The following is a 56,408-nucleotide window of genomic DNA, read 5'->3' on the forward strand; positions in this document are numbered from 1 at the left end:
TCCTTCGCGGAATGGATGCACGTAGTTCACATCTCCGAGCGTTCTGGCAGCCTCGTGAGCGAACTCCCGTCTATTGCTGCCGCGCAGATAATCCATACCGCGCAAGCGCTCGTGAATATTGCTTAGGTCAAATTCAATAAGGTCTGCACGTCCGAATACGGTGGTTCCCTTACGCATGTCGATCGTTCGGATTTCTCCTGCCCACTTATAAACATCTTGGAACAAATGACGATGGATGGCTTGCAAATGGCTCTGGGAAAAATTGCCCTCAGGAACACCTTCATTCGTTCGAATTCGCACCGCGTTTCGTTCGAAGGAAGCGAGTTCTGCAGGGTCTCTAAAATCCTGAAGGTTTCGAAGAAGAGAGTAATCCGGCGGGTAGCAATAGGTCGGATCACTCATTTCTTGGCAAATTTGTTTTTTATGTAGTCGAGCTGCTGTTCGGTTGACCAGCCCTCACGTTCAAACATGTCGAACATCGCCTCATCTTCATCAGTGAAGGGGTTACCTTCGATCTCATGTAGACGCCTGACCTCCTCGCGGGTCAGGGGTGGCGCCAACTTTTTTTCTGAATTTTCAGTCATAAGTCTATTCTCTCATATACAACGATAAATCGCCATAAAAATGGAGCTTTGCCGGAAAACGGCGCGAAACCGCTTTCGCGGTTTCGCGCGGCCCAGCGCTGGCTTTCGCATCGCTAGGCTTGTTGCTCAAACAGTTCGGTTTGAGCGGTTTCGCCTTCGGCCAAAGGGATCAGGAAAAGCACGCCGTCTTGCACTGAAGCTGGAACGAGGTTGAATTTCAGGATCAGCCCTTTTTCTGCATCCTTGCGGTGGAAGGCTGCCCCAATCTCAACTGGGTAGCTCAAGGTCGATTGACCGTTTCGGTCAATTCCCGTTCTCGCAGAAAAACAAGCGCGGTAGGCAGGCCGATTGTTGGATGTGGAATCTTTAGACATTGAATGGTCCTTTCTTGTTTTGTGGCTCGCTTAATTGCGTTCCTCAAAAAGACGGACCGCCAGAAGCGGACGTGTCGTGTCATGCTCAACCCGGACACTTGGAGCGGGCAGAGCATTGATACGCCGATAGGGGAACACGGTCGAAACTGGCAGACTTTTTGAAATGGGACCGCAATGCGGGCAAACAATCCAAGCAAAGCACCTCAAATTGTGCTATCCGCTCAGGGCAACGCTACTCGGTATGCCCGAAGGTTGAACCGTAATGTCAGCAGAAGAGAAAAGCCGACGCGAAGGTCTAGAAGAGTTTAATGAGCGCTTTGGGGCTCTGTCAGAACGGATGAAAGATGCCGTCGAGCCAGAGAACAAGCGCGAAAATATGCCGTTGGCTGAAACTCAAGAACGCAAGAGTGATCGCAGTGCTGGCGAACGAGCCTACGAGAGACCTGGCCCCGAATTCCTGCCTGGACGATCATCCAAACCTGATTTTGAGAATGCTGTAAACGCTAAGGCAAATGAGAAACGCGGCCAAGCAGACGGATCGCAAATGATCAAAGACGATGCGCCTCGAAACAATCTGTCGCCGCCTGAAAATAGCCGCAGCGTTGACAGAGAGGCGCATCAGCAACGTATGGCAACGGACGATAAAAAAAGTCGGCGCGGCATAAGCGATGAGTACATTTCTAAGGCATTAGAAAGAACCAAAGGCGATGCCTATGAGCGTGAAAGGGCGCTAGACCGATCGCAAAACAATGACGGTCAAACTTACGAGCGTGGGCGCTAGTTCGCGAGCGTATATCCCTGCAATGACTCTACATGGTACGCGTAAATTGCCAGACAAAGAAAAACAAAAAACGCCAAGCTAATGTACCAGTAGACTCTCGTCTTGTTCAGCGTCCAAGTTATTCCTTTAGCAATAAGCGCTCTTTGAGCCCCTTTGTCAGCAAGTTCTTCGAAATCGGCCGATCGTCGGGCGAATTTGGAAACAACAAACGCAACAATCAGGAACAACAGCATTCCGGATACGAACCAGAACAGGACAAGATTGGTGGCAAACGCGCCCCTGCTCAGGCGATGGCCCGTAACGAGGTCGCAACGATAATCGTATCCATCGCCGAATATGTGCTGGCGGACAACAACGCGGTTTCTGCAGCCGCCTAACCATTCTAGCGGTTCAGCCCCATGCACGTTAGGAAACACATGACGATAAAGCTGCATTGAGCCATCTTCAGTGCTGTTGAAGCCTTGTGTCTCAAAGACGGGGGTTGCCGTGAAGGGTTCAGGGTCAAGCCTGACCTCAATGCCAGCTTTCATAATTCCTGCGCTGGGCAGCAAAATCCCAATAATCAGAAACAATACTCCATAGAGTCTGGCTATCTTGTGTTTGCGTTCGGCTAGTGCACGAGAATACTCTTGTTCGCGCGCTCGCTTCTCTTCCGCCTCACGCGCACGCCTTTCTTTTTCAGCCTGTTCTCGCAAACCATCTTGATAGGACTGCCAATCGCGGACGTATTCCTCGTTTAATTCCGAGATTAGCTTTGCATATCGTTCATCAAATCTGGCAAGCTTTTTGAGAAACAAAAGGAAACCAGAAAAGAACCGTTTCTGAAGAGCTGCTCTTTGTTCCTCATCGAGGATCGTCTCGGTTCGAATGAGCGCAATATCTCCCTTTTCCTCAAATGCAGGCTGAAGCGCATAGTCAATAACTTTGCCAGGCACTGGAGCGGTTACGGGCTTAGAAAACGATTTTGCGGAAGGGAGCATCGAGTAGGGAGAGATATATTCCTCTTGAAGTGGGCCATCATCACCCTTGTTCAGCGCGTCCATTTTGAACGGGATAAGCCCGTCTAACTCATTGAAAAATTCATGATTACTTTCTGAAGTTGGGCCGCGCCATGTAAAGAGCTTCTCCCCCTTTTCGAACCAATCATCGCTCAACAGGTGAAGTTCGACATCCAGTTTTATGCCGGACTCCATTGCGATTGCTGGCAAACGCAAGGCTACAAAATGTTCGGAGGTGTATTGGCCACCGACCAAGCGTTGTTGAGAGAATGGCATGAAGCTTTCGGCATGGGCATAGTGGGGCGTAAACAAGCCTTCAAATGCCGGATCTTGATCATAATAACAGCGGCGCGTGAGAAACGGATGCTCACCGCTAATCCGCACAAGCGCTAGTCCCGGATAGGCTGGGTGATCACGAATATCGACCCGTGACAGGTAAATATTCATTTCTGTGTAGGTGATCAGTGGTCGTTTATGAAAGCTTTCGGTTAGACCTTCAGTGTTTGTAACGCTTCCGCTTCGTCCAGACGTTTTCGTAGTGGTTGAAGAAATATTTCGCGTTTTTGTATAGGTTTTCGAAAGCGTAGATGACGTACCTATCGTTTCAGTCTGCGTTTCCCCGACAGAGCTACCCTCAGTTTTTGTTTTTGTGTGCGAACCACCGACACCTTCAGTGCTTCCAACGGTTTTTGTGCTCGACCTGTTTGTTGAAATCGTTCCAGACACATTCGTAGATGTTGTGCTGGACTGATTAGATGAGCCACCTTGACTCGTCGAGGTAGACTTATTGGTGCCAAACCCTTTCGTTTTCGATGAATTGAGACCTGAATTCGTGGATTGGACATAGGGGCCGAACAAGCCTGCGACCGAGGTTTGGCCTGTACTGCTTCCTTCGGTAGCGCTGCTATTTTCGCTGACACCGGAAGAGTCCGATAGCTGCCAGGATTTCGAATAACCGTGGGTGCTCGACGTTCCACTACCGTGTGTTTTTGAACTGCCGGACCCGACTGTATCGGCCTGACTGGTGCTTTTGGATCTGGTCCATGATGTGGCATCCGAGGTCGACACAGACATGTTATGAGTTTGGGATTTCCCGTGTGATTGGCTTTCGCTTGTTGTATCGCTTTCTCCGCGCGCTTCACTCTCGCTTTCACCCTTAGTTTCGCCTTCTGCCTCGCTTTCGCTCCACCCCTCTTGTTCCGCCCGACTTTGCGAACGTGCATTAAGGGTGACATGGGCATCACCAACTATCTCTTCGATTATCTTGCCGGTTTTTGGGTCATCAATCTGGAACCACATTTGAATGCTGGAGCCGGCGAGCAACTCCATCCATTCTTCCTCATAGATCGCCTTCATTCGAACTGATGAGGTCACGATTACAAAAAGCTTTATCCCGGCTCCGCGAACCGATGTCATGCCATGAATAACATCGTCCATTTTGCCCATCGAGGCGAATTCATCGATTACCATCAGCACTTGGCGATTGGTTCGCGGCATGCCCTGGCGTTTTTTCATGTAGCCAACGATCATTGCCAGTAGTGCCTTCTGCCATCGAACGGCTGGGTGCCGCGCGTCATCCGGCAAACACAAGAAGATGCTGATTCCTTCTTCGCTATCTTTTAGATCCGCGATATTGAAAGAGCGCTTATTGCTCGAAGAGATAAGCTGCTCTTCCATCTCCAACTCATCAATGAAGTTGGTTTCCATTCGCGCGTTTTGGATCAACGAGCCCCATTGTCTTACGTTAGAGCGCATCAAGTTGAGCAATCCTCTGGCCCGCTTTTGAATGGCTCCATTCTGCGCGGGATTATCAAGCATCAACCGAAATAAGGTCTCGTAGGGATCGTTGACTGGTCGAAGGTTTGGTTGCCGATTTTCGGCTTCCGCGAGTTTTCGTTCTTTCTGATTGAATTCGCTGTTTTCACGGTCGTCTTGGGTTATCACGCCGCGTATGAGGAGGTCCCGAACCATTACTAGATCGCGGGAATGATCCGCTAATTCCGGCATTGTTTTTACATGAGCGATGACAAGCGCGGTGATTTGCGCTCCTTCTTTTGACCAGCTTTCACTTTCACCGCCTTTTTGCTCAATGCGCATTCCTTCAGCGAGTATTTCGGCCTGACTGAGCACAGAGCCGCCCGACGTGTCGATGGCGTCCATGAGATTGCACGATGCGCGCAGTTCCTCTGGGACCTGAGCAAGATTGTAGGGGTCTAAGACGTAAGTTTTTTGACCGAGGCCAGTACAATATTCGTCACCATCCGCTCGCCGCGCCGCGCAAACGGATGCATTCTCGCCCTTAGGATCGATGGAGACGATTGATCCGCGCCAATTGAGGAGGTTGTTGATGACCATAGCGCGGCCTTTACCGCCGCCGCTACCAGCGCAAAGGAACACGTGGCGATCATCAATATAGCCGATCGATTGGTCAAAATTGAAGGGATGGCGCCCGAGCCAAATATCTGTTTCGGGATTATAGGGATACCGCTCAGCGATATCATCTATATCTGCCCATTCAGCAGACCCCAAATTATCGGGATGGTTCATGACCATTTTTTTGCACCAAACATAAACCTATCGGCGACCACTTGACCTTCAATTTTGGTGGTTTGCAATCCCTGCGGGATTTTCTGCCATTTGCGGGTTTTGGTTTTTCGGAGTTGCCGCCCACCGTTTTTTTATTCAGTGAATGATCGGCGTGCTCAGAAGCGGCGTTGCTCATTGGGCACCCGTGGCAACTCGGCGAAACGCACCGAAACGTAAGGCTGTCCTTAGCAAAAAATGGACTCCCTGACACTTCGCTAGAGCTTCAATAAATACATTTATATTTTTCTTGTAATTTTTGCTTCTATACATTATTATATTTACATAACAATTTGAATTGGGGATTTATGAAGAAGTTATTCGAAAGTTTTTTAGATTCTATGTTTAATCATACTTGGCGTCATACTTTTGAAAGTGGCGAAAGCGAAGCCGAGCGAAAAGCTTGGCTAGCTTCAACCTTGGCAATGGCGGGTGACGCAGGGATAACGCTGGTCCATCACGAAATTGAGGATGGCTACGATTTCGGTTTCCCCGAAGAAAGCCATTGGCAAGCCTTTGCGCTCAACGTGACAGCGGAGGCTGAATCAGCAGGATCTACAGGTGTTCATGGGCATACCCAAGAGTTCATTTGCCCGATCATTCAGGGGTATTGGACCGAGTTGGCAGGCGGCGTCCTAAGCCAGCTAGGCGTAGAATATAAGGTCGAAACGAATGGTCTCGAATCCCAGTTCGTTTTCCAATCCATGGCTGATCGAATACTGTTCACTCAGATGATCGAGACTTTGGATCATGGGGCAGATATGATCGACCGGGCTCATAGTTTTCGAGAGCGATTTGGTGAAACGGCTGCCCGCAGGGAACTCGACAAGTTTGAGCCGCTCGGAACGGCCTGATCAATATAAACCTACCCACAGCAATAATGCGGAATTCGGGGCGCTGGCTTTGACCCGGTGAGACTAATTTAGCCATGCTTCCTTATGGCGAGGATTACACTGACAGATGACGTTATTGGCGAGCTGGAGCGCTTGAAGCGTGAAACCGGGCTTGGACCGCAGGCTTTGCTGCGCGGCAGAGCTGACATTCCGAAAGGATTGACCGCATCGGCGATTGACGGCTGGCTGCGTGGTACCACGCACCGCGCCAGCGAAATCCATCTTGAATACGCGTTGAATCTCTGGCGTTCGGTAACGCCGCGCGTCAAAATCACGCGAGAGCACATTGCCGCAATCAAGGGGCACTCGGCGCGGACGGGCGTCGCTTGGCGCGCTTTGATCTCTCTCATCGACCCCTTGCCCGACGGGTTAAATGGCTACGCCATTTCTCAATGGGTCAACGGCCATGTGCGCAGCGCCCGTCAAGATCACATGGATGCCGTTTTGAAGACCCTTGAATCTCTGCCGGACGCCAGATTTTCCGAACCTTGCCGTTATCAAGGCCGTTTGCGCTTTGAAGATCGGCGGGAATTTACCGAAGAAGACCGTCTGGCGTTGGAAAAGGAACGAGAACGAACAGGAATTTCACAGGGCGAACTGCTCAAATATTTTTACCGGGGTAAGGTCCCCGATGCCCTGACAAGCGCCATGATCACGGGCTGGATCAACCGCAAACCAAAAACGGTTCCTGCCGCCCTTTACGAGTGGACATTGAAGGCATGGAAAGCACTGCCGGACGCGGATTAAAATAGATCAAATTTTACTAAAATTGTTAGTATATTTAAGGGGTTAGCAAACATATCCTTGTATCATAAAAGCACTAATCGAAGCAAAGACTTCGAGACACAAAAACAGGGTGTGAGGATATGGAACGGGGGCAACTCTCCAATATGCAGCGTGATACCGCTTGGGAAGGCATTGGCCTTGCCGAGAGGGCACAATTGAGCGCGCTTCCAGACGGCAGCGATCCAAATAATCCCACGCCGGAACAACTAGCGTTCCAGAAGCGATTGGAGCGTGAGCGCGAGTTGGATGAAAACTTTGGACGCGGCGACATCGCCCAAGAGGTTGGCCGTGTGGCCACGGGTGCCGGCGCGGCCCGCCAGACAGAGCTTCGCATCGAGGAAGAGCGCCGCAAAGACCGCAAAGAGCAAACTGACCGGGCAATCTTGCTATCGACGCTATCGAATATGGAGGCCGACCTGTCCGCTCGATACGGCGAGCACTTTGCCGATAACCTTTTTGCAGACCTTCGTGAAGACGGATTGATCGAAGACGACGAATACCAACGCATCATGGGAATTGAAGATGTCGAAGAACGCCGCCGTGCGATTGCGGCAGCGATTCAGGAGGGGATAGATGAAGGTCGGATCCAGCCAGATGACCTCGAAGGTCACGAATGGGCGCAAGACTGGCTAGAGGCTCACCGCGCTGCTGCGGCGGAGCGTGACTTAGAGGCTGAACGTGGGCTTTCCGGTGAACTTGCTGCGGATGAAATGAGCGCTGATGCTCGGTTTGAGGCTGACCGTCGTGGTTCGGGATCGGATCAAGAATCCGAAAATGAGTTCTCTAGCGCTTCCACTGATGCAGAGCAGAACAACGCGATAGATTCTGCTGGAGCAAGCTTTCTGTCTGGAACGAGCCTTGGCTAACGATTAGTTGCGGGTCCCTGTTGGGCTTCCGCTACCAAGAGCCTTCCGGCAGTCTTGGCTTCGGCCTCGACACCATCAAGCATCTCTTCATCGAACGACGCCGTGATCCCAAGGGAGTCCTCAGACATTGAGAGACCGGCAACATGGAAGCGAATTCCTGTCCCGTTCTGTACGCGCTCGTTATGGACGAAGCACTCTGCCTGCACACCGCGAGACCTTAATTCGTTTACAAGCAAAGCACCAAGATACTCGGGTGAATGATCGCCTAAGTCCCGGCCCGCGAAAATAGAAATGCCAACATTGCCGAGGTTCTCCTGAGAGTAAGTATGTGCGGTTGTTCCAGCATTCAAAATGCGACCACCGTCAGTTTCTCTTAGCTCCCCACAAAACGCTTCAGTACGGGGTTCAAGGCCATTCTCTGCTGTGGAAGATGCGGTGTCGTTTGCACAAGCCGGAGCTGCGAAAAGCGCTGTCGCCGCTACCGCTCCGGTAAAACCATCTCTTAATCTCGCAAACGCTCCCATATCAGCCAATAAAAATGCGTTAAATATAGGTGATTTATAGCAAGAATATTGCGAATTTGCAAGATTTCTATATTTGCTATTGAAAAGTCCAAAAGCCGCTAATTCTCTTGAACAGAATGTATGATTTTGTTTATTATATTGACGTTATTATATTTTCTCTTAACGTGAGCGGCGCGCAAAGCCAGTGTGAGCGCGATTGAGAGGCCGGAATCCGGCGTGGAATCAGGGAGTGTGAGACGGTGAAACAGATTCATACATTCTGTTCAGCCGACTTGCAGGAAAGGAGTGCCCGATATGCCACGCGATTCAAGCGCCTACAGGGGTATGACGCTATTCACCGATGTCGGTGAGCGGAAGTACCTGACCTCGGCGGAGCGCCAGACGTTCTATAGCTGTCTGGGTGTGCTGGACAATCCTAAGGACCGCAGCTTTTGCGAGATGATCTTCTGGACAGGGTGCAGGCCGTCCGAGGCGCTGGCATTGACCGCGCTCAATATCGACGTGGCCGAGCGTGTGGTTGTGATCCGGTCCCTAAAAAAACGCGGTGAGATGAAAGGGAGGCATTACCGCCCGGTTCCGGTCCCCGATGACTTTATGGAGCGGCTGGCGAGCATTCACGATCTGAGGGGTGAGGCAGCACGCCGGGATGAGCGTCTATGGACGTTCAGTAGGACAACCGGCTGGGCGCGTATGAAAGCCGTGATGCAAGCCGCCGGGTTGCATGGAGAGAAAGCCTGCGCCAAGGGGCTTCGTCACGGCTACGGCGTCCACGCGGCGGTCAATCAGGTTCCTGAAACCCGCATCAAGAAATGGCTGGGCCATGAGAGTCTGGCGACCACCGAAATCTATCTCGATATGGCCGCTCCCGAAGACCGCCACATGGCAGAGAGAATGTGGGCGGCTTAACTTTGCATCAGGGATCGTCACCCGCATGGGCCAAGACCCGAATTCGGGGCTTGGTGGCCGAAGGCCATAGAGCCCGCCCGGATGCCCAAGTAGCGCAAGCAACCAACTACTTACGCTAAAATTGCATCGCAATATCCATATGCTCTAAGCTGAGCAAATGAGATTCTATGTCATTGATAGCCGCGCAAATATTCCCGAGGGTGCCGCTAACCAAGCCTATTTGATAACTGACAACTGGAATGATTGGTTCAAATACCAAACTCAATACTGGCTCATCATCTACAGTGCTGACGGAGACAAGATCGATGCGGGTGCGGTCAAGATCGGTCAGTTTGGCTGGCGAGAGGACCAAGCGCGGCCTGACATTCCAGTGGAATTTGACCGGCTAAACGAGAATTTTTTCTCATTAGGTCAAGATGACTCGTACTACGAAGCCATCAAGAATCTCGGTGATGCGCAACGCACGCTTGTCCTGGCGGCATTGCGAGATATTGCAGCGGACGCTGCATTGTTCGCCGCCGCGATGGAAGAAGAAGTCACACGAGAATCGCTTCTACGTTCTGTGAGTGAGGCTGCCGCAAAAGGGCAATACCGACGAATAGCTGGGGGCGGGAACCGATTGGATCGCTACGCCTTCGGATTCAAGCCAAAGAAGCGTTACAACCAAGAACCACCTGAACTTACTTTCGTCGTTGAGCCAAATTCACAACCACCCACCAATATTCATGTTTTGATTGGGAGGAACGGCGTTGGGAAGACACATATTCTTCAAGATCTTTCGAGAACGATCACTCGAATCCCTGAGGCGGATAACGAGCCTCTAGGCGAGCTCACATTTGAAGACACGATTTTTAACGATGGCGACCTTGGATTTTCAAACCTAGTTTCGGTGACGTTCAGCGCGTTTGACCCTTTTGACCCACTTCCCGAACCGCAAGATAAAACCAAGGGTTTTCGTTATGCATATGTTGGCCTGAAGCACCGAACGAAAAGCAAAACAGAGCCAAAGAAGCCGCCAAAATCGCCTGAGCAGCTGGGCGGCGATTTCGCGAAGAGCGTTCGACTTTGCCTGCAAGGCGCGCGGCGCGCTCGCTGGGAACGCGCGCTCGAAATTCTCGAATCCGACCCGATATTTAAGCAAGCAGAGCTAGCGTCTCTTGCCCGGACTACTGACGAGGATGGCCCTGAAGCAGCGCAGGAGTTGGCCCAATACACTTACAGGATGCTAAGCTCGGGGCACAAAATCGTGCTGCTTACGCTCACGAGACTTGTCGAGACAGTAGAGGAGCGGTCGCTGGTCCTAATTGATGAGCCGGAAGCGCATCTTCACCCACCGCTGCTTTCCGCGTTTGTGCGGGCATTATCGGATCTTCTTACGGATAGAAATGGTGCGGCGATCATTGCCACTCATTCTCCGGTAATCTTGCAGGAGGTTCCGAAGTCTTGTGCCTGGCTGATCGACAGAAACGGGCCTTTGCTCACGGTTGACCGTCCGACTGTCGAAACGTTTGGTGAGAATGTCGGGATTCTTACGCGTGAGGTCTTCCAGCTTGAAGTGACGCACGCCGGCTTCCACCGACTGCTAGCTGAAGCCGTGAGAACCTATGGGAGCTATGACGCTGTACTAAACCACTTCAACAATCAGCTTGGTGGTGAGGCAAAAGCGGTCGCTCGTGGCCTCGTGCTGAATCAAGAGAATGGAGGCGAGCAAGATGTTTAGCCTTCCGAAGCCCGATGATGACGCCGGACTAGTTTTCGACCTCTGTATTAGCAAGGTTCGCTCGGCAGCTACCAAAGCTGATCTCGAATCCATTCGACCGATTATCGTTCAAGCTGCGGCCGATTATGACGCTGCCGGAATTGCGCGGCAACTCCACGCCGTGCCTGAAACGGATTTGCTCGGCGACGTCGTGTCGCGTGAGGAGATGGTAAAGGTCTATGAAAACCGCATGGTTGGTAGCTCCGCACCTGGACGAATGGTCTATCATAAACTGCGGGGAAGCAGCCCTAATCGTCGATGCCCCTACTGCAATCAGCGCTCGGTTAATACGCTCGATCACTATCTGCCGAAGCAAAAGCATTCAGCCCTTACGGTAACACCAATAAATCTCGTCCCCTCCTGTACTGACTGCAACAAAGACAAGTTGGCTGGTGGCGCAGGGACTGCGGAGGAGACTTATCTGCATCCCTACTTTGATGATGTTTCGATGTTCCCTTGGTTGCAAGCAGAGGTCATTGAAGGATCACCTGTAGCGGTTCGATTTTACACGGTCGCTCCGGCAGGCTGCGACGCGGTTCTTGCTGCGAGAATTGCTTTTCAATTTAGAACGCTTCGGCTTGCTGAACTCTATTCGAGCCAAGCGGCGGACGAGTTTTCTGGCAGACAGAAACGACTAGCCAAACTTCTCGACATTGGAGGCGCGCCTGAGGTGCGTGCCTACATTGACGAAGAGTACCAATCCCAAGTGGATAATGACGCCAACAGTTGGCGATCAGCATGTTATGCTGCGTGGCTTGCCAGCGATTGGTTCTGCGAAGGTGGGCTACGAGAGGTAGGTTGAGTACCAAAATAATTGGTGCGGACGGGGGGACTTGAACCCCCACGGCCTTACGGCCAACGGATTTTCTTACCTGCTACGACTTTCGCCGCCACCCGAAACGCCGGGTGTTTGGGGTCTGGACTATCCCTTCATCATGCCTCGGTTACCCAAGGGTTAGACGCCGCCCGTCTAGTCTCTACACCTTCCTCCACAAGGAGGCTTGGCTCGGGATCGGCATGGAGCATGAGCCCTGTAGCTTTCCCCGAATTTGAGCGGTTCTACGTCCGGGGTTTCCCCCGGCGCACTCAAATTGATTAAGTCCGGCGCGTCTACCAATTCCGCCACGTCCGCACAGAATAGAGTCGTACCTTCCGTGATTGATATACAGGGAAAGCGAATTGGATTTAAAGAGAAAACTTCTCAAATTACTGATTTTGAGGCTTTTTTCTTGGTTTTCTGACATTTACCGCCGCCGCATCGATGCTGTCAGCGATATGCGCAGCATAGTATTTTTGAATCATCTCGACGCTGGTCCGGCAGTTTTTGGCGACCTGGTAGATGTCTGCACCCTCCGTGAGGCGCATACAGATATAGGTATGGCGCAGAGAATAAGCCGTTCGGCGCTGGCCTTCCCGGTCGAATTTCAGATCTTCTTCCCGCAACACACGATCAAGCGCCTTTGCATGATCGATAGGGAAGAGAAGGTCTGACGGCTCGGGGTGATTACGCTCAACCATGCGCTCAAAGGGGCGCACCGCCCCCGGCATGCTCTTGCAATAGCCAACCCCTCGTTTTCCTCGCACGGAGATCAAGAGAATGACTTCGTCCGTCGCCTCGTCTTCAACGATTTCAACATCACGATATTGGAGCCGCTTCACTTCGTCCGGGCGAAGCCCGGTATTTGCCATCAGCAAAACGTAGTCGTGAAGCTGTTCGGCCCAAATTCGGTGATTTGCGCGGGTCGCCGCCTTCGCGCGCCTCCGCGTAGCCTCGTACAGCTGCCTGTACTCTTCGGGCGAAAACCACGCGCGCCGCGTGATCTTAGAGTTCGCCCGATACGGCGTTGAAAGATCGGGAAGCCGGTCCAGCCATCCATGACGCACGGCAGTTTTTAGTGTCTGCCTAAGCGCAACCATTTCTTGATGGATGGTGTTCGGATTTGGCTTGTGGCCTTCCGGGGCCGCATAGTTCTTTCTCGGCACCGCATACGATTGTCTGTGAATGCGATATTCCTGAACCAATCCCGGTGTGATTTCCGAAAGCCCTTTGTCACCGAAGAAGGGGATCAAGTAGTTATCCAGCTTCTTCATGATGCCTTCAACGTAGCGGGGTGATCTTTGCCCTTCGGTGATCACCTCAAACTCACGCCGGAACTGCTCAGCAGCCTGTTTGAAGGTCTTCTCGTTTTTCAGATTTCCATCACGCGCCCGGCCACGCAGGTCTAGATACCAATCCTCGGCAAATTCCTTGGCCAGCTGAAGGCTCTCTTCTTTTGAGCTGACCCGGCGGTTCTTGCCTTTGAGATAGGCCGAACACTGCCAGAAGCGGCTATTGGGCCGCTTGTAGACGTGGAGCTTTCCTCCATAGAGCGTGTGATGTTCTGCCATGAGAACAACGGTAGAACACATTTCCGAAAATCGCAAGAAAATGTGTAAGACATGCGTAAGCATTCTGTGGGCATTTCCGATAAGAAATTTACCCTTAATATACTGTTATTATTATATTTTATGAGATTGCGAAAATAGACGCTATAGATTTTAAGTCTGTTGCGTATACCAGTTCCGCCACGTCCGCATCGCCTACGTTCTTACCCGCTCCGGCCTTGAGGGGAAGTGTTTGCGTCATCGCCCGCCGGGAAAAGCGATAATTTCAAGGGCTGACAGGTTTTTAATTTAATATGTTGTGCTATTTCGAATTAAAGAAGAGGCATGACGATCATGACGCCCACCGGAGACAGCTACTGGATCCTCGATCCCGAGCAGATCCAGTGCCTCGCTTCCGCCCCGAGAATGACCATTGTCGACCGGCTGGCGGCCGACGGGCCGATGTCGGTTGACGATCTCGCCCGCGTCATCGGCATGAAACAGACCGCCGTCTATCACCACATTCACAAGCTTGAAGCGGTCGGGCTGGTCCGCGCCACTGACCGGCGGCTTTTGCCCGGCGCACGCAAGCCGCAATTCCTTTACGCCACGCCGGCGCCGCGCATGCGGATGTCGAGCGCGTTAAGCCAGCGGCATCTGCGCCAGGGCGTGGTGAGATGTGCCGGTGCCGCCCTGCGCCAGGCCGACCGCGACTTCTCCGAAGGGTTCGCCCATCGTCCCGTGCACGACGGGGCAGACCGAAATCACGGGTTTTTCCGGCTGATCGGACGCCCCGATGCGACAACGCTGGAAAAAATCAACGGCCATCTGACCGCCATTCACGAATTGCTGGCGCAATCCGACAACCGGAATGGCTCGCCGATTGCGCTGAGCTGGGCGATGGCCCCCGTTTCCGACGACACCAATCCCAAAAGCAAGGAAGGAACACTGCGATGAAAATTGCCCTGTCCCTGGCGTTGATCGCATCTCTGTCGAGTGCGCCCCTTGCGGCGCAGGCGTTCTTCGAGGCCGGACGAGGGCGGACCCGTCCGGCCCGTCATCATTCTTAGCGCGCGGGTCCGCGCCGGCCCGGCTTCAGAGGTTCCTGGTTCGCCGCGCGGGCTGCCACGCGCGCCAGGCGGACGAATTCGGCGCGATAGCCGTAGCGATCATCGCCGATATTAGCTTCCGCCAGTGCGGCCACCCGGCCGAGATCGAAGGCGTCGTCGGCCAGATAATCATCACCGCGCAGAATCTGCGCAAAGCCGGCTACGGCCACCGAGAACGCAATGTCATCACCGGCTGCGGCGAGGCTGGCCGCCTCGTTTGCCGTCGTCACAGGAAATTCGATGAGCCGGCTTTCGTCTTCGCCGGCACGCTTGTAGCGCACGCGAAAAAACCCGTATTCGCTTGAAAATCCGGTTTCGGTTTCGAGGCGTTCGCCATATCGCAGCGGTTCGTTCAGGAGCGCCGGGCTGCCGGGCGCGGTGATCTCGTAGATCGCGGTCACTGAATGACCGGAGCCGATCTCGCCGGCATCGACCTGATCATTGTTGAAGTCCTCGCGGTTCAGCAGGCGCGTTTCGTAGCCGATGAGGCGGTATTCCGCGACACGATCCGGATTGAACTCGATCTGCAGCTTGACGTCGTTGGCGATCGGAAAGAGCGCCGAAGACGCCTCTTCGACGAAGAAGCGACGGGCTTCCGCCTCGGTGTCGATATAGGCGGCGAGGCCGTTGCCGTTCTGGGCGAGCGTCTGCATCAGCGCATCATTGTAATTGCCGCGGCCAAACCCCATGACCGAAAGATAGACGCCGCTTTCGCGCTCGCGGGCGACAAAATCCTCCAACCGCTCGTCCGAGGTGATGCCGACATTGAAATCGCCGTCGGTCAGCAGCATGACGCGATTGACCGCGTCGTCGTCAAAGTGCTCCCGGGCGAAGTTGTAGGCGAGACGCATGCCTTCGCCGCCTGCCGTCGATCCACCCGCTTCGAGCATGCCGAGCGCGGCATTGATGCAATGGCGCTGCGATCCCGGCGTCGGCTCGAGAATGGCGCCCGCGGCACCGGCATAGACCACAATGGAGACGGTATCGTCATCGTCGAGTTGCTCGACGAGCATTTGCAGGCCTGAGATGGCGAGCGGCAGCTTGTCGGGCGACCCCATCGAACCGGAGACATCGACGAGGAAAACGAGATTGGCGCGCGGTCTTTCCTCGCGCGGAATGTCATAACCCTGGACGCCGATATGCATGAGCTGGGTCTGCTCATTCCACGGATTGGGAAGAATGGTGACGCTGGCCTCGAACGGCGCATCGCGGCTCTCGGGCAGCGGATAATCATAGTCGAAATAATTGACCAGCTCCTCGACGCGGACGGCATCGCGCGGCGGCAGCGTGCCATCGGCGAGATAGTCGCGGACGACGGAATAGCTGGCCGTATCGACATCGACCGAAAAGGTCGATACCGGGTTTTCGGCGGTCACCACGACATCGTTCAGTTCGACATCCGCATAGCGTTCGCGGTCAATGTCGCTAGGAAAAGGCTGCGGCTGGATCTGGGGACCCGTCAGGCCTGCGGCCTGGGGCGCGGCAGAAATGCGGGAACCGGTTACGACCACACTCGTGGCATCGGCCTCGGCGGCTTCCAGTACGGGGTGCGGTTGCGGCGGCGGGGGTGGGGGCGGTGCTGCATTCGCATAAGGCGAGGAAAACTGCGGGCTTCGCCGCCCATATCCGTCACGCTGGCTAAACTGATTGGCCACAAGCGTCGGGCACTGCTCGAAAATATCCGCCCGCTCCACGCCAGCATCCTGGATTGCGGCAGCCGCAACGGTCGGTATCTGGGTCAATCCCAATGCGAGTGCACTCACCGCCGTCGTCAGCAGAAGTTTTCTGGTCATGTCATTCCTCTTTGGCCCCGGCCCTGATAGATGACGATCCCCTCGCAGGAATCTGATCCTCCAGCCGCAATGCGGCGATTAGGGGGCCAAAAAGGGTTGCCGCTGATTTGCCGCAAATCCGACGCCAGTGTGACGTTCGATTTCCTTTGCATAGCAGGCGATTCGGCCCGATAATGCGCGCCGGTCGAAAAAGCACCGCCGGGAGGTCCGGCGGTCGTGAAAGGACGACCGGCCCATGAAATTCGCTTCTCTTTCTGCCTCCGCCCTGATGGCAGCTGTTCTGTCCTTCCCCGTCATCGCGGAAGACATCTCGAGCTCGATCACTTTCGTGAATGCGACGGGACAGGACGTGGTTGAAATCCACACTGCCCCTTCCGCCACCGATGGCTGGAGCGAAAATATCCTGGTCGATGGATCGCTGACAGTTGACGGTGAATTCACCGCGACCGTTGCGGCTGACACCGACCACTGCTTCCATGATTTCCGCTTCACGCTGGCTGATGGCAGCGTCGTGGAAGAAGTCGAAATCGACGTTTGCGAGCTCGACGGCACGCAGTTCGAAATCGCTCTCGTATCGTAAGCGGTCATTCCAGACTGATGGAGCGCAGGGCTAGCAGGCCCTGCGCTTTGTCATTTTGCGTCCAGCGGATCGATGACCGGATTTCCGCCCACGGAGCGTGAGAGATCGGCGAGTTGTCCGATCACCTCATCCAGGCGCGCTTCATCGGTTGATCGTGCCACAAGATTGGTGCCGCGCACGATCTCGCCAGCCTCGTTTTCGTAGAAATACGGATAGGATCCGATCGAGATGTCGGGATATTCCGCGGCCAGCTCGCGCAGGCCATCGGCAAGATCGCCTTCCCGCAATCCGCCCGTCGCCACGGTGCGTGACAGCGTCACCTCACCACCTTCGATGCGGTGGGCGACATCCTCGAGCATGCCCCGCGCGATTTTCGGAACGCCGGCCAGCGTGAAGACATTGCCGGTCTGAAACCCCGGCGCGCCGGTGACCGGGTTGTTGATCAGCACGGCATCCTGCGGCACCCGCGCCATGCGCTTGCGGCTCTCGGTCACCGGCGTTTTCGTCTTGGCATACCACTCCTCGATAATGGCCAGCGCATCTTCGCGGACATCGACGGGCTGGCCAAAAGCCGCCCCGATGGCATCGGCGGTGATGTCGTCATGGGTCGGGCCGATGCCGCCCGTGGTGAACACATAGTCGCACTTTTCGCGCAGATGATTGACAGCCGTAGCGATCTCATCCTGCTCGTCCGGCACAACACGGCATTCGATCACCGCCACGCCGAGCGGTGCGAGGAATTTCGCGATCTCTGAGAGATTGATGTCGCGCGTGCGGCCGGACAGGAGCTCGTCACCGATCAGTAAAACGCCTGCGGTTACCCGTTTCGCCTTTGCCATAAGCGGCCCTTTCGTCTCGCGCCTGCGGCGGATATAGGCAAAGCCCATGAACAAGGCCAAGACCTTTGACGGCTGGGACCTCCCCTCGCCCTATCTCCACCGGATCGTTGCCAACGAGGCCGATGAGGACGAATTCGGCCACGTCAACAATGCGCGCTATCTGACCTGGGCGGACGAAACCGCCTGGGCGCATTGGGATCACGACATTCCGGAGCACCCGCGGACCGAGTTCGTGCGGTATGAGCATGGAATGGCGATCGTGCGCTCGGAATGCGACTATCTCGGCCATGCGCATGCGGGCGATGCGCTCGATTGTGCGGTCTGGATCACGAAATCGGATGGCCGGCTTCGCGCAGAACGGCGTTTCCAGTTCCGCCGCGCGGATAACGGGCAAACGGTTTTCCGGGCACGGATGGACCTGGTCTGCTTCAAATTGCGCACTGGCCGGCCAGCGCGAATGTCGCCGGCGCTGGTGAAGCATTACCGCGTACTGCCGGATATCGAGGCGGCGCTGATGACGGAAAGTTTAGGCGGTCGCGATTGAAGCGCAGCACCGGAAATCTATAGTGCAAACCAGCTAATTACAGGGGTTGTCTCGTGAATCACTTCGTCCGCTTGGCGTCCGCCAGCCTTCTCGTTCTGTTGCCGGCCAGCGCCTGCGCCCAGTCCGATGATGACAGCTTCATTCCCGACATCCCAGCGGAGAATATCGAAGCCCATATCCGCTTTCTGGCCCACGACATGATGGGCGGACGTGCTGCCGGTTCCGACGGCTATGACATTGCCGCCAACTATATCGCCTCGCAATACCGCCTCATCGGCCTGCAACCGGCGGGCGATTCCGGTGGTTATTTTGCCGAGGTGCCGATGCAGGTGCTGACACCGGTTGCGGAAGGCGGACGCCTGATCGTCGGTGAGGACGATGACGCCGTCGAGCTGGAGAATGGATCGAACCTGATTGTCAGCGGCCATCCGGTTTTTGACGAAAGCTCGGTGACGGCGGAGGTCGTGTTTGTCGGGTACGGGCTGTCCCTGCCGCATCACGGCTATGACGATTATGAAGGCGTTGATGTCGATGGCCGCATCGTCGCCTATCTTGGAGGCGCACCGGACATCATGCCCTCCGACGAACGCTCGCATCAGCGCCGGTCTTCGACCAAGCGCGAGAATGCGGCGGCGCGCGGTGCGATCGGTTATATCCAGATTTCACCGACCCCGACGGAAACCTATTCCGGATTCGCGGCGCGCGCCGTTGAAGCCTCCAACATCACGCTAGGCCCGGGCGCAAACGAGCCGAGCTATAGTCAGCTGCAGGTCGCGTCCGGCGTTTCGCAGGAAGGCGCACAGGCCCTTTTCGCCAATGCCGAGATGACGTTTGAAACCGCGATGGAGCAGCTCGACAATAATGAACCGGCCTCCATGCCGCTCAATGTGACGGTGACGCTGGAACAACGCACCGAGCGCGACCTGTTCACCGACCACAATGTCGTCGGCCTGATCCCGGGTTCGGACCCGGAGCTGGCGGACGAGATTGTCGTGCTGACCGCGCACCTGGATCATGTCGGCATCACCGACGCCAACGGCGTATCGACGACCGGCTGCCGGTCCAACAACGAGGAAGACCGCATCTGCAATGGCGCCGTCGACAATGCGTCCGGCACCGCGATCATGCTGGAAACCGCGCGCACCTTCATGCAGACGGGCGCGCCGCGCCGTTCGCTCCTCTTCGTGGCTCTGGCGGCCGAAGAACAAGGCCTTCTCGGCTCTGAATATTTCGCGTTCAACCCGACCGTTCCGGGCGACGCGATGGTGGCCAATGTCAATCTCGACATGCCGGTCATCGTCTATGATTTCTCGGATGTGATCGCTTTCGGGGCCGAGCGGTCGAGCCTGGGGCCGATCACCCAGCGGGCGGCGGCCCGGCTCGGCGTGTCGGTCAGCCCGGATCCGCTGCCAGAGCAAAATCTGTTCGTGCGATCGGACCACTATAATTTTGTGCGCCGCGGCGTGCCGTCCGTTTTTCTGATGACGGGATTTTCCTCGCCGGACCCGCGCTGGGACCAGGGCGAAGGCTTTATGGGTTTTTTGAACACCCATTATCACCGTCAGTCGGATGAGCCGGACAGCGATGAGGAAATGGAAATCCTCTACGATCAGGGCGCCAAGTTCGCCAATATCAACTTCCTGATTGCCCGCGAAATCGCCAATAATGATGAGGCGCCGGTCTGGAATGAGGGAGATTTCTTCGGCGAGTATTTCGGCGCCGGCCGCTAATTCGTCCCATCTTTGATTGACAATCAGGCGCGCGGCGTTTCAAACGCCGCGCGTTTTGATTATATGAACGGGACAAGGGCACAGGACAGGACATGAATCTGGCTTACGACATTCAATCGGATGGCGCGCAAGACGTTTCGCGCGACGGCCGTGTCAAACTGCATGGCGCCGAAGCGTTCGATGGCATGCGCAAGGCCGGACGCGCCGCGGCGGCGACGCTCGATCATATCGTGTCAATGGTTCAGCCCGGCGTCTCGACGCAAGAGATCGACGATGCGGTGCGCAAATTCATGTTCGATCAGGGCGGCGTACCGGCCACGCTCGGCTATCGCGGCTATATGAAATCGTCCTGCACCTCGATCAATCACGTGATCTGCCACGGCATTCCGGGGCCGAAACCGTTGAAGGACGGCGATATCGTCAATATCGACGTGACCATCCTGTTGGATGGCTGGCATGGCGATACCTCCCGCATGTTCATTGTCGGTGAGCCGCGCCGGAAGGCGGAGCGCCTGGTCGAGGTCACCTATGAGGCACTGATGGCCGGGATCGCGGAGATCAAGCCGGGCGCCAAGCTCGGCGATATTGGCGCTGCCATACAGGAGATCGCCGAGGCCAACCGGTGTTCGGTGGTGCAGGATTTCTGCGGCCACGGGATTGGCCGCCTGTTCCATGACAGTCCCAACGTGCTGCATTATGGCGAGCGCGGCGAAGGGCTGGAGCTCAAGCCCGGCATGTTCTTCACCGTCGAACCCATGCTCAATCTCGGCCGGCCTGACGCGAAGGTGCTCGCCGACGGCTGGACCGCCGTGACCCGCGACAAATCCCTGTCGGCGCAGTTCGAGCACACGGTGGGCGTCACCGAGGACGGCGTCGAGATCTTCACGAAATCCCCGGCCGGGCTCGACTGTCCGCCCTACTCCGCCTGACCCCATGCCCGACAAGGCCGCGCCACCGCATCATGCGGGTCATCGCGACCGACTCAGGACTCGATTTGCAACTTCTGGCGGTGATGCGCTCGCGGACTACGAGCTCCTGGAGCTCTTCCTGTTCCGTTCGATCCCCCGCCGCGATATCAAACCGATCGCCAAGGATTTGATCGCGCGATTCGGCGATCTCGGCGGAGTGGTCACGGCGCCGGTCACGGCGCTCTCAGAAGTAAAGGGCGTATCGGAGAAGACCGCGCTCGATTTGCGCCTGTTGCAGGCGGTCTCAGCTCGCATGGCGCGCGAAGGGGCGCTGAACCGGCCGGTGATCTCGTCCTGGAACGCCCTGATCTCCTATTGCCGGACCGCAATGCAGCACGAACCGGTCGAACAATTCCGTGTGCTGTTTCTCGACAAGAAGAACCGGCTGATGGCCGACGAGGTCATTTCCCGGGGCACGGTCGACCAAGCGCCGGTCTATCCGCGCGAAGTGGTGAAACGCGCGCTGGCACAAGAGGCCAGTGCCATCATCCTCGTGCACAATCACCCCTCCGGCGATGTCACGCCGTCGACGGCGGATATCGAGATCACCAAGACGATTGTGGCCGCCTGCGAACCCTTCAACATCGTGGTCCACGATCATCTGATCATCGGCCGAGAGACGACGGCGAGTTTCAAAACGCTGGGGCTGATCTAGGGTTTTCCGCCCCACGCCTTCGCCACCCCTCACCCTCGAAAGCCGGCCATTCGCATGGCCGCCATTCTCTTCCCTCTCCCCTTTGGGGAAAGACTGCGAGATCGCGAAGCGATAAGCAGGCTGGGTGAGGGGTTTCCGGCCACCGGAACGCCAGAATGCTTGAGCGAATCCCTTCTCCCGCCTAACACTCGCCCATGCCTTACAGAAACGTCTTCACCCACCTTGAGTGCTCGGCCACCGGTGAGCGCTACGAGACCGGCCGGCCGCACAATCTCTCTGAGGCTGGCAAGCCCTTGCTGGCGCGATATGATTTTGAGGCAGTGCGCGATGAACTTGATCGGGACGCGATCTGGGCGCGGACGGGCGGCTTCTGGAAATGGCGCGAGCTGCTGCCCGTGAAACAGGATGAGGACGTGGTCGCGCTCGGCGAGGTCGATACGCCGCTGATCGATTGTCCGCAGACCATGGCGCAGTATGGCGGCAGGGGCCGCCTGATCACCAAGGATGAGGGGCGGTTGCCGACGGGGAGTTTCAAGGCGCGCGGCCTTGCCCTCGCGGTCGCCATGGCAAAGTCCTACGGCATCACGAAAATGGCGATGCCCACCAATGGCAATGCCGGGGCGGCGCTGTCGGCCTATGCGACGCGCGCCGGGATCGAAAGCTGGTGCTTTGCCCCAGACGACACGCCCGAGGTCAATATCCGCGAGATCGCGCTGCAGGGCGGCAAGGTGTTCCGCGTCAACGGCTATATCCACCAGTGCGGGGCGCTGGTCGGCGCCGGCAAGGACAAGATCGGCTGGTTCGACGTTTCGACGCTGAAAGAGCCCTACCGGATCGAGGGCAAGAAGACGATGGGGCTGGAACTTGCCGCGCAGCTCGGCTGGCGATTGCCGGATGCGATCTTCTATCCGACCGGGGGCGGGACCGGCCTGATCGGCATGTGGAAAGCGTTCGACGAGATGGAGCGGCTGGGCTGGATCGGATCCGAACGCCCGAAAATGTTTGCCGTGCAGGCCGAGGGCTGCGCCCCGATCGTCAAGGCCTTCGAAGCCGGGGCCGAGCATGCCGAGGAATGGATCGACGCCGAGACCGCGGCGATGGGCATAAGGGTTCCCAAGGCGATTGGTGATTTCCTGATCTTGCGGGCGGTGCGGGAGAGCAGCGGGGCGGCGATCGCGGTCTCGGAAGAGCAGATCGAGCAAGCACGGGCCGTGTGCGGGCGCGCGGACGGGCTGTTGCTCTGTCCGGAAGGCGCAGCAACACTTGCGGCTTGTGGAAAGGCGCTGGATGAAGGGCTGATCGACCGCGATGCCGAAGCCGTGCTGTTCAATTGCGGGTCAGGGCTGAAATACGCCATGCCGGATTTCTCGCGGACGCTCGACCGGCATGCCGAGATCGATTGGGCATCGCTGGAATAAACGCCCGATTTTCGGCGGACGGGCGATGCGGGCTCTGCTAGACACGGGACATGTTGTTCACGCCCTCCCCTGACGAGCTTTATGACGCGCTGGTGCGCCGCGACAATGCCTTTGACGGGCGCGCCTTTGTCGGCGTGACCTCGACCGGGATTTTCTGCCGGCTGACCTGTCCGGCGCGCAAGCCGAAGCGCAAGAATTGCCAGTTCTTCGAGACCGTCGCGCAATGCCTTGAAGCGGGTTATCGCGCCTGCAAACGCTGTCATCCGATGACCACGGCGGCAGAGAGCGATCCTGTCATTCTCGACCTGATGTCCCGCCTCAATGCGGATGCGAGCCGGCGCTGGTCAGAGGGCGATATCGTTCGCCTTGGCTATGATCCCTCGACCGTGCGGCGCGCCTTCAAACGGCATTACGGGATGACATTTCTCGAAATCGCCCGGCTCTACCGGTTGCGCGACGGATTCGAGGCGCTGGCCACGGGCGAGCGGGTGATCGATGCGCAATTGAGCGCCGGGTTCGAGTCCGCCAGCGGCTTCCGCCAGGCCTTTGCCCGGCTGGCCGGCAAGGCGCCTTTCGCCTTCACCGATCAGGAAATCCTGAAAGCGCATTGGCTCGACACGCCGCTCGGCCCGATGATCGCCGTGGCCGATAACACGCACCTCCATCTGCTCGAATTCGCGGACCGCAAGGCGCTGCCGACAGAGCTGAAGAAGCTGGAGACTTCCGCGGGCGGAATCGGGATCGGCGAGACACCGATCACAATGCAGATCGCGCACGAGCTGGATGCCTTCTTCGACGGCCGGTCGGCGCGGTTCGAGACGCCACTGAAACTGCATGGCAGCGCCTTCACGCGTGAGGTCTGGCGCGAACTGATCAAAATCCCGGCCGGCGCGACACGCAGCTATCTGCAACTGGCAGAAGCGATCGGCAACCCGAATGCGACCCGCGCCGTGGCGCGCGCCAACGGCGCCAACCAGATCGCCATCGTCATTCCCTGTCACCGCGTGATCGGGGCGGATGGCTCGCTCACCGGTTATGGCGGCGGGCTATGGCGCAAACAGAAGCTCATCTCGCTGGAACAGCAATACGCAAAAGGACTGAACTCATGACGCAAGCGGAAAAAGCCCAGGCCTTTCATGCGCTCCACCGCAAGGCGGACCCCCTGGTGTTGTACAATATCTGGGATGCCGGCAGCGCGCGGGCTGTGGCCGCGGCGGGGGCCAAGGCCATCGCCACCGGCAGCTGGTCGGTCGCCGCGTCACAAGGCTATGAGGACGGCGAAAAAATCCCGCTGGACCGGCTGATGCGCACGGCCAAGCAGATTGCCGCTTCGGTCGAACTGCCGGTCTCGATCGATTTCGAGGGCGGCTACGCCAAGGCACCGGAATTCATTGCCGACAATGCCGCGAAGCTGATCGCGGCCGGCGCGGTCGGCTGTAATTTCGAGGACCGGATTGTCGGCGGTGACGGGCTTTACTCCCAAGAGGATCAGGCGCACCGGATCGCCGCCATCCGTGCCGTTGCCGACGAGACCGGCATTCCCTTCTTCATCAATGCGCGCACCGATGTGTTCCTGCAGTCCGACGCAGCGGATCATGCGTCAAAGATGAAAGAGGCGACGGATCGCTGCGATGTCTATGCCGAAGCGGGGGCGAGCGGGCTTTTTGTACCCGGCCTTGTCGATGCGGACCTCATCGCGCGGATGTGCGAGCACACGGCTCTGCCGGTGAACGCCTACATGAAAGACGGCGCGCCCTCGATCGCCGAGATGGCAAAGCTCGGCGTCGCCCGCATCAGTCACGGGCCTTCCCCCTATCGCGAGGCGATGCGCGCGCTGACGGACCGGGCGAAGGGAGTGTATGGGGGGTAGGCTTGCCAGATTGTTTTCTCCCCCCGTTCACGGGGGGAGTGTCCCGAAGGGACGAGGGGGGCAATTGCCCCCTCCACCACTTCGTGGTCCCCCTCCCCCGCAGGCGGGGGAGGAAAAGAACACGAACCCGCCCTCCCCTTGACCTTCCCGGCATGGAAGCGCATCACGCGCTACTTTCAATGACCGCATTTTCGAACCGCAAAACCGGTCCCCACTTTTGCTGAAAATGCTCGAGAAGATTAGCGGAGCCCGACGCGCATGATTCCCCGATACACACGGCCGGAGATGGCGGCGATCTGGTCGCCGGAAAACAAGTACCGCATCTGGTTCGAGATCGAGGCGCACGCCACCGACAAGCTGGCCGAGCTGGGCGTGGTGCCCGAAGACGCCGCCAAGGCCGTGTGGAAAGCCAAGGACAAGACGTTCGACGTGGCCCGGATCGACGAGATCGAAGCCGAGGTAAAGCATGATGTTATCGCATTCCTGACCCATCTGGCCGAGCTTGTCGGCGATGAGGCGCGCTTTGTCCATCAGGGGCTGACCTCCTCGGATGTGTTGGACACCTGCCTCGCCGTGCAGATGCGCGATGCGGCGGATATCCTGCTGGAGGGCGTGGACCGGGTGCTGGCGGCGCTCAAGACGCGCGCCTTTGAACACAAATACACGGCCTGTATCGGGCGCTCGCACGGCATCCATGCCGAGCCGACGACGATGGGGCTGAAGTTCGCGCGTTTTTACGCCGAGTTCGCGCGCAATCGCGAACGGCTGGTGCGGGCGCGCGACGAGGTGGCGACCTGCGCGATTTCCGGCGCGGTCGGGACATTTGCCAATGTCGATCCGTCGGTGGAAGCGCATGTGGCGGAGCAGATGGGCCTCACCGTCGAGCCGATCTCGACACAGGTCATTCCGCGCGACCGGCATGCGAATTATTTCGCGGTGCTGGGGCTCATCGCTTCCGCGATCGAGAATATCGCCATCGAGGTGCGCCATTTGCAGCGCTCTGAAGTTCGCGAGGCGCAGGAATATTTCGCCAAGGGCCAGAAGGGCTCGTCGGCCATGCCGCACAAGCGCAATCCGATTCTTACTGAGAACCTGACCGGCCAGGCGCGGCTGGTGCGGATGGCGGTGGTGCCGGCGATGGAAAACATCGCGCTCTGGCATGAGCGGGATATTTCGCATTCCTCCGTGGAACGCGGAATCGGTCCTGACTCGACCGTGCATCTCGATTTCGCCCTGCACCGTGCGGCCGGCATGATCGAGAAGCTGATCGTGCACGCAGATCGTTGCCGCGAGAACCTCGACGCCTATGGCGGCATTCACAATTCCCAGCGCGTGCTGCTGGCGCTGACCCAGGCCGGCGCGTCACGCGAAGACGGCTATCGCCTGGTGCAACGCAACGGCATGAAGACGTGGGACGAGGGCGGCCGGCTGGTCGATCATTTGAAGGCCGACGCGGACGTCAAAGGCTTTCTGTCAGATGAGCAGATCGAAACTTGTTTCGATGAGGGCTATCACCTCAAACATGTCGATACGATCTTTGCGAGAGTGTTCGGCGATTGAGCGATGAAGCCGACATCCGCGCGGTTGTTCAGGCCATCTATGCGATGATTTCCGGACCGGCGGGCCCGCGCGACTGGTCAAAGCATCTCGATTATTTTCACCCGGATTGCCGGCAGATCCGGACCGGTGTCGATGACAATGGACAGCCGTGGGCGACGATGCTGTCGCCGGACGAATACCGCGAAAACGTCACGCCCTTCTTCGATGCAAGTGCCTTTTACGAGATCGGGCTCAATTGCGAGGTTCGGGTGTTCGGCAATATCGCCCATGCTTGGTCGAGCTATGAGGCGCGGACCGATCTGAAGTCGCCCGAACCGGAACGGCGGGGCATCAATTCGATCCAGTTCTACAGGGATGCGGGCGGCAAGTGGCGCATCATCTCGATGATCTGGGACAATGAACGCGGGGGGATATCCTTGCCGCCCACAATGGAGAGGCCGGGCTAGCCGGCCTTTGGCTTCACCTTGTGAACGCCGAGCATGTCGAAAACAGCCTTCTCATAGAACGGCTCTCCAACGCCGCGGCGGATCTTGCCAAGGAAGTATTTTTCGAACGCCACCTTGGCCATGTGAACCCAGCCGCCTTCGGCCGACCAGTTCACATTGCGGGGCGGGATTTGCGGCATGGCGACGAAGGTCACGCCGCCATCACCGAAGTCGGCGATGCAGACCGCATTCCAGGTGGCTTCGTGGCGGGGTTCCTTGCCGTCGATAAGGGCGCGAATGTTCTTCGCTGCGGCGTGCACCATGGATTCGATCATGAAGCCGGTCTTGGGCACGCCGACCGGCACCGGATAGGTGTCGACCGGCGCAATCGCGACGCAAACCCCCACGGAAAAGACATTCGGATAGGCCGGGTTTTGCTGGGTCTTGTCGGCGATAACGAAGCCGCGCGGATTGACGAGGCCTTCGATGTCCCGGACGGCTTCGATGCCGCGGAAGGCTGGCAGCATCATGGAGTATTTGAAGGGCAGTTCATGGGTTTTCCTGACGCTACCGTCTTCGGCGACTTCCTCGACGGTCATGACGCCCAGCTCGACCTTTTTCACGCGCGCAGACGTAATCCACTTGATATGGCGGTCGCGCATTTCACTTTCGAGCAACCCCTTGGTGTCGCCGACACCGTCGAGGCCGAGATGGCCGATATAGGGCTCGGAGGTCACGAAGGTCATCGGTACCTTGTCGCGGATCTTCCGCTTTCGCAGATCGGTTTCCATGATCATGGCGAACTCGTAGGCCGGTCCGAAGCAGGATGCGCCCTGCACCGCCCCGACCACGATCGGTCCGGGGTCCTTAACGAACTCGTCCCAGTGCAGCTTTGACTCGGCCGCATGGTCGACATGGCAGATCGACTGGGTGTGGCCGTTCTTGGGGCCCAGCCCTTCGATTTCGTCAAACGCCAGTTCCGGGCCGGTGGCGATCACCAGATAGTCGTAGTCCACCGTCTCGCCGTTCTCGAGCAGAACGGCGTTCTGATCCGGCTGCACCTTTTTGGCGGCGGAATGGATGAAATCGATCTTCTTTTTGGCGAACATGGGCGCGAGCTCGACCTTGATCGCATCCGGCTTGCGCCAGTCGACGGCGACCCACGGGTTGGACGGGGTGAAATGGAAGGTCGGCGAATCGCTGATCACCGTAACCTTGTCCTCCTTACGAAGTTCCTTGCGCGCTTCGAGCGCCATTGGAACGCCTCCGAGGCCCGCTCCCAGTACAACGATATGCGCCATCATCTCCTCCCTGTTGCCGGCGAGAACCGCCGGCTATTTCGCGGCGATAGCTTCGGCCGCTGTGCAGAACTCCGATTTGAGGTGCTGCAGCAGTCCGAGGCAGCGCTCGTCCGCGATCGAATAGAATACCTGCAGGCCGTGCTTGCGGCCGCGCACCAGCCCGTCCTGCCGCATCTTCGCGAGATGCTGCGACATGGCGGATTGCGACAGGCCGGCCATCTCGGTGAGCTCGGCCACGGTCGCCTCGCCCGATACCAGGCGGCAAAGGATCAAAAGGCGTTTTTCGTTGGCCAGCAGTTTCAGAAACGCGGCAGCATCACCCGCCTGTTCCTGCAGCTCCCGGATATCCGGATCAGCCATCGCATTCATTCCCGACTCCGCATTAGTTGACACTAAAATAGTTATCACTAAATTAGATGTCAATAATTTAGTAAAGCCTAACGGAGCGAGCCATGCGCCTTCAGGAAATCAGTCCCAAAGAAACCGCCGACGCCCTGCAAGACGGGCGAGCCGTGCTAATCGATGTCCGCGAACCGCACGAGTTCGCGGCCGAGCGAATTCACGGCGCGCTGCTGCATCCCCTGTCGACGTTCGATGCGACGGCTTTGCCGATCGACCCATCGCGGGAGGTGATCCTGCATTGCGGGTCCGCCAAACGCTCCGGCATGGCGTTGCAGAAATGCGCGGAAGCCGGTGTCCCGATCGGCAAGCACATGGCCGGCGGGATTATGCAATGGAAGTCGGACGGGCTGCCGACCGTAGCCGTCGATCCGGCGACCGGCCGGGTCATCGATCCGCAGAAAGGCTAACCCCATGTGGAGCGCCCTGCTGTCTGCCCTTCTTCAGATCACGTCGGTCGAGACGCATACGGTCGTGCCTGAAGCCGTTCTCGACGAGAAAGCTGTGTTTGCCACCGTTGAAAGCGTCGATGTCGTCGGCGCCCGCGCGCGCATCGGCGGCGTAATCGGTGAATTGCTTGTCGACGAAGGCGATGCAGTGGCGGCGGGCGATATCATCGCCGTGGTTGTCGATGAACGACTCGCGCCGCAGATCGGCGCGGTCAATTCGATTGCTGCGGCGCTGACCGCTCAACTCGAGCAGGCCCGCACCGACCTGGCGCGGGCGCAGGACCTCTTCGACCGGGGCATTTTCGCCCAGGCGCGGCTCGATGAAGCGCAGACAGCGGTCGATGTCCTCGAGAACCAGCTTGCCTCGGCACGGCAGGAACGCGCCGTTCTGGTCCAGCAAACACGTGAAGGCGACGTGTTGTCGCCAACAGCGGGCCGCATCCTGGAGGTTCCGGTTACGGCCGGCAGCGTGGTCCTGCCCGGCGAGACCATCGCGGCGGTTGCGTCCGAATTGTATGTGCTGCGGCTGATGCTGCCCGAACGGCATGCGCGGTCGATTTCGGAGGGCGATTCTGTCCGGGTGGCCGGCGCCGAGCTGACCGGCGATGTCGCCGCCACCGGCTTCATCCGGCAGGTCTACCCCCGCATTGAGGACGGCCGCGTGGTCGCCGATGCCGTGGTTGACGGGCTCGGTGACTACTTCGTCGGCGAGCGGGTACGGGTGCTCGTCGGGATCGAGGAACGCCTCACGATCCGTATTCCCGCCGCTTATCTCGAGACCCGCTACGGCGTCGACTATGTCCGCGTCCGGGACGCCGATGGCGGTGAACAGGACGTCGTGGTCCAGACCGGCGAACGCCGCGGAGGACGGATCGAAATCCTCGCCGGTCTCGCCGCCGGCGACATTCTGGTGCAGCCATGAAGCTCGGCATTTCCGGCCATCTGACGCGGGCCTTCATCTCCTCACCGCTGTCACCGCTGATCCTGCTGGCCTCCCTTGCCGTCGGCCTGATCGCGCTAATGACCATCCCGCGCGAGGAAGAGCCGCAGATCTCGGTGCCGATGGTGGATGTCATGGTGCGCGCCGACGGGCTTCGTGCGCCGGACGCCGTGGAACTGATCACCGAGCCGCTGGAAGCGATCATCGGGTCGATCCGCGCGGTTGAGCACGTCTATTCGCAGACGCAGGACGATCAGGTCATGGTGACGGCGCGTTTCGAGGTCGGCACTGATTTCGACGATGCCATCCTCCGCGTGCACGAGGAGATTCGCGCCAATTACGATCAAATGCCGATGGGCGTGCCGGAGCCATTGATCGCCGGACGCGGCATCAGCGATGTGGCAATCGTTTCGATCACGCTATCGCCCTCCACCGATGCCGGATCGCGCTGGGATGACAACGCGCTCTACAATATTGCCGAGGAATTGCGATCGGCGTTGATGAATGTCGAGGATGTCGGCCTGACCTACATTGTCGGCGGGCGGGCCGACCAGATCCGGATCGAGCCCGATCCCGAACGGCTGTCTCAATACGGCGTGACGCTGCAGCAGCTCGCCGGGCGGGTTGCGGAGGCCAACCGGTCCTTTCCGGCCGGTGACGTTACGTCGCTGGACCGGACCCGCACCATTGTGGCCGGACAGACCTTGCAAGGTGGTCCCGATATCGGCCTTCTGCTGCTGACCACGCGCGACGGGCGGCCGGTCTATGTCCGCGACGTGGCGGATGTCGTCGTCGGCGCCGAGCCCGCCGATGCCCGCGCCTGGAACCTGACCCGAACGGACCATCATGACGTCTGGACCCGCACGCCCGCGGTGACGCTTGCCGTGGCGAAGCGCGAGGGCGCGAATGCGGTCGTAGTGGCCGAGCACATTCTCGAACGGCTCGAATTGCTCGAGGGCAACCTCGTCCCGGAGGAAATCGATATCGCCATCACCCGGAATTACGGTGAAACGGCAAATGAAAAAGCCAATGAACTCCTGTTTCATCTGGGGCTGGCGACCGTATCGATCGTTCTGCTGGTCACTTTTGTGATTGGATGGCGCGAGGGCCTGGTCGTGCTGGTCGTGATCCCGACCACCATTCTCCTGACCCTGTTTGCATCGAACCTGATGGGCTTCACGATCAATCGTGTCTCCCTGTTCGCGCTGATTTTTTCGATCGGCATCCTGGTCGACGACGCCATTGTGGTGATCGAGAACATCGCCCGCCACTGGGCGATGGATACCGGCAAGACGCGGATCCAGTCGGCCATCGAGGCGGTCGCCGAGGTCGGAAACCCGACGATCGTCGCGACGCTGACCGTTGTCGCCGCCCTGCTGCCGATGCTGTTCGTCTCCGGTCTCATGGGGCCCTACATGGCGCCGATCCCGATCAATGCCTCGGCGGCGATGATCTTTTCCTTCTTTGTCGCGGTGATCCTGACGCCGTGGCTGATGAAGGTGATCGCCGGCCGGCGCAAGCACGCGGCCAGCCCTGCCGATCATGAAAGCGAAGGCATTCTCGGGCGCTGGTACCGGCGGATCGCCAAACCAGTGATCCGCGACCGCAAGCGGGCCTGGATTCTGCTGATCGTCGTGGGCGTGCTGACGGCGGCGTCGATGACGCTGTTCTTCACCCGCACCGTGACGGTGAAGCTGCTGCCCTTCGACAACAAGTCGGAATTCCAGGTGGTGGTGGACTTGCCCGAAGGCGCGACGCTGGAGCGCACCGAGCGCGTGCTCATGGAGGCGGCCGACCGCCTTGCGGCATTGCCGGAAGCCACATCGATCCAGCTTTATGCCGGGACAGCCGCGCCCTTCAATTTCAACGGGCTCGTCCGTCACTACTATTTGCGCGATCGCCCCGAGCTCGGCGATTTGCAGGTCAATCTGGAAGCCAAGCATCACCGCGACCGATCCTCGCACGATATTGCGCTGGAAGCCCGGGAGCTGCTGGCCGATCTGGACCTGCCGGACGGTACCGTCGTCCGGGTGGCCGAAATCCCACCCGGTCCGCCGGTGCTCGCGACCCTGCTCGCCGAGATCTACGGTCCGGATGCTGAAATCCGCCGGGCGGTGGCATCCGAAGTGCGCGCGGCGTTCGAAGAGATCCCCTACATTGTCGATATCGACGACAGCTTCGGCGAGCCCCGGCCGCGGCTGCGCATTGCGATCGACCAGGAAAGCCTGGAGTTTTTCCGCGTCCAGCAAAGCGATGTTTATGACACGATCAGCGCCCTGTTCGACGGTCTGCCGGTGGGCTATTCGCACCGGGGGGAAGGCCGCAACCCGGTCGAAATCGCGGTACAGCTTCCCGACAGCGGCCTGACATGGTCCGAACGCCTCGCGTCGACGCCGGTGCCGGCCAACACCTTGCCGGGCTCGCGCGAGATTGCCGAGCTGGGCGATGTCGTCACGGTCACCGAGGAAGCTGGATCGCATCCGATCTTCCGCCGCAATGGCCGCTATGCGGAAATGGTGATGGGTGAGCTTGCGGGCGAATTCGAGGCACCGATCTACGGCATGATGGCCGTCGCAGATGCGCTCGAAAACCGCGCCTGGTCAGCCGATATACCGCAGCCCTCAATCCGGCTGTACGGCCAACCGGCGAGCGACAGCGACGTTACGTTGCTGTGGGATGGCGAGTGGGAGATCACATACGTGACGTTCCGCGATATGGGCGCCGCCTTCATGGTCGCCCTGCTTGGCATCTATGTGCTCGTGGTTGCCCAGTTCGGGTCCTTCCGCGTGCCGTTGATCATACTGACCCCAATCCCGCTGACCTTCATCGGCATCATCTTCGGGCACTGGCTGTTCGGCGCTGCGTTTACGGCCACTTCCATGATCGGCTTCATCGCGCTGGCCGGCATCATCGTCCGCAATTCCATTCTGCTGGTTGATTTCATCCGCCACGGGGCGGAAGCCGGCGAGCCGCTGCGCGACACGTTGCTGCGGGCGGGCGCGATCCGCTTCAAACCGATCCTCCTGACCGCGCTGGCAGCGATGATCGGCGCCTCGGTCATCCTGAGCGATCCCATCTTCCAGGGGCTGGCGATCTCGCTGTTGTTCGGCCTCGCCTCCTCGACGCTTCTCACCGTGCTCGTCATCCCTGCGATCTACGTGATCTTCAAGGACGCCGATGCGGCTTACACGCCGAAGACCGCTGCTGCGGCTTCGCAAACCCAAGGAGACTGACATGACTGTCGGACGCGCTGTAACCCTGATGGCGGGAACGCTGGTTCTCGTATCCATCCTTCTCGCCTGGCTGCTGCATCCCTACTGGATCGGGCTGGCGATTTTCGTGGGACTGAACCTGGTGCAGTCGAGTTTCACCGGGTTTTGCCCGGCGGCACGGATATTCAAGGCCATGGGCCTGAAGCCGGAGGGCGCATTCGACTAACACTGCCGATCGCCGCGCCGGTGCGTGACATCCTGCGCGTGTTTTGCGCGGAGACGCCGCCGGCGACCATGCCTGTGGGACCTTAAAGCACGCGTGAACGCATAGACGGCCAGAAAGTTCCTTCAACCGAATCAATTGCTTACTGCGATTTTTCGGAACCATAGTGCGGCCCTCGAATTGTTTATTGCAACCGATGCAATTCGAGGAGCCCGTCATGAGTTTTCGTGGTCACGCACTTCTGTCGTGCAGCTTTTTGGGTCTGACCGCGCTTGCCCCCGCTAACAGCGCCGCTGCCCAGGACGAGATCCTGCAAACATCCGTTGCCGAGGTGATCGGCGAACAAACCGGTCCGGCCGGTCTTCTCCCCGTCCGGTCTGTGTCGGCTGAAATCCAAGCGATTGTCGAACCGGATGTGACCGCCGGCGCGACGGTTCACGCCGGCAACCCACTCGACCTTGCGCTGCGCCGCGCTTATGCCGTGCGCGTTTTCGACCCGGTCTGGACGACGGGCGGGGCCGAACGATTTTCCGGAACAATCGATGCCCTGGCCGATCATGGCCTGGATGTCGATCCGGATTTCCGCGCCGCCGTGGAGTCCGCGATCCGCGATCTTTCCGACGATGACCGCGCCGTCCGCGCGCAGGCCGATGTGACGCTGTCGCGCGCCTTCCTGCTGGTCGCCGATCGCCAGACTAACGGCATTGTCGATCCCGAAGAGATCGAGCGCTCGACGGTGCATGCTCCGGATCCGGAACCGCTGGGTCATCACCTGGCCTTCGCCGGGCGGGGCGAGTTCGATTACAGCGACTGGACCGAAGACCATGGCGAGTATGCAGACCTGATCGCCGCCCGGGAATTGTATGCCGGATATGTCGAAGCGGGCGGGTTCACGCAGCTGGCGCCGGCCGTCGAGGTGATCGAGGAGGGCGATGTGCATCCGGTCGTGGCGCAACTCCGTCAGCGGCTGGCGGAGGAAGACTTCGATATCGCGCCTGAGTTTGAAATCCTGATGCAATCCGGCAATTCGTCCAACCCGCCGGCGGCAGGTGCCATGTGGTCGGGCGCCGGGCAGTCGGTTTCGATTCAACCAATCCAGTATTTTCCACTCACCCGGCAGGACGAGAATGTCATCATCCTAGACGCGGCACCGGATGCCGACACGCCGGACATTGATATTACGCCACCAACCCATCGCTACACGCCGCAGGTCGCCGAGGCCGTACGGGATTTCCAACGGGCGAACGGCCTTGAAGGCGACGGCATTCTGGGTCCGAACACATTCGCGGCCCTAAACGTGACCGCCGAAGCCAAGCTGGCGCGCATTGACGCCAATCTGGAGCGCTGGCGCTGGGCACCGGAAACGTTCGGCGACACGCATATCCGCGTCAACCTGCCGGGCTTTGACGTGCACGGCTATGAGAACGGCGAGCGTACCATTTCGATGGCCGCCATTGTCGGAATGGCGTCGCGCGAAACGCCCGTGTTCTCGGAGTCCGTCGAATACATCATCGCCAATCCGCGCTGGTATGTTCCGGAAAGCATTCTGCGCCGCGACAAGCTCGACGATATCCAGGCCGATCCGGGCTATCTCGCCGCGCGCAACTATTATGTCCTAGATCGCCAGACCGGCGAGCGTGTGGATGGCGCAAATCTGGACTGGACTGATCCGTCGACGCCGGACCGTTATCGCCTGGTGCAGGAATCCGGCGCCGACAATGCGCTGGGCCGCGTGAAGATCATGTTCCCGAACGAGCATTCGGTGTATCTGCACGACACGCCGGACGATCATCTGTTCGAACGCGATTACCGCGCCTACTCGTCGGGCTGCATCCGGTTGGAACGTCCGCTCGAGATGGCCCGCTGGGTCGTAAGGGCGGGCGGCAGCAGTGACCGCTTGTCCGATCTGGACGACGCCTTTGTCACCGGCGAGTGGACCCGTATCGACATAGCCGAGCCGATTCCGGTGCACATCGTCTATTTCACGGTTTCAACCGATGAAGACGGCCGCGTTGTCTTTCACGACGACATCTACGACCGCGACGATGCGGTGATTGCGCGGCTCGATGCTTCGGCCGTCGGCGAACGCTTCCAATAGGGAGGCGCAAGGTGAATATCATCATGACAAGCGTATCCGCGATCGCTCTCGCCGTGGCCACCGTCGGTCTTTTTGCGATCACCCAAGATGAAGGGCCGGCACCGGCCGACCGCAACAGTCCTTTCGCCGGTCCCGTCGCCGACCCGGATCCGGCCGCCGATGGGATCGCCGACACGGGAGCAACAGCCGCCGAGGCGGCTGTGGACCGCGTCACGCCGGTCGAATTGCCGGCAACAGCCCGCCTGTCGGTCGATGGCGAAGAGGTGCCCCATCCGGTCTGGCACGCAACCGTAATGCCGGGTGAGACTCTCGCCCTCAACCTTAACATGCCGGGCCAAGCCCGGCTCGACGGCGAGACGATCAGCGACACCGCCAATATCCGCTGGAGAGCCCCGGACAGCGCCGGAGTACATGATCTGCGCATTGAGGCTGCGAATGGCGAAATGTTCCGCCTGTCGGTATTCGTGCTGCAGCCGCTGAACGGCCAAACCGTGCTGGAGGGCTACCGGATCGGTACCTATCCGCGAAACGCGCCTGAAGGATTGATCCGCATTACGCGCGAAGACCTCGACGCGCCGATTTCGCCGGGCTTCACGATCGGTCAGTTCATCTGCAAACAGCAGCCCGGCCATTGGCCGAAATTCCTGCTGGTGTCCTCGAACATGCTCATCCGGCTGGAAGCCCTGCTCAGCGAGCTGCGCGAGGATGAGCTGACGGCCGCGGACAGCTTCTTCATTATGAGCGGTTACCGGACGCCGTTCTACAATAATGCCATCGGTTCGGCGCGATATTCGCGCCACATGTATGGCGATGCGTCCGACATCTATCCCGATGTGTTAGGCGGGGACGGCGTCATGGACGATCTGAACGGCGACGGGCGCGTGACGCGGGCCGACGCCGAATTCCTCTATGATTACGCCAGCCGGCTTTTCACGTCCCGTGACGACGTGCCCGCCGGTGGGATCGGGGCCTATGGTGCCAATGCCGTGCACGGCCCCTTCGTCCATATCGACGGGCGTGGCCGCATCGCACGATGGGGCCGCCACGGCAGCTAGGCCGACCGGAAAACTCGTCCTCCCGGCTTTTACCAACCCCACAAAACGTGTTAAGGTTGTGGCTTCCGGGAGGGCAGGATGCCACAATATTCCAAGCTTCGCCGCGTCAGGGACAGCGATCACCGGACGCATGTGATCGACCGGCTTCTGGAATTGCGGACCGCGCTAAACGACCAGATCGGCTCCAAGAAGAAGCCGGGATCCTTCACCCTCGCGACCTGGAATATCCGAGATTTTGATTCCAACAAATTCGGTCACGGCAAGCGCCGTCCGGAGAGTTTCCATTATATCGCTGAAATCCTGTCGAATTTCGACCTAACGGCAGTGCAGGAGGTCAATCGCGACATCAGCGCGCTGGAAAAAACCATGGACCTTCTGGGCCCGGATTACGATTTCATTGTCACCGACACGACAGAAGGCGCCTCCGGCAATACCGAGCGCCTCGCCTATGTGTTCAACCGCAAGACCATCCGCTTTCGCAACGTCGCCGGCGAGATCGTGCTGCCGAAACACAGTGGCGTCCTGCATGGCGATGACGAGTTGCAGTTTGCCCGCACGCCTTTCCTTGTGGCGTTCCAGGCCGGCTGGTTCAAATTCAGCCTGTGCACGGTGCATATCTATTACGGGGCCGCCTCCGGCCAGAAATTGCAGCGGCGGATCAAGGAAATCAGCCGACTGGCGCATTTCTTCCGCAAGCGCCAAGACAAGGAGCGCGAAGACTTCATTCTTCTGGGCGACTTCAACATCGTCGACCAGGACCATCAGACAATGAAGGCGCTGACGGACGCGGGCTTCATCATTCCCGACGAATTAAGGGACGACCCTTCCTCCTTCGGCAACAAGCATTTCTACGACCAGATCGCGATGCGCGTCCGCGACAAGCGCGCGGAAATCGGCGCGGCCGGCGTGTTCGACTTCAAGCCCTATCTTTACGACGGCCGCGACTATGATCGTTATTTCGACGCCATGGTGCCGGACCAGCGGGACATCTATCCGAGCGGCAACAAGAAGGATCAGCCGCGTACCGAGGCTGACAAGAAAAAATACTTCATGAATGAGTGGCGGACCTTCCAGATTTCCGACCACTTGCCGATGTGGGTGAATATCCGGACCGACTTCACGGACGATTATCTGAACAGTCTGAAACCGGGCGCGGACGTGCTGACCTGATCAGCCTTCCTTCATCACCTGCTCGCGGGCCTCGGCGAGCAATTGTTCCATCTTGGTGCGGACAACGTGTTCGGACACCTCGACCTCGGCGGCATCCAGATCGCCCTTCACCTTGCGATAGACGTCCTCATGGCCGGCTTCCTCGAAATCCGCCTTCACCACTTCTTTGGCGTAAGCGTCGGCGTCCTCGCCCGTCTTGTCGAGCAGCTCCGCCGCCCAGAGGCCGAGCAGCTTGTTGCGCCGGACGGTCGCCTTGAATTCCAGTTCCTGATCGTGCGCGAACCGGCCCTCGAACCCTTTTTCGCGATCGTCCATTCCGCCCATGCGACTCTCCCTAAGCGATAGCAAGCTGGAGCCTCTCCGTTAGCTCGGGACCGGCGGTAAATCAATCGTGGGAGCGCTTACATCACTGCATTGCGGCGATTGGCATCAACGAGTAAGTTGCGGCGCTCTATGGGCGGCCCCAGCGAGCGATTCGGGGCCGCTTGATTTTTTGGACCAATGGTTCACGGACGGAGCAAGGCGATGGCACGCCGCAAAATGATCTACGAGGGCAAGGCGAAGATCCTGTATGAGGGCCCGGAACCGGGCACGATCGTGCAGTATTTCAAGGACGATGCGACCGCCTTCAACAATCAGAAGAAGGCGACGCTGGAGGGCAAGGGCGTCCTCAATAACCGGATCAGCGAATTCATCATGATCGGGCTGACGCGGGCTGGCATCCCGACGCATTTCATCCGCCGCCTCAATATGCGCGAACAGCTTGTGCGCCAGGTGGAGATCATTCCGCTGGAAGTGATCTGCCGCAATGTCGCGGCCGGGTCTTTGAGCCAGCGTCTGGGGCTGGAAGAAGGTACTGCCCTGCCCCGCTCTTTGATCGAGTTCTGCTATAAAAATGATGAGCTTGGCGATCCGCTGGTGACGGAAGACCACATTACGGCCTTCAACTGGGCAAGCCCGCAGGATCTTGACGACATTGTCGCGCTGACCGTGCGCATCAATGACTTCCTGACAGGCCTGTTTGCGGCCGTCGGCATCCAGCTGGTGGATTTCAAGCTGGAATTCGGCCGCCTCTATGAGGGTGACATGATGCGGATCGTGCTGGCAGATGAAATCAGCCCGGACAGCTGCCGACTGTGGGATATTGAATCCGGCGAGAAGATGGACAAGGACCGCTTCCGCCGCGATCTCGGCAATGTCACCGAGGCCTATACGGAAGTCGCGCGCCGGCTCGGCGTGATCAAGGAATCCGGCCAGATGGCCGCGAATGATGAGGTTGAGACATGAAAGCGCGTATCCACGTCTATCTCAAACCCGGCGTGCTCGACCCGCAGGGTGCCGCGGTGGCCGGCGCGCTGAAAAATCTCGGCTTCGATGAGGTGGAGAATGCGCGTCAAGGAAAGCTGATCGAGCTGGACTTGTCCGGTGACGACGTTGACGCCGCGAAAGGCCGTGTCGAGGAGATGTGCAGGAAGCTGCTCGCCAATCCCGTGATCGAGAATTTCTCCATCGAGATGGCGTGATGGCGCGGCTCGAATTCTGGTTCGAGTACGCCTCCTCCTATTCCTATCCGGCGACATTTGCCGTCGGCGAGGCTTGCCGCGCCGCGGGCGTTGAGCTGGTCTGGAAACCCTTCATTCTGGGACCGATTTTTGCGGCGCAGGGCTGGAACACCTCGCCCTTCAATCTCTATCCCGCGAAGGGGAAATACATGGTCCGCGACCTCGAGCGGATCTGCGAGAAGGCCGGCCTGCCTTTCCGGCTCGATCCGGACATGAACTGGCCGCAATTCAGCATCGCAGCCGCGCGCATCGGCCTGATCGGCGCCCGCGAAGGCTGGGTCGAGGATTTTTCCAAGCGCCTCTACGCATTGGAATTCGGGGACAATCTCGACATTTCCAAGGAAGAGACGCTGAGACAGGCGCTGGACGGCGTGGCCGATGCAGACCGTGTGCTGGCGGAAAGCCGCAAACGCGAAACGAAGGATGCGCTGCGGGCGCAGGTCGGTGATGCTGTCGCGGCCGGGATCTTCGGGGCGCCGACCTACCGGGTCGGCGATGAAATCTTTTGGGGCGGCGATCGGCTTGACGATGCCCTTGCCTGGGCGATCACTAACACGCTATAGTTGTTTTTCGGTGTTGGCAAATATTGCCAATCTTTGCCATAAAGGGAGTCCTCGATGAAGGACAGCGCCATGGCCACGATGAACATTTCCCTGCCTGACGGTTTGAAAGCCTATGTTGAGGAACAAGCCAGAAGTGGCCGCTTCGCCAATGTCTCGGACTATGTGCGCGACCTCATCCGCCGCGACCAAGAAAAAGCAGCCCAACGCGCCGAACTCGAACGGCTGATCCGGGAGGGGATCGATAGCGGTATCAGCGACAAGAGCCTTGAACAGATTTTCGCAGAGGCAAGGCAGAACGCCATTGATCGTGGCTATCCGGAGTGAGCTGAGCGGACCGCATTCTCATCGTCCGAGTTCTGCATAAACGGCAACTCACGCCCGGCGATTGATCGTGCTAACCAGAGAACGCTGATTCCCGGGGCTCGCCTTGCTGGCCGCGGATTGCTAAAGGCTGCGCCATGAAATCTGCCGTTATCGTTTTCCCCGGTTCGAATTGCGATCGCGATGCCGCGATGGCGATCGAGAAAGTCACCGGCACCATGCCGGCCATGGTCTGGCACCAGGATAGGGAGCTGCCCGACGGCACCGACTTCGTGATGTTGCCGGGTGGTTTTTCCTATGGCGATTACTTGCGCTGCGGCGCGATGGCGGGGGTGTCGCACATCATTCCCGCCGTCAAGGCGCATGCGGAAGGCGGCAAGCCGGTGTTGGGTGTCTGCAACGGGTTCCAGATCCTGATCGAGACCGGCCTTCTCCCCGGGGCGCTGATGCGCAATGCGAGCCTGCACTTCGTCTGCGAGAAAGCGCCGCTGCGGGTCGAGAACGCGAACACACAGTTTACCAGCGGCTATGCGACCAATCGCGAGATCGTCATCCCCATCGCCCACCATGACGGCAATTACTTCGCCGACGAGGCGACGCTGGATGCGCTGGAAGGCGATGGCCGAGTGCTGTTCCGCTATGGCAACAATCCCAACGGTTCGGCGCGAGATATTGCCGGTATTTCCAACGAGCGCGGAAATGTGATGGGCATGATGCCTCACCCCGAGCGCGCGATCGATGCCGATCATGGCGGCACGGACGGGCTGGCGCTGTTCGAAAGCCTTCTGGGGAGTGCGTGACGATGACCCAATTCGCTGAAGGCATCACGCAGGACATCGCGGATTCGCACCTGCCGCGCGACGAGTATGAGAAAGCCGTCGAGATTCTCGGCCGCGCGCCGAACCTGGTCGAACTGGGCATATTCTCGGTGATGTGGTCCGAGCACTGTTCCTACAAGTCCTCACGCGTGCATCTGAAGAAATTCCCGGTCTCGGGCGAGAAAGTGATCCAGGGTCCGGGCGAGAATGCCGGCGTGGTCGATATCGGCGACGGGCAGGCCTGCATCTTCAAGATGGAGAGCCATAACCATCCCTCCTTCATCGAGCCCTATCAGGGCGCGGCGACCGGCGTGGGCGGCATTCTGCGCGACGTGTTCACCATGGGCGCCCGGCCAGTGGCGTTGATGAACGCGCTGCGCTTTGGCGCGCCGGATCATCCCAAGACGCGCCAGCTGGTGTCCGGCGTGGTGGCCGGGATCGGCGGCTATGGCAATTGCGTCGGCGTGCCGACGGTTGCCGGCGAAACCAATTTCCATGCCGGCTATAACGGCAACATCCTGGTCAATGCGATGGCGGTCGGCCTCGCCGATGCCGACAAGATTTTCTATGCGCGCGGCGCCGAGCCGGGCCAACCCATCGTCTATGTCGGCTCCAAGACCGGCCGCGATGGCATCCATGGCGCGACGATGGCGTCGGCCGAGTTTGACGATGAGAGCGAAGAAAAGCGCCCCACCGTCCAGGTCGGCGATCCGTTCGTCGAAAAAAAGCTGATCGAGGCCTGCCTTGAACTGATGGCGACCGATACGATCGCCGCGGTGCAGGACATGGGCGCGGCCGGTCTGACATCCTCCTCGGTCGAGATGGCGGGCAAGGGCCAGGTCGGCCTGCTGATGGACCTCGACAAGGTGCCGCAGCGTGAAGACGGCATGACCGCCTATGAAATGATGTTGTCGGAAAGCCAGGAGCGGATGCTGTTCATCCTGAAGCCGGGCAAGGAACAGATCGCCTACGACATTTTCAACAAGTGGGAGCTGGATGTCGCCACGATCGGGCGCACCACCGAAACCGGGCGCATGGTGCTGATGCACAAGAATTCGGTCGTCTGCGACATTCCGCTCGATCCGCTGGCGGAAGACGCACCCATGTATGAGCGGCCGTGGAAACGCCATGAAGCCGAGCCGACGGTTATGGCCGACGAGCTGGCGCAGCCGAAGGATTATGCCGAAGCCATCCTGACGCTGATGGTCTCGCCCGACCTGTCCTCCAAGCGCTGGATCTGGCGGCAATATGACCGCCACGTCATGGCCGATACGGCCGCCAGCTCCGAAGACCCGGCCGATGCGGCCATTGTGCGCGTTCACGGCACTCACAAGGGCATCGCCATCACCACGGACTGCACGCCGCGCTATTGCGAGAACCAGCCCGTCGAAGGCGGCAAGCAGGCGGTCGCCGAGGCCTGGCGCAATCTGACGGCCGTCGGTGCCGATCCGATTGCCATCACCGACTGCATGAATTTCGGTAATCCCGAAAAAGAGCGGATCATGGGCCAGTTTGCCGAATGCGTGGAAGGCATGTCGGAAGCCTGCCGCGTGCTCGACTTCCCGGTCGTGTCCGGCAATGTGTCGCTGTACAACGAGACCAATGGCAAGGCGATTCCGCCGACGCCGGCCGTGGGCGGGATCGGGCTGATCCCCGACCTGTCAAAGCGCATGGGCTACGGGAATGTGAACGCCGGCGACATCCTGATTTTGGTGGGCGACACGGAAGGCCATCTCGGCGCTTCGCTTTACTTGCGCGAAATCGAAGGCCGCGAAGACGGTGCGCCGCCACCGGTCGATCTTGAAATCGAGAAGCGGAATGGCGACTTCGTGCGCGCGCAGATCCGCAACGGCTCGATCAAGGCGTGCCATGATTTGTCGGATGGCGGCCTGGCCGCTGCTGCCTCGGAAATGGCGATGGCGTCGGCTTGCGGGCTGAACCTGGTCCATGACAGCGATTTGCCGCTGCATGGCTGGCTCTTCGGCGAAGACCAGGCGCGCTATCTGCTGGCCGTGGCCCAGGATCAGGCCAAGGGCCTGCGCAAGGCGGCCAGGGAGGCCGGCGTGCCAATCCATGTCATCGGCGTCGCGGGCGGCGACGGGCTGACCGTCAACGGTCTGATCGATGTGTCGATCGACGATCTGAAAGCCGTCAATGAGAGCTTCATGCCGACGCTGATGGGTGAGGCATAGCCCCCTCACCCTGACCGCTCATCGCTTTGGCGATTTCGCGCTCCTCCCTCTCCCTCGAGGGAGACGGAAAGAATGCGAGCCGCTAAGCGGCGAGAATTCGAGGGTGGGGGTTTATTCCATACCCGGTTTGACGAAGCGGCCGTCCCCGGTCTCGTGCGCCTGTTCTGTCCTGGACGCGCTGTTTCGATGGGTCGCGAGCTGCTCGGCAACGGTTGCGAGATTTTCATCGAAATAGACAACGGCGTTCAACACCGTTTGCGTGTTGGAGACGAAAAAGTCGTGGTGCACGACGTCGTATTCGTCCGTCGGCTGGTGATAATGTTCGTGGAAATCGACACCGTAATAGATCCAGGGGATGCCTGCCTCGTGAAATGCGGCGTGATCGGACGAATACGTCCAGTCGCCATTCGGACCCCATTCCGGGCTGTCATAGCCCTGGATGACCCGGGTCGGTGAGGCGACATCGATCGCGTCGATATGCTCGCGCAGGAAGGGGAAATGGAACGCCCCGGCCGCCGGCAGTTCGTTGTCTTCATTGATGGCCAGCATGTCGAGATTGATGTTGAGCACGACGTCGAGATCATAGTCCTGCAGCCTTTCGACCAGCGCCCGGGCGCCATTCAGACCGTTTTCCTCGGCATCGAGCGCAGCAAAAAAGATGGTGTGCCGCGGCTGGGTTTCTTCCAGCGCTGCCGCAATCACCAGCATGGCAGCCACGCCCGAGGCATTGTCGTCCGCGCCATTGCAGATCTGACCGCCGCAATTGCCCAAATGATCATAGTGCGCAGTCATTACGATAACCGGACCATCCGGATTCTGGCCGACCTGCACGCCGACGAGGTTGATGCCGTCGAGCGTCTCCGAGGACCGGCGCGGCGTATAGGCAAACGGTTGTTCGAAACCCTCACCGAACCAGGGCGTTAGTCCAGCGCCTATGAATTCTTGTTCGATATAGGCCCGTGCGGCCCCGGCCCCGGCCGTGCCGGTCCTGCGGCCATCCATCTCGTCTGCTGCCAGGATACGCAAGTGTTCGAGCGCCCGTTCGCCATCGGCTCGTAACTCCTGGGCAAGAGCGGTCGCCGTGAAGCCGGCAGCGGCCAATAGCGCGGGAATCAACAAATGGCGCATGCGGGACTCCTGATAGCGGGCCAAATCCTGAATCGTGGTCTATACAAAGCACGGGAAAGTCGCCACATACGATTCTGTCATGCCGATGATTGCAGAAGACATTGCCCGCCTGATCAAGGACGGGATTGAGGGGGCCGAGGTCGAGATCATCGACTTGGCGGGAGACGGCGATCATTATGAAGCGATTGTCACAGCCGAAGCCTTTCGCGGCCTGCCCCGCGTAAAACAGCACCAGCTTGTCTATAATGCACTCGGCGGCCGGATGGGCGGCGAACTCCACGCGCTCAAACTCAAGACACAAGCACCGTGACATCTACGTCCATGTCGCGACTCGGCTTTGGTGTGTCGGGGCCATTGACCAGCCTGCTGGTCGATCGCTGGCATGTCGTGCGGCTGATCCGGGAAGCAATCGATCTCGGGGTCACGGTGTTCGACACCGCCCCCTTTTACCGCGACCTACAGCTGCCGCAGGGAATTGGAGAGCAACGCTTGGCGGCCGGAATCCGCGGGTATGACCGCAGCCGGCTGACGCTGACAACCAAGGTCGGCGAAAAACGCTTCGACCTGCATGAATTTTCGCCGGACGCCATTGTCGCCTCGGTCGAAAAAAGTCTGCGGCGCCTCGGCACCGATTATATCGACTATCTTTTCGTGCAAGGCGCACCGGCTTCAATCTGGCTGGATTCCGACCTGCTGGATTGCATGGACCGGCTGAAGGGCGACAAGGTGGCACATATTGGCGTGTCGGGCCGTGACGACGAGGTGGAGGCGGCTTTCGGCCTGCCGTTGATCGACGCGCTGATGATGCCGGCCGGCGGCAATATTTCCGACGCTCAGGCGGACCGCATCAAGCGCGCCAAAGGCCGGTTCCGCACGTTCGGAATCGAAGTGTTTTCGTCGGCGCGAATCTCGGCGCGCAATGGCGCCTTCAGGCATCCCGGCGCCGCGCTGTGGTACGCGGCGCGCAATTCCGTCGGGCGGCCCGCCATCGCGGAAAACGGTCCGCAACCGGAAACGCGCGAGGAAGCGGCACGACGTGCCATCGTCGAGTTCGGCCTGGACACAGTCGTGACCTCAACAACTTCGCGGGTGCATCTGCGGAATAACAAGACACTCATCGACACCCTTGACGGCGCGCCCGGCGCTGCCTAGCTCCAGACCTCACGGCAAGGAGCGTCCGCAATGACCCGCAATGTGAACGATGAAATCAAGACCATGGTCGAGGGCAATGACGTCCTGCTCTTCATGAAAGGCACGCCGATCTTCCCGCAGTGCGGCTTTTCATCGGTCGTCGCGGGTGTGCTCAATCATCTGGGCGTCGAATATGCGTCCGTGAACGTGCTTGAGGACATGGAAATCCGGCAGGGCATCAAGGAGTATTCGGACTGGCCGACCATCCCGCAGCTCTACGTCAAAGGCGAATTCGTCGGCGGCTGCGACATCGTCAAGGAAATGTTCGAAGAGGGCGAATTGCGCTCCTTCCTGCAGGACAAGGGCGTGTTGAAGGCAGAGGGCTGAGGCCTTTTTCAAACCTCTCCTTGAGACGGCGATGCGGTGATATCGTTTACAAATTCAAATAGCCACGTCTCGCTCCGGCCGCGCTTGCGCAGACTGGAGTATCTTGAGCAACGGCCATGAGGTCGAGATCTTCCGGTCAAACCGGCGGAAGGCAAGTGGGACTGTATCGGTCGACAGGGCCGCTAGACGGAGTGCTGCCGACTACTCCAGGATCGGATTCGTGACCACAACCGTCGCGCCCGGACGCGCGCCCAGCTCTTCAAAACCGAAGGGAATTTCCACACCATCGGGATCGATGGCGCGGCAATAATCCTCGCGCACACGGCCCACCGTCACCCGGTATTCACCACTGCGGCGGCGGACATCGACCGACAGATCGGTCTTCTGGGTGCAGCCATTGGAGGGTACTTGCACCACGAGAATGTCATTCCCGACAATCCGCCAGCCATGCAGCGCGATACGGTCCTGGCTGATGTCGACATCCCCGGCAGCGCCATCGGGCACCAACGGCAGGCTGCGCACGGCGGAACAGGCGGCGAGGGCCAGAGGCAGCGCGGCGATCGCGAAAAGACGTGTCATCATCTGGGGACTCCGGCGGTTTCCTGACTCAATCTGATAAGCGCGTTTGGCACGTCATGCAAAGCGCCGCGGATGGCCAAATATCCGCTTCAGGCGAATTTCCGGGAATATGACTCGCCTTACAGGCGAAACCAGACTCAATTTCTGAAGCCGAAGCCAATTCCGATTCTATTCCAATGAATTGGACGGATAACTTGAATCAAGGCTTGTCCACCCAAGCCGGATATTTGTTGGAAGCATAAAGAAAGGCCGCCCTGGCGCAATACCAAAGCGGCCTTTCAACTGCATTTCGTCAATGATTACGAGGAGTAATACTCGACGACGAGGTTCGGTTCCATTTGCGCCGCATACGGCACTTCGGCGAAGTCCGGGATCCGGACATAGGTGGCTTTCATGCCCTTGCCGTCGACCTCAATATAATCCGGGACATCCCGCTCCGGGCTTTCCAGCGCCTCCAGGACGAGTGCCATCGAGCGCGACTTTTCGCGGACTTCGATGACATCACCCGGCTTGACGCGGTAGGACGGGATGTTGACGCGCTGGCCGTTCACCTTGACATGGCCATGGTTCACAAACTGGCGCGCCGCGAACACGGTCGGCACGAATTTGGCGCGATAGACGAGCGCATCCAGGCGGCTTTCCAGGAGGCCGATGAGCTGCTCGGCGGTGTTACCCCGAAGGCGCTGAGCCTCTGTGTAGATCCGGCGGAACTGCTTTTCGGTGATGTTGCCATAATAACCCTTCAGCTTTTGCTTGGCACGCAGCTGAAGGCCGAAATCGGACAGCTTGCCCTTGCGGCGCTGACCGTGCTGGCCCGGACCGTAGGGACGCGAATTGATCGGAGATTTCGGCCGGCCCCAGAGGTTTTCACCCATGCGGCGGTCAATTTTGTACTTTTGCGACTGGCGCTTCGACATGTCTCACTCATTTTCGACGCGGCCCGGCAGCCTCCACTCTTTGGAAACTGCGATCTCAACGGCGGTACCGCACCACCCGTCATGACGCCTGCATGCACAGGCGAAGCGCGGCTTTTACCGGGTTGGAGGGGGATGTCAACGGTGGTGCGGGATTAGTCGAACAGCGCTGGCAAGCGTTCGCTCGCATATTCGAAGAAGACCGGCTCGCCGACGGCATGGTTGGCATTGCCGATCATCGCCAACGCTAGCCCGGAGTCCGGGTCGAACCGGATGTAGGCATAGGCACCATTGGTTTCCCCGCCATGCTCGTAATGGGTAACGCGGCCGGTTTCATCGCGCACAACCTGCCAGCCAAAGGCATAGCCGCTTCCCTCACCGGCCGAGGTCGTGATTTCGGTGCGCAACACCTCCTGCATTGCCGGATCGATGAGATCACCGGCGAAAACGGCATGGGCGAACCGTGCCAGATCCTCTGCCGTGGAAAGCATGCCGCCGGAGGGATAGTAATCGCTGGAATCGCGCCAGATCGTGTTGCGGACGACGCCATCCGGAAACAGGGTGTAAAACCGCGTGCGGCGCTCGATGATCTCCAGCGGGTGATCGATCAGCGTGTCGTGGAGGCCCAGCGGCCGCGTGATCTCCTCTGTCATCGCAGCATCGAAAGACCGTCCCGCGGCGCGTTCCGCCGCCACGCCGAGCACGTTGAAAGCGATGCTGGAATAGTGAAAATCGGTGCCCGGCACATGAACGAGCGGATCGCCCGCAACGCGCGCCAATGCGGCATCGAGCGCAGGATAAAACATGAAATTGTTGGCATCTTCGATGCTGGTGAAATCATACTGGCGAATGCCGGAGGTGTGGCCGGCGATCCGGCGCGCGGTGATGACGCCCGCCTCCGGTTCCGCCAGTTCCGGCACTAGGTTGCGGATATCACCGTCAATGTCCAACCGACCGTCCTGCGCCAGCCGCAAGGCGAGTGCGGCGGTCAAGGGCTTGGACACGCTGCCGATGCGCATCCGGGTCCGGGTCGTCAGCGCGGTGCGCGATTCCAGGTCGGCGAACCCCGCCGCTCCGCTCCAAATGATTGCGCCATCGCGAACCACCGCCGCCATAACGCCGGGAATGCGGTCGATCTCGCGAATTTCTTCGAGCAAGGCGTCAGCGTCGGGCGATTGGGCACAGGCGGACGATAAGGATGCGCCGGCCAATGCGGCGCCAAGCATCAGGACTATGGATTTCATTTGGACCTCCAGGGTTCAGGGTGGGCCCTGTCCGAGGCTTGTCCTATGTGCGTGACCGCACGATTTTCCAGCATTATCCTGTCCGGATTCCAGCTTCAGGACATCATTTTGGGAGGCGGCGCTGGCGGTATCGCGCGGGCGTAACGCCATGCACCTCCCGAAACGCCACGTAGAAAGCCGAACGCGAGGCGAAGCCGGACATCAGACCGATGGCCTCGATCGAGGTCCGGCGCTCCGCCGGATCGACCAGCAGCTTGGCGGCCAGATCGATCCGCTGCAATTTCAGCCAGTCCCGGAATCCCCGCCCGCGGGTCGCCGCGAGATAGTCCGACAGCTTTCGCGCCGGCACGCCGAGCTCTGCAGCCACGCTGTTGAGCGAGACATCGTTGCGGGTCAACCACTTCCGGTTATTGCCGATCGTCGCCAGTGCGGTTTCCAGCACCGGGTCAACGCGGCCATCCAGCGTCGGGCTTACCAGCGTCTTCAGGGTCCGGGAGCCAAGCAGCGTGAAAACCACGAAAGCGGTGACGCCTAGCGTGCCCATCAGCGGCACGAGATCGAACAGGATCAGGCTTTGCGGCCAGGCAAACCGCGCGATCTGGGCGAGCTGAAAAACGATCATGAAGGCGATCAGCCAGGCCAGCCGGTCGCGCGGACGTCCGGCCGGCCGGCGCCGGGCGTAGACGATGGCCGACGCGGCGACAGCGAATGCCAGCCAGAGGATGGCGCCGGCGAAGTCCGACCCCGAGCCAAGCAGATCGACATGGACGATCGCGATGAGGGTGAAAACCGGTACGGGCAGGTAGAGCCAGGCGCGCCGCAACCTCGATCCGGTCACGGTCAGGACGTAGTCGAGATAAAGCGCCGGCAAGAGCGCCGCGAGCGCTTCCATCAAAGCGCCGATGGCGCGGCCGAATACCCAGATGCCGGTGTCGAGCAAGACGAAAATGGCAAGGAGCAACGAGCCGGCCGCAAGAAACCCGCCGAGCGTCCAGCGCGCCCGCAACGCGGTGCGTTTGCCTGCGAAGATGAGGATCGAGGCTACCAGCAGGCCGTTGATCGCGGCGGCGATGTGAAGCACGGAGAGCAGGCCGCTCAGGCTCATGATGCCGCCGCGGCCGCCGCTTCGCGCAATGCCGCCCTCATTTCATCGGGCAGATGCCGCCAATCGACGCCCATCAAGCCGGCCTGCATGGCATAGAGCGCGTTCAGCGAGACATTGCCGGCACGCGCCTTCAAGCGGATAAACGCTTCGACCGCGCCGGCCGCCTCAAGATCGGCCCGGGTGTGGATGCCCACATCGGCCAAAGCGGCCGCTGTTTTCGGCCCGAGATTGCGGACGGTTTCGATCGATTCACTCATCGCGGACGACGCGCGCCTTGCCGCGGCCCAAGGCCAGCGCCTTGATGGCCCCGCGGAAGGTGCGCGCCTCCTGCTCGGTAAACCGGGCGCGGACCAGCGCGGAGCGCAGATTATTGACCATTAGCGGCGTCTTTTCCGGCGGATGGAAAAAGCCGGCGCGTTCGAGCTCGGATTCGAAATGCATGAACAGCCGGTCCATTTCTGCCTTGCTGGCCGGATTGCTGACCGCATCGAAATCGTCGGCGACATCCTCGCCGGCCCGCCACTCATAGGCACAGCAGGCGACGGTCTGGGCCAGGTTGAGAGACCAGAACTCCCGATCGACCGGTAGTGTGATGATAGCATCGGAATCGGCGACCAGCTCGTTCGGCAGCCCTGATTTTTCGGCGCCGAACAGCACACCGGCGTGTTCTCCGGCGGCGTGAGCGGCGCGGATCTCGGCCATGGCTTGGCGGGGGGTCAGAACACGCTTTTCCATGCCGCGCGGCCGCGCTGTTGTGGCGTATATCCGGGTGAGGCCTTCCATGGCGGCGACCGGTTCAAACTCGACGCGCACTGACTGCAGCACAGGAGAACCTACGGCGACGCTTTCCGCCTTCCGGTTCGGCCAGCCGTCGCGCGGATCGATGAGACGCAGATCGCGTAGGCCGAAATTGCCCATGACGCGCGCGGCGGCACCGATATTCTCGCCCATTTGGGGCTGGTGAAGGATAAAGGCGGGGCTCTGCATCAGTCAGCCTCTTCCGCTCGTTGCGTGACGATGATAACTAGCGCGCACCTTCGCGGGTGCGTCGGGTTTTTTACAGACATTCAGCAGCATTGGACAATGAGCGACATGGCGAAGATCAAAGTCGAAACTCCGGTCGTCGAGCTCGATGGCGACGAGATGACCCGCATCATCTGGCAGATGATCAAGGATCATCTGATCTACCCCTATCTCGACATTGATCTGAAATACTACGACCTCTCCATCCAGAAGCGCGACGAAACCGACGACAAGATCACGATCGAAGCCGCCGAGGCGATCAAGCACTACGGCGTCGGCGTCAAATGCGCGACGATCACACCCGACGAGGCGCGTGTTGAAGAGTTCGGCCTGAAGAAGATGTGGCGCTCGCCGAACGGCACGATCCGCAACATTCTCGGCGGCGTCGTGTTCCGTGAACCGATCGTCATCTCCAACGTGCCGCGCCTGGTGCCGGGCTGGACGAAGCCCATGGTCGTCGGCCGGCACGCTTTTGGCGACCAGTATCGCGCCACCGATTTCCGCGTGCCCGGACCGGGCCGGCTGACCATGAAGTTCGAGCCGGCCGATGGCAGCGAGCCGCAGGAATACGAGATTTTCGAATTCCCGAGTTCGGGCGTCGCCATGGGCATGTACAATCTGGACGAGTCGATCCGCGACTTCGCCCGCGCCAGCCTGAATTATGGCCTGCAACGCGGCTGGCCGGTCTATCTGTCGACCAAGAACACGATCATGAAAGCCTATGACGGGCGTTTCAAAGACCTGTTCCAGGACGTGTTCGACGCGGAGTTCAAGTCGGCCTTCGAAGCCAAGGGCATCTCCTATGAACACCGCCTGATCGACGACATGGTCGCGGCGGCGATGAAATGGTCCGGCGGCTTTGTCTGGGCGTGCAAGAATTATGATGGCGACGTGCAGTCCGACACGGTAGCGCAGGGCTTCGGCTCGCTCGGGCTGATGACGTCGGTGCTGATGAGCCCGGATGGCAAGACCGTCGAGGCAGAAGCTGCTCACGGCACGGTGACGCGTCACTATCGCCAGCACCAGAAGGGCGAGAAGACATCGACCAATTCGATCGCTTCGATCTTTGCCTGGACGCGCGGCCTTGAGCATCGCGGCCGTCAGGATGGCAATGAAGAGCTGATGGCGTTCGCGGCGAAGCTGGAAGATACCGTCATCAAGACCGTCGAGGCCGGCTATATGACGAAGGACCTCGCCTTGCTCGTCGGCGACCAGCAGGGCTGGCTGTCGACCGAGGGCTTCCTGGAGAAAGTCAGCGAACGCTTCGCCGAAGCGATGAAGGCCTAGGCCTCCTCCGGCTTTTCAGCCTTTTCCGCGTCGCCGTAGATTTCCTCCCGGGCACGGGTGATGCGGGCCCGGGCGGCATCTCCGGACATGCCAAAATCCTGCAGCGCGCACACGGCGAGCTGCAGCGCCGCCTCGGCGGCTTCGTGGATCACGAAATCCGCCCCGGCGGCGATCAGCGTGTCGGCGTGTTCGCGGTCCATGGCTCGGGCCGTGATCGGCACATTGTTGCGGCGTGACCGGACGGCCTTCACCACGCGTTCCGCTTTGGCAGGATTGTCGACGGTGACGATGATCTGGGCTGCATTTTCAAGCCCGGCCTTGTCGAGCACTTCGGAACGGCCGGCATCGCCGTAGAAGATCTGCGCACCCTCCTTGCGGAATTTCTGGACACGCTTGGGGTCGGAGTCGATCGCGATCACAGTGGCATTTTCCTCGCCCAGCAGCTCGCCGAGCATGCGGCCGACGCGGCCATAACCTGCGATGATGACATGTCCGTCTTGCGGCTCGTCGTCCGGCACGCGTTTCACGCTTTCATCATAGGATTCCAGCTTCTTCGCGACGCTTGCACCCAACCGCGCGGTGAGCGGCGCCACCAGCATGGTGACGCCGGCGATCGCCGTGACGACGCCGCTGGTCTGGGTATCGACGACGCCTGAAGCCAGTGCAGCGCCGAGCACGACGAAGGCAAACTCGCCGGCCGGTCCGAGGAGCGTCGCCACGCGGAGCCCGCTCGCGCGTCCGCGGCCGAAGAGGCGTGCACCGATATAGGCGATCGCTGCTTTGCCAAGGATTAGGGCAAGCGCACCGCCGAGGATCAGCCTCCATTGCTCCAGCACCGCCATCGGATCGATGCTCATGCCGACTGTCATGAAGAACAGACCGATCAACAATCCCTTGAAAGGTTCGAGATCGACTTCGATCTGCGTCTTGAACTCGGTTTCACCCATCAGCAAACCGACCAGGAAGGCGCCGAGCGCCATCGACAAGCCGGCCGAGGCGGTGGCCACCGACGCGCCGATAACAGCCAGCAGGGTCAACGCCAGCATCATCTCTCGCCCGCCCTCCCCGGCCGCGAGGTGGAAGGCGGGACGCAGCACATAGCGGCCGACCAGCGCGATCACGGCAACCGCAATGCCGCCGCCAATGACGGCCTGACCGATCGCGGGCAACAGGGCGCCTCCGCCAAGCGACAGGAACCCAACCAGGATGAGGATCGGCGCGACCATGAGGTCCTGGAACAGGAGCACGGCGAAGGCGGTACGCCCGGTATTGGTCGCGGCTTGTCGTTCCTCGATCAGCATCTGCATTACGATGGCGGTCGAGGACAGGGCCAGCGCCAGCGCAATCACGACCGCGGCGCTGGTATCGACGCCGAAGGCAGCCAGCACGATCCCGATGATAACCGCCGAAGCCAGCACCTGGACGGCGCCGAGGCCAAACACCTCTTTGCGCAGCGACCAGAGCCGGCCGAACGACAATTCCAGGCCGAGCATGAACAAAAGGAAGAGCACGCCAGCTTCGGCGAACGGTTCGGCCGCGTGCGGGTCGCTAATGGTAACGAAATGCAAGAGCGGCTGGGTGTCGGTAAAGCGGCCCAAGCCAAACGGTCCCAACAGGACGCCGGCCAGCAAAAAAGCCAGCACGGCGCTTTGCCGCAGGGCGCGGAAAGCCGGAGCCGCGATGCCCGCCGCGACGAGGAACACCACAAGGTCCTTGAGTGCCGGTTCGTATTCCATGCAGGTCCGCCCCTTCGCGATTGAAACAGCCTACACGATTCCGCGCGAGGTCAGCCGGCCAATACCGCCTTGATGGCGTCAATTGCGTGTTGTGCGCGGCCACCATCCGGTCCACCGGCCTGGGCGAAATCCGGACGGCCGCCGCCGCCCTTGCCACCGACCTCGCCCGCGCCGGCGCGCACCAGGTCTACCGCGTTGAAACGGTCCTTGAGGTCATCGGTGACGCCGACCGCAAGCGCGGCCTTGCCGTCATTAACCCCGATGAAGACCGCAATGCCGGAGCCCATCTGCTGCTTGGCTTCGTCGATCAGGCCGCGAAGATCCTTGCCGCCAACGCCCTCGGCAACGCGGCCGATGAAATTGATGTCTGCAATCTTCTCGGGTCCGGCGGGCGCCGCTCCGCCTCCGCCGCCCATGGCCAATTGCTTTTTCGCTTCGGCGAGCTGGCGTTCCAGTTGCTTGCGCTCGTCGAGCAGGGATTTGAGGCGCGCCGGAACATCGGCGGCGGGCACTTTGAGCGTTTCCGCCGATGCTTTGGCAAGCCCGGCCTGGGTTTCGAGATGCTGCAGCGCAGCTTCCCCGGTCAGCGCTTCGATCCGTCGTACGCCGGCCGACACCGCGCTTTCGGCGACAATCTTGAACAGGGCGATATCGCCTGTGCGAGCCACATGGGTCCCACCGCAAAGCTCGACGGAATACGGCTTGCCGGTCGCCGCAAGATCGTCGCCCATGGTCAGAACGCGGACCTTGTCACCGTATTTTTCGCCGAACAGGGCCAGCGCCCCCGCTTCGATGGCGGCGTCCGGCGCCATTTCCTGTGTCGCGACCGCAACATTCTGGCGGATCACGGCGTTCACATCGGCCTCGATGCGCGCAATCTCGTCCACGGTCACGGCGCCATTGTGCGAGAAGTCGAAGCGCAACCTATCCGGGCCGACATAGGAGCCCTTCTGCGAGACGTGGCTGCCCAGAACGTCGCGCAAAGCGCGGTGCATCAGGTGGGTCGCCGAGTGATTGGAGCGCGTACGATTGCGGCGCACGTCATCCACGCGCAGCGTTGCGCGCTCACCCGGCGCGATGTCGCCGCTTTCCAGGACGCCGGCGTGAGCAAACACCTCGCCCGCGCGCTTTTGCGTATCATGCACGATGAAGCGGGCGCCATTAGCGAATTCGATTGTGCCGGCATCGCCGATCTGGCCGCCGGATTCCCCGTAGAAAGGCGTTTGATCGAAGATCAGCTCGCCGCTTTGGCCCGCGGTCAGGCGATCGACCCTGTCGCCTCCGGCCACGATCGCTTTGAGCGCGCCATCGGCAGAGGCGGTGTCGTAGCCAAGAAAGGCACTGTCGCTAGCCTCATCGCGTACCGCGAACCAGACGGTGTCAGGCGCGACCTCGCCTGACTGGAATCCCGCCGCGCGCGCTTTTTCGCGCTGTTTGTCCATCGCGGCATTAAACCCGTCCTCGTCGACGGTCATGCCGCGGGCGCGCAAGGCGTCCTGGGTCAAATCGAGTGGGAAACCGTAGGTATCGTAGAGCTTGAAGGCGGTCTCACCCGGCAGAGCTTCACCATCCTTGAGGTCCATGACGGCTTCGTCGAGCAGCGCCAGGCCGCGGCCCAGCGTGCGCTGGAAGCGCTCTTCCTCGGCCGCCAGCGTCGATTCAATCATGCTCCGTGCGCGCCCCAGCTCCGGGAAGGCATCGCCCATCTGGTTGACGAGTTCACCGACCAGGCGGTGCATGACCGGTTCGCTGGCGCCCAGGAGGTGAGCATGGCGCATGGCGCGGCGCATGATGCGGCGCAGCACATAACCGCGCCCTTCATTGGACGGCATGACGCCATCGGCCATCAGGAACGCCGAAGAGCGGAGGTGATCGGCGATCACGCGGTGGCTGGCGAGCCCTTCTCCCTCGGCCTTGGCCGACAACACATCCTCGGAATTGGCGATAAGCGCCTGGAACAGGTCGATCTCGTAATTGTTGTGGACGCCCTGGAGGACGGCCGCGATGCGTTCCAGCCCCATGCCAGTGTCGATAGACGGCTTGGGCAGGCTGATGCGTCCGCCACCGGCCTGTTGTTCGAACTGCATGAAGACGAGATTCCAGATCTCGATGAAGCGGTCACCGTCCTCTTCCGGTGTGCCCGGCGGACCGCCGGGAATATCCGGACCGTGATCATAAAAAATCTCCGAGCACGGGCCACAGGGCCCGGTATCGCCCATCATCCAGAAATTGTCAGAAGTGGCGATGCGGATGATGCGGTCATCGGGCAGGCCGGCGATCTTCTTCCAGAGATCGTGCGCCTCGTCATCCTCAGCGAAGATGGTGACCAGCAGCTTGTCCTTGGCGAGGCCGAATTCGCCGGTTATCAGCGACCACGCATAGTCGATCGCGTCTTCCTTAAAATAGTCGCCAAAAGAGAAATTGCCGAGCATTTCAAAGAAGGTGTGGTGGCGCGCTGTATAGCCGACATTGTCGAGATCATTGTGCTTGCCGCCGGCGCGCACGCATTTCTGCGAAGTCGCGGCGCGCGGCGGATCGCGGCGCTCCTGACCGGTGAAGACATTCTTGAACTGGACCATGCCGGCATTGGTGAAGAGCAGTGTCGGGTCGTCCTTGGGCACCAGCGGGCTGGACGGCAGCACGGCGTGATCGCGGTCCTCGA

At 59.6% G+C, this 56,408-nt stretch carries 54 protein-coding genes (2 of these 54 cut by a window edge); 35 read left to right on the top strand and 19 right to left on the bottom strand.

The genetic code is table 11. From position 1 onward, the window contains the following. The 3 genes from ACO08C_RS02295 to ACO08C_RS02305 all read right to left on the bottom strand — a co-directional run. Window positions 1-402 carry the 5' portion of a Fic/DOC family protein gene (locus ACO08C_RS02295; RefSeq protein WP_421787168.1) on the bottom strand. Its footprint begins 282 nt before the window's first position, so the window shows 402 of its 684 coding nt (coding positions 1-402); it begins with the start codon at window positions 400-402; the stop codon falls past the left edge of the window. Continuing rightward, entirely contained in the window at window positions 399-584 is a 186-nt protein-coding gene (locus tag ACO08C_RS02300; RefSeq protein WP_421787170.1) for a hypothetical protein, read from the bottom strand. The genes ACO08C_RS02295 and ACO08C_RS02300 overlap by 4 nt, the downstream gene beginning before the upstream one ends. 113 nt (window positions 585-697) lie before the next feature. Further along, window positions 698-958: a hypothetical protein gene (locus ACO08C_RS02305; RefSeq protein ID WP_421787172.1), complete on the bottom strand. Its 261-nt coding sequence runs from the start codon at window positions 956-958 to the stop codon at window positions 698-700. 262 nt (window positions 959-1,220) lie between these two features. On the opposite strand from ACO08C_RS02305, the gene ACO08C_RS02310 reads away from it, so the two are divergent. After that, window positions 1,221-1,739, top strand: a complete 519-nt coding sequence (locus tag ACO08C_RS02310; RefSeq protein WP_421787173.1) for a hypothetical protein — start codon at window positions 1,221-1,223, stop codon at window positions 1,737-1,739. Here the strand turns inward: ACO08C_RS02310 and ACO08C_RS02315 are convergent. After that, complete coding sequence (locus ACO08C_RS02315; RefSeq protein ID WP_421787175.1) at window positions 1,736-5,284, bottom strand: type IV secretory system conjugative DNA transfer family protein; 3,549 nt, start codon at window positions 5,282-5,284, stop codon at window positions 1,736-1,738. The two genes, ACO08C_RS02310 and ACO08C_RS02315, sit on opposite strands and share 4 nt — an antisense overlap. Before the next feature lie 344 nt (window positions 5,285-5,628). Between ACO08C_RS02315 and ACO08C_RS02320 the strand changes: the two genes are divergently transcribed. From ACO08C_RS02320 to ACO08C_RS02345, 6 genes are all read left to right on the top strand, one after another. Next, complete coding sequence (locus ACO08C_RS02320; protein WP_421787177.1) at window positions 5,629-6,174, top strand: hypothetical protein; 546 nt, start codon at window positions 5,629-5,631, stop codon at window positions 6,172-6,174. A gap of 84 nt (window positions 6,175-6,258) precedes the next feature. Next, window positions 6,259-6,960 carry a hypothetical protein gene (locus ACO08C_RS02325; RefSeq protein WP_421787179.1) on the top strand — a complete coding sequence of 234 codons (702 nt, stop codon included), beginning with the start codon at window positions 6,259-6,261 and terminating at the stop codon, window positions 6,958-6,960. Window positions 6,961-7,079: 119 nt separating this feature from the next. Further along, the gene (locus ACO08C_RS02330; protein WP_421787180.1) at window positions 7,080-7,865 is read left to right on the top strand and encodes a hypothetical protein; all 786 of its coding nucleotides are present in this window, start codon (window positions 7,080-7,082) and stop codon (window positions 7,863-7,865) included. A gap of 818 nt (window positions 7,866-8,683) precedes the next feature. After that, the gene (locus ACO08C_RS02335) at window positions 8,684-9,295 is read left to right on the top strand and encodes a tyrosine-type recombinase/integrase (RefSeq protein WP_421787182.1); all 612 of its coding nucleotides are present in this window, start codon (window positions 8,684-8,686) and stop codon (window positions 9,293-9,295) included. Window positions 9,296-9,452: 157 nt separating this feature from the next. Beyond that, window positions 9,453-11,015 carry an AAA family ATPase gene (locus ACO08C_RS02340; RefSeq protein WP_421787184.1) on the top strand — a complete coding sequence of 521 codons (1,563 nt, stop codon included), beginning with the start codon at window positions 9,453-9,455 and terminating at the stop codon, window positions 11,013-11,015. Continuing rightward, on the top strand, window positions 11,008-11,856 hold the full coding sequence (locus ACO08C_RS02345) for an HNH endonuclease (RefSeq protein ID WP_421787186.1): 849 nt from the start codon (window positions 11,008-11,010) through the stop codon (window positions 11,854-11,856). Before ACO08C_RS02340 ends, ACO08C_RS02345 begins: the two co-directional genes overlap by 8 nt. Window positions 11,857-12,260: 404 nt before the next feature. On the opposite strand, the gene ACO08C_RS02350 is transcribed toward ACO08C_RS02345, so the two are convergent. Further along, window positions 12,261-13,442, bottom strand: a complete 1,182-nt coding sequence (locus ACO08C_RS02350; protein WP_421788637.1) for a tyrosine-type recombinase/integrase — start codon at window positions 13,440-13,442, stop codon at window positions 12,261-12,263. Between the two features lie 330 nt (window positions 13,443-13,772). Here ACO08C_RS02350 and ACO08C_RS02355 point away from each other — a divergent pair, with 330 nt between their 5' ends. Beyond that, window positions 13,773-14,375, top strand: a complete 603-nt coding sequence (locus ACO08C_RS02355) for an ArsR/SmtB family transcription factor (RefSeq protein WP_421787188.1) — start codon at window positions 13,773-13,775, stop codon at window positions 14,373-14,375. A gap of 109 nt (window positions 14,376-14,484) precedes the next feature. Here ACO08C_RS02355 and ACO08C_RS02360 read toward each other — a convergent pair whose 3' ends face one another. Continuing rightward, the gene (locus ACO08C_RS02360; RefSeq protein ID WP_421787190.1) at window positions 14,485-16,320 is read right to left on the bottom strand and encodes a vWA domain-containing protein; all 1,836 of its coding nucleotides are present in this window, start codon (window positions 16,318-16,320) and stop codon (window positions 14,485-14,487) included. Between the two features lie 235 nt (window positions 16,321-16,555). Between ACO08C_RS02360 and ACO08C_RS02365 the strand changes: the two genes are divergently transcribed. After that, a complete protein-coding gene (locus ACO08C_RS02365) occupies window positions 16,556-16,900 on the top strand; it encodes a hypothetical protein (RefSeq protein ID WP_421787192.1) in 345 nt (114 codons plus the stop codon). A gap of 50 nt (window positions 16,901-16,950) precedes the next feature. Here the strand turns inward: ACO08C_RS02365 and ACO08C_RS02370 are convergent, their stop codons facing one another. Continuing rightward, window positions 16,951-17,739 (bottom strand): competence/damage-inducible protein A, encoded by a 789-nt coding sequence (locus tag ACO08C_RS02370; RefSeq protein WP_421787194.1) that lies wholly within the window; start codon window positions 17,737-17,739, stop codon window positions 16,951-16,953. Window positions 17,740-17,785: 46 nt separating this feature from the next. Here ACO08C_RS02370 and ACO08C_RS02375 point away from each other — a divergent pair, with 46 nt between their 5' ends. The 9 genes from ACO08C_RS02375 (at window position 17,786) to ACO08C_RS02415 (ending at window position 26,930) form a co-directional block, all read left to right on the top strand. Continuing rightward, the gene (locus ACO08C_RS02375; RefSeq protein ID WP_421787196.1) at window positions 17,786-18,283 is read left to right on the top strand and encodes an acyl-CoA thioesterase; all 498 of its coding nucleotides are present in this window, start codon (window positions 17,786-17,788) and stop codon (window positions 18,281-18,283) included. Window positions 18,284-18,336: 53 nt separating this feature from the next. Then, entirely contained in the window at window positions 18,337-20,013 is a 1,677-nt protein-coding gene (locus ACO08C_RS02380) for a M28 family peptidase (protein ID WP_421787198.1), read from the top strand. A gap of 92 nt (window positions 20,014-20,105) precedes the next feature. Continuing rightward, window positions 20,106-20,942, top strand: coding sequence for a type I methionyl aminopeptidase (map, locus tag ACO08C_RS02385; protein WP_421787200.1), 837 nt, complete (start codon window positions 20,106-20,108; stop codon window positions 20,940-20,942). A gap of 4 nt (window positions 20,943-20,946) precedes the next feature. Beyond that, window positions 20,947-21,636, top strand: a complete 690-nt coding sequence (radC, locus tag ACO08C_RS02390) for a RadC family protein (protein ID WP_421787202.1) — start codon at window positions 20,947-20,949, stop codon at window positions 21,634-21,636. A gap of 194 nt (window positions 21,637-21,830) precedes the next feature. Further along, window positions 21,831-23,054: a threonine synthase gene (locus ACO08C_RS02395; RefSeq protein WP_421787204.1), complete on the top strand. Its 1,224-nt coding sequence runs from the start codon at window positions 21,831-21,833 to the stop codon at window positions 23,052-23,054. A gap of 50 nt (window positions 23,055-23,104) precedes the next feature. Beyond that, the gene (locus tag ACO08C_RS02400; RefSeq protein ID WP_421787206.1) at window positions 23,105-24,163 is read left to right on the top strand and encodes a bifunctional transcriptional activator/DNA repair enzyme AdaA; all 1,059 of its coding nucleotides are present in this window, start codon (window positions 23,105-23,107) and stop codon (window positions 24,161-24,163) included. Continuing rightward, window positions 24,160-24,924: an isocitrate lyase/PEP mutase family protein gene (locus ACO08C_RS02405; protein WP_421787208.1), complete on the top strand. Its 765-nt coding sequence runs from the start codon at window positions 24,160-24,162 to the stop codon at window positions 24,922-24,924. The genes ACO08C_RS02400 and ACO08C_RS02405 overlap by 4 nt, the downstream gene beginning before the upstream one ends. A 258-nt stretch (window positions 24,925-25,182) precedes the next feature. Further along, window positions 25,183-26,484, top strand: coding sequence for an adenylosuccinate lyase (gene purB, locus ACO08C_RS02410; protein WP_421787210.1), 1,302 nt, complete (start codon window positions 25,183-25,185; stop codon window positions 26,482-26,484). After that, the gene (locus ACO08C_RS02415; protein WP_421787212.1) at window positions 26,481-26,930 is read left to right on the top strand and encodes a hypothetical protein; all 450 of its coding nucleotides are present in this window, start codon (window positions 26,481-26,483) and stop codon (window positions 26,928-26,930) included. Before purB ends, ACO08C_RS02415 begins: the two co-directional genes overlap by 4 nt. On the opposite strand, the gene ACO08C_RS02420 is transcribed toward ACO08C_RS02415, so the two are convergent. Further along, window positions 26,927-28,210 (bottom strand): NAD(P)/FAD-dependent oxidoreductase, encoded by a 1,284-nt coding sequence (locus ACO08C_RS02420; RefSeq protein ID WP_421787213.1) that lies wholly within the window; start codon window positions 28,208-28,210, stop codon window positions 26,927-26,929. The two genes, ACO08C_RS02415 and ACO08C_RS02420, sit on opposite strands and share 4 nt — an antisense overlap. Before the next feature lie 33 nt (window positions 28,211-28,243). After that, window positions 28,244-28,579, bottom strand: a complete 336-nt coding sequence (locus ACO08C_RS02425) for an ArsR/SmtB family transcription factor (RefSeq protein WP_421787215.1) — start codon at window positions 28,577-28,579, stop codon at window positions 28,244-28,246. 83 nt (window positions 28,580-28,662) lie between these two features. On the opposite strand from ACO08C_RS02425, the gene ACO08C_RS02430 reads away from it, so the two are divergent. The 7 genes from ACO08C_RS02430 to ACO08C_RS02460 all read left to right on the top strand — a co-directional run bounded on the left by ACO08C_RS02430 (window position 28,663) and on the right by ACO08C_RS02460 (window position 37,756). Next, window positions 28,663-29,019, top strand: coding sequence for a rhodanese-like domain-containing protein (locus ACO08C_RS02430; RefSeq protein WP_421787217.1), 357 nt, complete (start codon window positions 28,663-28,665; stop codon window positions 29,017-29,019). Window positions 29,020-29,023: 4 nt separating this feature from the next. Then, entirely contained in the window at window positions 29,024-29,980 is a 957-nt protein-coding gene (locus ACO08C_RS02435; RefSeq protein ID WP_421787219.1) for an efflux RND transporter periplasmic adaptor subunit, read from the top strand. Further along, window positions 29,977-33,231: an efflux RND transporter permease subunit gene (locus tag ACO08C_RS02440; protein WP_421787221.1), complete on the top strand. Its 3,255-nt coding sequence runs from the start codon at window positions 29,977-29,979 to the stop codon at window positions 33,229-33,231. Before ACO08C_RS02435 ends, ACO08C_RS02440 begins: the two co-directional genes overlap by 4 nt. A gap of 1 nt (window position 33,232) precedes the next feature. Next, window positions 33,233-33,436, top strand: coding sequence for a YgaP family membrane protein (locus ACO08C_RS02445; RefSeq protein WP_421787223.1), 204 nt, complete (start codon window positions 33,233-33,235; stop codon window positions 33,434-33,436). A 214-nt stretch (window positions 33,437-33,650) separates the two neighbouring features. Then, complete coding sequence (locus ACO08C_RS02450; protein ID WP_421787225.1) at window positions 33,651-35,531, top strand: L,D-transpeptidase family protein; 1,881 nt, start codon at window positions 33,651-33,653, stop codon at window positions 35,529-35,531. Between the two features lie 23 nt (window positions 35,532-35,554). Then, window positions 35,555-36,586: a D-Ala-D-Ala carboxypeptidase family metallohydrolase gene (locus ACO08C_RS02455; RefSeq protein WP_421787227.1), complete on the top strand. Its 1,032-nt coding sequence runs from the start codon at window positions 35,555-35,557 to the stop codon at window positions 36,584-36,586. Between the two features lie 78 nt (window positions 36,587-36,664). Continuing rightward, window positions 36,665-37,756, top strand: a complete 1,092-nt coding sequence (locus tag ACO08C_RS02460; protein ID WP_421787229.1) for an endonuclease/exonuclease/phosphatase family protein — start codon at window positions 36,665-36,667, stop codon at window positions 37,754-37,756. Here the strand turns inward: ACO08C_RS02460 and ACO08C_RS02465 are convergent, their stop codons facing one another. Next, window positions 37,757-38,080 carry a DUF1476 domain-containing protein gene (locus tag ACO08C_RS02465; protein WP_421787231.1) on the bottom strand — a complete coding sequence of 108 codons (324 nt, stop codon included), beginning with the start codon at window positions 38,078-38,080 and terminating at the stop codon, window positions 37,757-37,759. Between the two features lie 201 nt (window positions 38,081-38,281). Between ACO08C_RS02465 and purC the strand changes: the two genes are divergently transcribed. The 6 genes from purC (at window position 38,282) to purL (ending at window position 43,212) form a co-directional block, all read left to right on the top strand. Beyond that, a complete protein-coding gene (purC, locus tag ACO08C_RS02470; RefSeq protein ID WP_421787233.1) occupies window positions 38,282-39,043 on the top strand; it encodes a phosphoribosylaminoimidazolesuccinocarboxamide synthase in 762 nt (253 codons plus the stop codon). After that, window positions 39,040-39,279 (top strand): phosphoribosylformylglycinamidine synthase subunit PurS, encoded by a 240-nt coding sequence (gene purS, locus ACO08C_RS02475; protein ID WP_421787235.1) that lies wholly within the window; start codon window positions 39,040-39,042, stop codon window positions 39,277-39,279. The genes purC and purS overlap by 4 nt, the downstream gene beginning before the upstream one ends. Then, the gene (locus ACO08C_RS02480; protein ID WP_421787237.1) at window positions 39,279-39,881 is read left to right on the top strand and encodes a 2-hydroxychromene-2-carboxylate isomerase; all 603 of its coding nucleotides are present in this window, start codon (window positions 39,279-39,281) and stop codon (window positions 39,879-39,881) included. The genes purS and ACO08C_RS02480 overlap by 1 nt, the downstream gene beginning before the upstream one ends. Window positions 39,882-39,935: 54 nt before the next feature. Continuing rightward, window positions 39,936-40,205: a type II toxin-antitoxin system ParD family antitoxin gene (locus ACO08C_RS02485; protein ID WP_421787239.1), complete on the top strand. Its 270-nt coding sequence runs from the start codon at window positions 39,936-39,938 to the stop codon at window positions 40,203-40,205. A 134-nt stretch (window positions 40,206-40,339) separates the two neighbouring features. Next, window positions 40,340-41,002, top strand: coding sequence for a phosphoribosylformylglycinamidine synthase subunit PurQ (gene purQ, locus ACO08C_RS02490; protein ID WP_421787241.1), 663 nt, complete (start codon window positions 40,340-40,342; stop codon window positions 41,000-41,002). Between the two features lie 2 nt (window positions 41,003-41,004). Beyond that, a complete protein-coding gene (gene purL, locus ACO08C_RS02495; protein WP_421787243.1) occupies window positions 41,005-43,212 on the top strand; it encodes a phosphoribosylformylglycinamidine synthase subunit PurL in 2,208 nt (735 codons plus the stop codon). A gap of 111 nt (window positions 43,213-43,323) precedes the next feature. Here purL and ACO08C_RS02500 read toward each other — a convergent pair whose 3' ends face one another. Then, the gene (locus tag ACO08C_RS02500; RefSeq protein ID WP_421787245.1) at window positions 43,324-44,340 is read right to left on the bottom strand and encodes a M20/M25/M40 family metallo-hydrolase; all 1,017 of its coding nucleotides are present in this window, start codon (window positions 44,338-44,340) and stop codon (window positions 43,324-43,326) included. A 79-nt stretch (window positions 44,341-44,419) separates the two neighbouring features. Here ACO08C_RS02500 and ACO08C_RS02505 point away from each other — a divergent pair, with 79 nt between their 5' ends. From ACO08C_RS02505 to grxD, 3 genes are read left to right on the top strand one after another with little or no spacing between them, the layout of a single operon-like run. After that, window positions 44,420-44,650: a BolA family protein gene (locus tag ACO08C_RS02505; protein WP_420433219.1), complete on the top strand. Its 231-nt coding sequence runs from the start codon at window positions 44,420-44,422 to the stop codon at window positions 44,648-44,650. A gap of 11 nt (window positions 44,651-44,661) precedes the next feature. Further along, a complete protein-coding gene (locus tag ACO08C_RS02510) occupies window positions 44,662-45,492 on the top strand; it encodes an aldo/keto reductase (RefSeq protein WP_421787247.1) in 831 nt (276 codons plus the stop codon). Between the two features lie 30 nt (window positions 45,493-45,522). Beyond that, entirely contained in the window at window positions 45,523-45,858 is a 336-nt protein-coding gene (grxD, locus tag ACO08C_RS02515) for a Grx4 family monothiol glutaredoxin (RefSeq protein ID WP_421787249.1), read from the top strand. A gap of 201 nt (window positions 45,859-46,059) precedes the next feature. On the opposite strand, the gene ACO08C_RS02520 is transcribed toward grxD, so the two are convergent. The 6 genes from ACO08C_RS02520 to ACO08C_RS02545 form a co-directional block, all read right to left on the bottom strand. Beyond that, complete coding sequence (locus ACO08C_RS02520) at window positions 46,060-46,440, bottom strand: hypothetical protein (protein WP_421787253.1); 381 nt, start codon at window positions 46,438-46,440, stop codon at window positions 46,060-46,062. A gap of 296 nt (window positions 46,441-46,736) precedes the next feature. Continuing rightward, a complete protein-coding gene (rpsD, locus tag ACO08C_RS02525) occupies window positions 46,737-47,354 on the bottom strand; it encodes a 30S ribosomal protein S4 (protein ID WP_421787255.1) in 618 nt (205 codons plus the stop codon). A 152-nt stretch (window positions 47,355-47,506) separates the two neighbouring features. Beyond that, the gene (locus tag ACO08C_RS02530; protein WP_421787257.1) at window positions 47,507-48,595 is read right to left on the bottom strand and encodes a serine hydrolase domain-containing protein; all 1,089 of its coding nucleotides are present in this window, start codon (window positions 48,593-48,595) and stop codon (window positions 47,507-47,509) included. Between the two features lie 103 nt (window positions 48,596-48,698). Beyond that, window positions 48,699-49,700 (bottom strand): helix-turn-helix domain-containing protein, encoded by a 1,002-nt coding sequence (locus tag ACO08C_RS02535; protein ID WP_421787259.1) that lies wholly within the window; start codon window positions 49,698-49,700, stop codon window positions 48,699-48,701. Then, window positions 49,697-49,957, bottom strand: coding sequence for a TfoX/Sxy family DNA transformation protein (locus ACO08C_RS02540; RefSeq protein WP_421787261.1), 261 nt, complete (start codon window positions 49,955-49,957; stop codon window positions 49,697-49,699). The genes ACO08C_RS02535 and ACO08C_RS02540 overlap by 4 nt, the downstream gene beginning before the upstream one ends. Further along, window positions 49,950-50,687, bottom strand: a complete 738-nt coding sequence (locus tag ACO08C_RS02545; protein WP_421787263.1) for an RNA methyltransferase — start codon at window positions 50,685-50,687, stop codon at window positions 49,950-49,952. Before ACO08C_RS02545 ends, ACO08C_RS02540 begins: the two co-directional genes overlap by 8 nt. Window positions 50,688-50,792: 105 nt before the next feature. Between ACO08C_RS02545 and ACO08C_RS02550 the strand changes: the two genes are divergently transcribed. After that, window positions 50,793-52,010, top strand: coding sequence for an NADP-dependent isocitrate dehydrogenase (locus ACO08C_RS02550; protein WP_421787264.1), 1,218 nt, complete (start codon window positions 50,793-50,795; stop codon window positions 52,008-52,010). Here the strand turns inward: ACO08C_RS02550 and ACO08C_RS02555 are convergent. Then, complete coding sequence (locus ACO08C_RS02555) at window positions 52,007-53,746, bottom strand: cation:proton antiporter (protein ID WP_421787266.1); 1,740 nt, start codon at window positions 53,744-53,746, stop codon at window positions 52,007-52,009. The genes ACO08C_RS02550 and ACO08C_RS02555 overlap by 4 nt on opposite strands. Before the next feature lie 50 nt (window positions 53,747-53,796). Then, a protein-coding gene (gene alaS, locus ACO08C_RS02560; protein ID WP_421787268.1) for an alanine--tRNA ligase crosses the window boundary here: on the bottom strand, window positions 53,797-56,408 show its 3' portion. The gene runs 43 nt beyond the window's last position; the window shows 2,612 of its 2,655 coding nt (coding positions 44-2,655); its start codon lies off the right edge, out of view; its stop codon occupies window positions 53,797-53,799.

The sequence above is a fragment of the Hyphobacterium sp. genome, from assembly GCF_965229905.1.
In the GTDB taxonomy this organism is placed as follows: domain Bacteria; phylum Pseudomonadota; class Alphaproteobacteria; order Caulobacterales; family Maricaulaceae; genus Hyphobacterium.

What these genes read in the sequence shown, in the direction of transcription:
- ACO08C_RS02315 (WP_421787175.1), bottom strand. Translation starts at nt 5,284, where the DNA reads ATGAACCATCCCGATAATTTGGGGTCTGCTGAATGGGCAGATATAGAT.
- ACO08C_RS02425 (WP_421787215.1), bottom strand. Translation starts at nt 28,579, where the DNA reads ATGAATGCGATGGCTGATCCGGATATCCGGGAGCTGCAGGAACAGGCG.
- ACO08C_RS02370 (WP_421787194.1), bottom strand. Translation starts at nt 17,739, where the DNA reads ATGGCAAAGGCGAAACGGGTAACCGCAGGCGTTTTACTGATCGGTGAC.
- ACO08C_RS02360 (WP_421787190.1), bottom strand. Translation starts at nt 16,320, where the DNA reads ATGACCAGAAAACTTCTGCTGACGACGGCGGTGAGTGCACTCGCATTG.
- ACO08C_RS02500 (WP_421787245.1), bottom strand. Translation starts at nt 44,340, where the DNA reads ATGCGCCATTTGTTGATTCCCGCGCTATTGGCCGCTGCCGGCTTCACG.
- ACO08C_RS02540 (WP_421787261.1), bottom strand. Translation starts at nt 49,957, where the DNA reads ATGAGTGAATCGATCGAAACCGTCCGCAATCTCGGGCCGAAAACAGCG.
- ACO08C_RS02330 (WP_421787180.1), top strand. Translation starts at nt 7,080, where the DNA reads ATGGAACGGGGGCAACTCTCCAATATGCAGCGTGATACCGCTTGGGAA.
- ACO08C_RS02550 (WP_421787264.1), top strand. Translation starts at nt 50,793, where the DNA reads ATGGCGAAGATCAAAGTCGAAACTCCGGTCGTCGAGCTCGATGGCGAC.
- ACO08C_RS02485 (WP_421787239.1), top strand. Translation starts at nt 39,936, where the DNA reads ATGAAGGACAGCGCCATGGCCACGATGAACATTTCCCTGCCTGACGGT.
- ACO08C_RS02480 (WP_421787237.1), top strand. Translation starts at nt 39,279, where the DNA reads ATGGCGCGGCTCGAATTCTGGTTCGAGTACGCCTCCTCCTATTCCTAT.
- ACO08C_RS02520 (WP_421787253.1), bottom strand. Translation starts at nt 46,440, where the DNA reads ATGATGACACGTCTTTTCGCGATCGCCGCGCTGCCTCTGGCCCTCGCC.
- ACO08C_RS02420 (WP_421787213.1), bottom strand. Translation starts at nt 28,210, where the DNA reads ATGGCGCATATCGTTGTACTGGGAGCGGGCCTCGGAGGCGTTCCAATG.
- purL (WP_421787243.1), top strand. Translation starts at nt 41,005, where the DNA reads ATGACCCAATTCGCTGAAGGCATCACGCAGGACATCGCGGATTCGCAC.
- ACO08C_RS02435 (WP_421787219.1), top strand. Translation starts at nt 29,024, where the DNA reads ATGTGGAGCGCCCTGCTGTCTGCCCTTCTTCAGATCACGTCGGTCGAG.
- ACO08C_RS02325 (WP_421787179.1), top strand. Translation starts at nt 6,259, where the DNA reads ATGGCGAGGATTACACTGACAGATGACGTTATTGGCGAGCTGGAGCGC.
- grxD (WP_421787249.1), top strand. Translation starts at nt 45,523, where the DNA reads ATGACCCGCAATGTGAACGATGAAATCAAGACCATGGTCGAGGGCAAT.
- purQ (WP_421787241.1), top strand. Translation starts at nt 40,340, where the DNA reads ATGAAATCTGCCGTTATCGTTTTCCCCGGTTCGAATTGCGATCGCGAT.
- ACO08C_RS02310 (WP_421787173.1), top strand. Translation starts at nt 1,221, where the DNA reads ATGTCAGCAGAAGAGAAAAGCCGACGCGAAGGTCTAGAAGAGTTTAAT.
- ACO08C_RS02440 (WP_421787221.1), top strand. Translation starts at nt 29,977, where the DNA reads ATGAAGCTCGGCATTTCCGGCCATCTGACGCGGGCCTTCATCTCCTCA.
- ACO08C_RS02405 (WP_421787208.1), top strand. Translation starts at nt 24,160, where the DNA reads ATGACGCAAGCGGAAAAAGCCCAGGCCTTTCATGCGCTCCACCGCAAG.
- purC (WP_421787233.1), top strand. Translation starts at nt 38,282, where the DNA reads ATGGCACGCCGCAAAATGATCTACGAGGGCAAGGCGAAGATCCTGTAT.
- ACO08C_RS02450 (WP_421787225.1), top strand. Translation starts at nt 33,651, where the DNA reads ATGAGTTTTCGTGGTCACGCACTTCTGTCGTGCAGCTTTTTGGGTCTG.
- ACO08C_RS02355 (WP_421787188.1), top strand. Translation starts at nt 13,773, where the DNA reads ATGACGCCCACCGGAGACAGCTACTGGATCCTCGATCCCGAGCAGATC.
- ACO08C_RS02365 (WP_421787192.1), top strand. Translation starts at nt 16,556, where the DNA reads ATGAAATTCGCTTCTCTTTCTGCCTCCGCCCTGATGGCAGCTGTTCTG.
- rpsD (WP_421787255.1), bottom strand. Translation starts at nt 47,354, where the DNA reads ATGTCGAAGCGCCAGTCGCAAAAGTACAAAATTGACCGCCGCATGGGT.
- ACO08C_RS02505 (WP_420433219.1), top strand. Translation starts at nt 44,420, where the DNA reads ATGCCGATGATTGCAGAAGACATTGCCCGCCTGATCAAGGACGGGATT.
- ACO08C_RS02535 (WP_421787259.1), bottom strand. Translation starts at nt 49,700, where the DNA reads ATGAGCCTGAGCGGCCTGCTCTCCGTGCTTCACATCGCCGCCGCGATC.
- ACO08C_RS02335 (WP_421787182.1), top strand. Translation starts at nt 8,684, where the DNA reads ATGCCACGCGATTCAAGCGCCTACAGGGGTATGACGCTATTCACCGAT.
- ACO08C_RS02305 (WP_421787172.1), bottom strand. Translation starts at nt 958, where the DNA reads ATGTCTAAAGATTCCACATCCAACAATCGGCCTGCCTACCGCGCTTGT.
- ACO08C_RS02375 (WP_421787196.1), top strand. Translation starts at nt 17,786, where the DNA reads ATGAACAAGGCCAAGACCTTTGACGGCTGGGACCTCCCCTCGCCCTAT.
- ACO08C_RS02340 (WP_421787184.1), top strand. Translation starts at nt 9,453, where the DNA reads ATGAGATTCTATGTCATTGATAGCCGCGCAAATATTCCCGAGGGTGCC.
- ACO08C_RS02395 (WP_421787204.1), top strand. Translation starts at nt 21,831, where the DNA reads ATGCCTTACAGAAACGTCTTCACCCACCTTGAGTGCTCGGCCACCGGT.
- ACO08C_RS02345 (WP_421787186.1), top strand. Translation starts at nt 11,008, where the DNA reads ATGTTTAGCCTTCCGAAGCCCGATGATGACGCCGGACTAGTTTTCGAC.
- ACO08C_RS02430 (WP_421787217.1), top strand. Translation starts at nt 28,663, where the DNA reads ATGCGCCTTCAGGAAATCAGTCCCAAAGAAACCGCCGACGCCCTGCAA.
- ACO08C_RS02510 (WP_421787247.1), top strand. Translation starts at nt 44,662, where the DNA reads ATGTCGCGACTCGGCTTTGGTGTGTCGGGGCCATTGACCAGCCTGCTG.
- map (WP_421787200.1), top strand. Translation starts at nt 20,106, where the DNA reads ATGAATCTGGCTTACGACATTCAATCGGATGGCGCGCAAGACGTTTCG.
- ACO08C_RS02455 (WP_421787227.1), top strand. Translation starts at nt 35,555, where the DNA reads ATGACAAGCGTATCCGCGATCGCTCTCGCCGTGGCCACCGTCGGTCTT.
- ACO08C_RS02555 (WP_421787266.1), bottom strand. Translation starts at nt 53,746, where the DNA reads ATGGAATACGAACCGGCACTCAAGGACCTTGTGGTGTTCCTCGTCGCG.
- ACO08C_RS02400 (WP_421787206.1), top strand. Translation starts at nt 23,105, where the DNA reads ATGTTGTTCACGCCCTCCCCTGACGAGCTTTATGACGCGCTGGTGCGC.
- purS (WP_421787235.1), top strand. Translation starts at nt 39,040, where the DNA reads ATGAAAGCGCGTATCCACGTCTATCTCAAACCCGGCGTGCTCGACCCG.
- ACO08C_RS02530 (WP_421787257.1), bottom strand. Translation starts at nt 48,595, where the DNA reads ATGAAATCCATAGTCCTGATGCTTGGCGCCGCATTGGCCGGCGCATCC.
- ACO08C_RS02350 (WP_421788637.1), bottom strand. Translation starts at nt 13,442, where the DNA reads ATGGCAGAACATCACACGCTCTATGGAGGAAAGCTCCACGTCTACAAG.
- ACO08C_RS02300 (WP_421787170.1), bottom strand. Translation starts at nt 584, where the DNA reads ATGACTGAAAATTCAGAAAAAAAGTTGGCGCCACCCCTGACCCGCGAG.
- ACO08C_RS02445 (WP_421787223.1), top strand. Translation starts at nt 33,233, where the DNA reads ATGACTGTCGGACGCGCTGTAACCCTGATGGCGGGAACGCTGGTTCTC.
- ACO08C_RS02460 (WP_421787229.1), top strand. Translation starts at nt 36,665, where the DNA reads ATGCCACAATATTCCAAGCTTCGCCGCGTCAGGGACAGCGATCACCGG.
- radC (WP_421787202.1), top strand. Translation starts at nt 20,947, where the DNA reads ATGCCCGACAAGGCCGCGCCACCGCATCATGCGGGTCATCGCGACCGA.
- ACO08C_RS02320 (WP_421787177.1), top strand. Translation starts at nt 5,629, where the DNA reads ATGAAGAAGTTATTCGAAAGTTTTTTAGATTCTATGTTTAATCATACT.
- ACO08C_RS02465 (WP_421787231.1), bottom strand. Translation starts at nt 38,080, where the DNA reads ATGGGCGGAATGGACGATCGCGAAAAAGGGTTCGAGGGCCGGTTCGCG.
- purB (WP_421787210.1), top strand. Translation starts at nt 25,183, where the DNA reads ATGATTCCCCGATACACACGGCCGGAGATGGCGGCGATCTGGTCGCCG.
- ACO08C_RS02545 (WP_421787263.1), bottom strand. Translation starts at nt 50,687, where the DNA reads ATGCAGAGCCCCGCCTTTATCCTTCACCAGCCCCAAATGGGCGAGAAT.